Origin of the sequence: Longimonas sp. (genome assembly GCF_040409695.1) — a bacterium.
In the GTDB taxonomy this organism is placed as follows: Bacteria; Bacteroidota; Rhodothermia; order Rhodothermales; family Salinibacteraceae; genus Longimonas.
In genome coordinates this window covers 1-56,493 of sequence record NZ_JARWGJ010000226.1, presented here as the reverse complement: position 1 = coordinate 56,493, position 56,493 = coordinate 1, and the positions used below count along the sequence as shown (strand labels likewise).

Here is a 56,493-nt window from a genome sequence, read left to right as displayed (position 1 = left end):
CCCTACGGGCTCGTGTCGGGTTTCTCGCCCTTGGCCAAGGGAGAGATGTCGGCAGACAGAGGGGGTTTGAGCAGATTGCGATGATGTAAACCACAGACAATCATTTAACATCTTACCGCTACCAGGGTATGTATGCTCTTCTCTCATAGCGAATGGCTTCTCTTTTGAGCGACTCTCGACCACATGTGCTGTTCATCAACCGCGTCTATCCCCCAAACACGGGAGCCACTGGTGCTATTCTCGCTGAACTCGCCGAACGCCTGATCAGCTATGGGTGGCGCGTTACCGTACTGGCTGGACCGGCTGAGGGCGAACCGGCTTCGACCGTGCGTAATGGGGTAGCCGTTGAGCGGGTAGCGGCGCTTGCCTTTACGCGAGCCAGCACGCTGCGGCGCGCGCTTGCCTATGCTTCGCTTTATCCCGCTTTCCTGGCTCGTGCGCTCCGCCTCTCCCGGCCCGACGTTGTAGTTTCAAAAACCGACCCGCCATTACAGCTCGTCGTAAGTGCGCTTCTGGGGCGGTACTGGAACGTGCCTGCCATCCACTGGGCCCAAGATGTCTACCCGGAAGTAGCCGAAAAGCTTGGTGTGCTGTCGCAAAACGGGCTCCTGGCTCGCCTGCTACGTGGCGTATCGACCTGGGCGCTGCACCGGCACACCCGTGTTGTTACGGTGGGCCGCTGCATGCAAGAGCGCATCGCCGCCCGTGGGTATCCGAAGCAAGATATCCGTGTCGTTCCAAACTGGCCCCCAGAGACCGTCCGTCCCATTCCGCACAGCGAGAACACCTTTCGCAAAGAGCACGGGCTACAAGACCGTTTTGTGGTCATGTATTCGGGCAATATGGGGCTGGCGCACCCCTTTGATGCTGTGCTGCGCTCAGCTACCTACCTGCATAACCAGGTGCCCCGTGCCGTGCTCGTCTTCGTCGGCGAAGGACCGCGTAAAGCGCGCCTGCAGACCCTGACGGCAGAACGCGGACTGGATAACGTCCGCTTTTTTCCATACCAGCCGTTTGAAACCCTTGCGCATAGCCTGAGTGCTGCCGACGTTCATCTGGTTACGATGCAACCCTCGCTGGAAGGGCTGGTCGTGCCCAGCAAACTCTATGGCGTGATGGCCGCTGGCCGCCCGGCTCTCTTTCTCGGCCCTGCAGGGAGCGAGGCGGCACGCGTATTGCGCGAAAACGATTGCGGGTCGGTTCTACCTACTCCTACAGGAAAGCAGCTGGCCGATACGCTGACCTCATGGGCAAACGACGACGCCCACCGCCACGCTGCTGGACAGCGAGCTCGCGCCGCCGTAACTGATGCCGATGCGCGTGCTGCCACTGCGTTCAATCGCACGCTTCGTACGTGTATGCGCGCTCACCACCCTCGCCATATCGCCTCATAACTGCACTCCCCACCCGTACGTACACCCCCGGCTCATGGCGCCGGCCTCCTGACATCATCCTGCAGCCCTACCTGCTCCCTGCATGGGCCTGCCTTCTAACATCGCTCTGTGCTTTATGCATGTGCTCCTCTTTTCTCCCCTTTTTTCACTCGCTGCGCTGGCAGAGCCTGATGCGTTGGATGCACTTTTCTACAGCCTCATTACATCGTTTCTCCTCGCCCTGGTCGTGACGCCTGCTGTCATATGGGGCGCGCGCACCGCAGGATGGATTGACTGGCCGGGCGACGAGCGCTGGCATTCTACCCCCGTTGCTCTGATGGGTGGCACCGCCATCTTTGCAGCGTTCGTAGGCGGACTAAGCCTTGCCGGACTCTTTGATGTCTACAGCTGGCCTGTGTGGCTTGCCATCGGACTCGTTTTTGCGTCTGGGCTTGCTGATGATGCACTTGACATTCGCCCTGAGAGCAAGGTCGTTGTCCAAATCGTAGCTACTGCGCTCCTTATCTACGCAGGCTATGCATTCTGGCGGGGCGCGCCGTTCTGGATACACATCCCCCTTACCTTTCTCTGGGTCGTTGGGATTACCAACGCAGTCAATCTCATTGATGGCATGGATGGGCTGGCTGCAGGGCTCACTGCCATTGCCACGACGGCCCTTGCTACTATTGCCTGGCTTGCCGGACTCTATGGCGTTGCTGCTGTCTCGCTCGCTGTTACAGGAGCCACTCTCGGCTTTCTCGCTTTTAACTTCAAACCCGCTCGCATTTTCATGGGCGACTGCGGGAGTCTGCTGCTGGGCTTTACCTTGGCCACGATTGCCCTCACAGTGCAGGGACAGGGCCAGCCCGTAGCGGCTACGCTCATTCCCGTCATGGTCCTGGCAGTGCCGATCTTTGACACTACCTTTGTCACCATCACCCGCATCCTGAACAGCCGCCCCGTCACAGAAGGGGGAACCGACCATACCATGCATCGCCTGGTGCTGTTGGGGCTTTCTGAACGGCAGGCTGTTGTCTTACTCTGGGGCCTCTCGGCCCTTTTCGGGGCGGTTGCCATTGCCACGTACTGGGCGTCTACCCCGCTCTTTATCGCACTGCTTCTTTTCGGAATCAGCGTCTGTGCCATTCTCGGACTCTACCTGGCCGGGGCAACGCACTACCCACGCATCGACATTCCGCTGCGCGTTGAGCGTAAGACGGCAACACAGAAGTTCGGCGCCGTCATGCAGGCCATTGCTGGCGGCCCTTACTGGAAGTCTCTCATCGGCACAATCGCCGACCTGCTGCTTGTAGGCGCCGCTCTCGTTCTTGCCTTTCACCTGCGCTACGACGGCGCTCCGCCGGCCCCCTATGACCGGCTCATGCTACAGGCCCTGCCTGCAGTCATGGCGATCAAAGTGATCGTCTTCTATGCGTTTGGCCTCTACCACGGCATCTGGCGTCACGCAGGCACCTCTGAGTTTCTTCGGCTGGTTGTGGGGTCGAGCGTTGCATCAGCCGCTGTCGTCTCGGCCGCATGGGTAGCCGGATTCGGAGAGCACCTCTCTCCCGCAATCGTTGTTCTTGACTGGATGATCGCGACGGCAGCCGTTGCTGGCATCCGGTTTGGGTTTCGCGGCCTACGACAGTATATCGCGGCGCAACGCTCAAACGGACGACGCGTGCTCATCTACGGGAGCGGAAGCCCCAGCGTACTCGCGCTGCGTCATATCCGCGAAGAGCCGTCGCTCGAACGCACGGTCGTAGGGTTTGTCGATGACGAAACGGAGCGCGTTGGCCTGCGCGTACAGGGCACCGCCATTCTGGGGACTCCCAGGGAGTTGCACGACCTGATAGAGATGCATGATGTGGAAGAGCTTATCGTTCCGGCCTCCTCTACCTCTACGTCAACACAGCGTGCCCTGGTTAAACGCTGCGTGTACGTCGGGATAAGCTGCCGCCTCTTTGAACTTGACCTGCACCCAGCCGCTCCGGTTCAGCTTAACGCTCCCAGAGCCAGAGAGCAGACGGGCGACGGTCGCTCCGAGTCGTCGCCAGGGCCGACAGGCAACGGCTCGCACAACGCCCATTCTGAGGTATCCTCGTCTTCGTAGAGGTATCCTTGTCCTCGTAACAGAGCCTTGCACCCCTGTACCACGTATTGCAGGGTGCGGCATCCTTACCCGGCATCGTCGTGCCTATCGCCCCCTTCCTGTGCAGCTGCTTTCTGCCGCATGAGCGTCGCCTGTTTCAGGAGCTCTGAAGAACGATCGGGCTCCTGCGAGGCCAACTGAATGTAGATGCGAGCCGCCTCGTGGTAGTTTTGCTGCGACGCATAGATGCGCGCAAGCGTCTCCGACACCATATCCTCGATGTCGTCGTCGAGATCAGGGGTAGGTACATCGTCGATGTCTGGTTCGGTGGGGATGCGGGCCGCCTGCAGATCTTCAATCAAACGGTCCAGATCCGCATCGGTCTCGTTGAGAGGATGCTTGGGCTCCCCCTCAGGCTCAAAGGAGTAGGACAATGTGGATTTTTGCTGCTCTACCGCCTGATTGGTCTGGGCTCGCAGTGCCTCCAGATCACTCGGACCGTCGTCGAACGAGATGGAAGGCAGGCGCGCCTCCGGATCCGCTTCTTCTGGCTCGCCTTCACGACCTGATCGGCCCCGAGCTCGGTTCTCTTCAAGAGATTGAGCGGCCTTCTCTGTATCTCTCGGTGCTTGCACTGTTGCCCGCTCGTTTTCCGATGAGGCAGGGCCCGCTTCTGCATGCGTGTCGTCTTCAGGCGCGCTATTTTGACCGCCCCCGACGGCTTCCCTTTGATCGTGACTGTTGTGCTGCGTAGAAGGGGAACGCTCTTTCTTTTGCAAGTCTTGCAGCTGTTTCCAGACGCGCCGCCGCCCCTCTTTCACGGTGGCGCTATGGGGCACCAGTACATGTGCCTGGTTCCAGGCTGTACGCGCCAGCCGCCACTGGCTCTGCCCTTCGTAGGCTCGTGCCAGTAGAACATATGCCGCTGCATAGGCAGGCGTCTCGGTGACAGCGGTTTCCAGACGCTCAATAGCGGTAGAAGACGCGCCGTCACGCAGCAGGTGCAGCGCATCTTGGATGACGGATACAGCCATATACGGGGGCTCACCGATAACGAGGGAATAACAGGATAGACAGTCCGTCAACGTACGACGCGTACCGCTGTTTTGAAAGAGCTCAGGCAGAGTTTCAGACGGGGTTTGCATCCTCTTCGCATCGGCGTGCTGCAACATCGTCATAGCCCGGGGTGGCGGGTCCCACTCCGTTCTGCTCAGCGTCAAGATGTATGCCATCTGGTCGCGACATTCCCGCTTGGCGCTTTTTCGCATGCTGCCACCAATCGGTGAAAGCCATCAGGAGGAAGCTGGCGGCGAGGGCCGCCTGAAACGGAAGGGCAATCCAGACCTGATGCATCCACAATGCGCCTACGCCCAATGCGCAGTACCCTCCGAGCAGCGCCTCTGCGGCGCGCGTGGTCAATGACGTTGCATGAACCGCCCGTGTCTGCGCTCCTTTTGGGGTGCGGCGGAATGGAATGGTCCTGCGCCGTAGCGCAGCATATACTGCTTTTGTATTGTTCACGGCCAGTCCCATCGACCCAAGAAAGAAGGCAGGCAGCCCACGCACAATATCTCCTACCGACCATCCCGCCGCCCGCTGTGCCACCCAGACGGCCCAGGCGAACGCAACGAATCCTACAACCCCGGCCGTAAGCCCATGCAGCAAGGCTGAGGGAATTGCGTTGCTGTACGCAGCGGCTACCAGAAGCGGAGCGTGTAGCAGTGCCGCCCCTACGATCGCAGGAAACGCGAGATGCGCCAGCAGATGCAGGCTCCCGGCCACCTTCGCACGCATCCGCTCATCCGACCGCCATAGCGCCCACAGAAGCTTGCGTGCTGTCTCGATAGCCCCTTTCGTCCAGCGAAACTGCTGCGTGCGCCATGCAGCTACCGTGCCTGGTAGATCAGCAGGAACCGCAACGTCATCGATGTACACCAGCTTCCAACCCGCAAGCTGTGCACGATAACTCAGATCCAGGTCTTCGGTGAGCGTATCGGACTGCCATCCGCCTGCTTCTTCGATGCACCTGCGTTTCCAGACGCCTGCCGTACCGTTAAAGTGCATGAAGAACGCCCCGGCATGGCGTCCGGCCTGTTCGAGTCCGAAATGCGCGTTCAGTCCCACAGCCTGGCACCACGTGCACCAGTTCGACCGGGTGTTGCGGTGAGCCCACCGTGCCTGCACCATGCCGACCTCCGGATCTGCGAGATGCGGAACCATTGCTCGCAGAAAGTTGGCGGGCGGCACGAAGTCGGCATCGAAGATCGCAACGAGAGGCGCCTCGGTACGGTTAAGACCGTGGGCCAGGGCGCCTGCCTTGTATCCGGCACGGTGGTCACGCTGAATGTGAGCAATAGACCGGTCTTGCTGCCTCCAGTATGCTACCCGCTCTGCAACCTGTGCAGACGTGGAGTCGGTTGAGTCGTCGAGCACCTGGATGTGAAGTCGGTCGGCCGGGTAGTCTAACTGTGCACAGGCATCGATTACTCGCGCCGCCACTTCGGGCTCGTTGTAGAGCGGAATCTGCACGGTAACCGCTGGCCAGGAAGACGGGGCAGCAGCGTCGGTTACAGCATACTGTCTGCGCATCCATGCCCACCATCCCCAGTGCAGTCCGTACACCGTAAGTACCAGCAGGCTGGCGGTGTAGCCTACCGCCACGAGAATAGCAAGAACGTCAACCCCTATCATACGACGTGATTTTCCTTCAGAATGCGGCACGCTCATGCACGCAGAAGTGCTCGAACGGATTCGTGCCCATCTTTTTTGTAACGGAACAGCATGGCGCGTTACAGTGCCATCGTGCCTCTGTTGAAGGCGCTGGTTTTCAGCTCTGAACCCTGTGCATAGGCATGAGTGCAACGACGCTCCCCGGTGGTTTTTATCTTGAGCTCTACACGTACTAAACGAATGGTTGCAGATACCCCCAGCCACACGCAGAGCGGTAGACACGACGACCTGCGCCCGTCTGCCTCTTCCGCCTACATGCCGCTTCACATGTCCCCGCTTGTGAGAGCATCTGGCGTACTGTTTGTGCTGTTCTTCGCGGTGCTAATGACCGCCTGTTCCGAAAATGGCGTTTACGACGATGTAGAGCGGGGCACCTTCGTTCTCGTTATGGACGGACTCATCAGCGACACCGTTCGGGGGGATGCGTACGTTCGCGAAATAGACAGTGCTGCACCGGGCATTGAGCTCGATGCCCAGGCTACCGGATGGTCGCTCTACTGGACTCGCCCGTTCTCGGAGCGTACAGAGTATGCAATCTTGCCCGCCGAATGGGCCGGACGGACTCCCGCAGCCGATAAGAAACGTCCAGACGCAGAGGAAGCGAGTCTGCCTGCAGGCGCTATCATCTTCATGCAGCATCCGGTGCACGGAGAATTCGAGGCCGAGTCGGGCACCGTTACCATTGAGCATCTTACCGACACCGACGTAGCCGGGCATGTGTATGCTGAGATGGCTAAAGAGGGCGACGATCCCGTGCTTACGATTGAAGGGCGCTGGCATGCACAGCCAGCCCCTGCAACCCCACCGCCGCATCTTCAGCCATAGCACCTGTCATAAAGCACTTATTGCACAAAACAACTCGGTCGCGGCTCAATGATAAGTGATTGTCGTGTAGCTGACACTATCGGATTCGGCCCAACCCGCTCTGTCTACCGACATCTCCCCCTTAGATAAGGGGGAGAAGCCCAAAGGGAGAGGGGGTTCGAACAAGACAAACCTGCAGTGTCTGATAGCCTTATCACTTAGCGTCTACCCACTACCAACAACTCTTGTAGTAGGAATAGCCCCTGAAGCAGCATCGCAAAGACGAAGGCCCAGGCCGTAGTCCTCATATCACACATCGTTACCTCTGTGTTACCCGGCACACCTGCTCGTTGATACATTGGTACAAACACCTGGGCTGTGTTGAGACTATCACATAGTGCATACAGGTATTCACTTGCACAGCACGTGAGTAGCATCCTGTATGGACTGTCTGCTACTCTTGATCACTACTGCCCTGCCATGTCCAACACTTCACCTGACTCTCGCGGCGCTACGTCGCCTCTAAACGCTCTTGAGACGCGCGACCTGACCCTTCCGAAGCGGCTCTGGTCATGGCTGGTCCGGCAGGCAACGGTGCAAGACTGTTCGATTGATGAAGTGATTGCGCGCCTCATCGATACGCACCGGCACCCTGAACAAGAAACGATGCAAGCATCAAGGCAAGATCGTTCCTCTTCTCCAGAAGCAGCTACTCGTGAAACGGGTTCTGCGGATGCCGACGAAAACGCAACGGCAGAAACTGCAGCTGACCGCCTTCGCAAGCTGAAGGAGCGCCTGAATGACCTGCATAGTGACGACGACGCTTCCACTTCTACCGGAGATGGCTCGCACGAAGGAGACCCCGGCACGCTCTCTGCCGACGATCTCGACACCGAAGCGCTAATGAATCATGCGATGCGCGCGCTGCACGAGCAAAAAAACGCATCCAACGGAGCATCGAAAGCAGAAAACGAGACATCAGAAGCACCTCCTGATGCACCTCACGGGTCTCGAAATCGCGATAATGGCGCTTCTATGTTCGACGTGGTACGCGACGAGGAAACACAGTAGCGTTGGCTCCCCGTTGATCGGCTCTTTTTCTTCAGATGCTCGTTGTTCTCTATCTGACAGCCTGCAATCAAACAGAAACTGACCGAGTACCATGGTATATGTCCGCGATCAGATTGACATCGCCGCCCCGCTTGAAGACGTATTTGCTTACATGGATGAGCCTGCCCATCAGGCTGATATCACACCCAGCCTGGTAGAGTCTACCTTGATTAAACGCCTCCCCAATGGCGGATCGCATGCCTCGTATGTGTATAGCTTCCTGGGGGTACGCTTCAAAGGCGAGGTGCGTGCAACAACGTACGACCCTCCCTCACATATCGAATTCGAGATGGAAGGAGGGCTTGAAGGACAGATCGCCTGGTCTTTTAAGGAGCACAATGACGGCACCCGCGTCGTCTACGAGGCGAAGTACGACATCCCGGTGCCTGTTCTCAAAAAGGCGGCTGAGGCTGTGGCTAAACGCTACAACGAGCGCGAGGTGAAGACGCTGCTGGCAAATCTCAAAGACCATATGGAGGCCCAACGCGTCTCCTCATAGTGCTCATAGTGCGTCTCGCGTCTTGCTCTTTTCTTAGAACCTGTTTTGATTTCTTAATTTGGGCTGCGAGCGGCTACGCTGGGCTGCAAATTGTCCCCGATATCGGCCCGTAACCCCGGCTACGAACCTCTATCGTGGTCCAATTTTCGCTGCAGCGGCGCTCGCTCTCGCCTGCAAACCAAAACCCAAACAGGTTCTTAGAGCGAAGCCTCCTGGCTCTCATTTAGCACCGCATCAAGCACCGGTTTGAGTTCCCCTGTCATAAACAGGCCCGTGTGCTCGTACCGGATCATACCGTCCGTATCAATGACAAACGTACGTGGCACGCTTCGGGTAGTACCATACTTCTGCGATGCGACTCGTGGACTGTTCACCATCGGGTAGTTGACGGGCTGACGCTGCTCAACAAAGGCGCGCACATCTTCAAGTCCTCCTTGGTCGATGGAGAGCCCAATAAACTGAACCCCCTTCTCTTCATATTCCTCCTGCACGCGGACGAAGCCGGGGGTTTGCTGCTGACAGGTAGCGCACCAGGTAGCCCAGAGACTCAACACCACGACGTTGTCTTGATAGTCAGAGAGCTGTACTCGGTCTCCATCTATCGACTCAAGGGCAAAGTCGGGGGCTGAGCGTACATCGTCGGGGAGTTCGACAGGTGCTCCCATTCCCTGTACCAGGTACCACGTAACGCCAATAATGAGCGCAACAACCCAGAACCGGCCGATAAAGCTACTCACTTTTGCAGCAATCCGTGAAGCGATGCTACCCGATGATGCAGACGACTCTGGCGGTGTTGGAGGTGGCGGTGTGTTCGGCATAGTTAGCAAAAAGGGTTAGCAGAGGGTACATATCCAAGCAGATCCAACGCACTTTATCCTGATGCGTAGCCAGTGAGCATGCTGGTTGTGCGTCTTACTCGCGGTCTGTGGCGGCTGCCTCAACGAGGTTTCCGTCTTCCAAGATTGGGGTGTCAGTAAATACTTCGCCATCTTGAATAGGCCGCAGAATCCGATTAAAACGCGGACGAAAGGCCTCTGCATCCCAGGAGAAATACGTGAACAGGGCTTTTCCTACAATATGGTCCTCAGGAACGAATCCCCAGAAGCGGCTATCTTCTGAATCGTCGCGGTTATCGCCCAGCATGAAGTAGTAGTCCTGCTCAAACGTATACGTGGTCGTTTCCTCGCCGTCGATGGCATACGTTGAGTCGGTCATCGCCCGTGCCGACCGCCCTTCAAAACGCGTAATGACGGGTTCATACACAGGCCATGTTTCATCATTTAGCGTGACTGTTTTTCCTGCAGCCGGTATGGTAAGCGGTCCGTAATTATCGGGCGTGAACCCCTGGTTGGGCGGATAAAGCACGGAGTCGTAGTTGGTATTGCGCAGCACGAGCGGCTCTACATCCTCGACCCACGACCAGTCGCGCACCTCCAGCGCAGCACGTGCCGTGGCGAGCGTACGTGCCATCTCGCCATCCGGGTTTTCGCGCCAAGCTGATATAGCGAGGTCTTCGAGTTCGCTACGTGACACCTGGTATCGGGCGTCGGACTTCCGTACGGTCCAGAAGTACTGCATCCCCTCCCCCAGCGGCAGGCGGTTCCCATCGACCGCAACCACCTTATCCGTAATCTGTAGCGTTTCGCCAGGCATCCCAATGATACGCTTGATGTAGTGCATCTTACGGTCAATAGGACCATCATCGGGCGGGAGGTTGAACACAACCGCATCGCCGCGTTCGATCGAAGAGAAGCCGGGAAGACGGGTATATGGAATCTGGGGCGCATCGAGATAGAGATCGTCGCGGAAGGCGCTCCCGAACGGCACCGCCAGGGGCGTCATCGGCAGGCGGGTGCCGTAGTGCAGCTTCGACACGAACAGGTAGTCGCCCACGAGCAGGTTACGCTCCATCGAGGGCGTGGGGATGCGAAACAGATCGAAGAAGAACGTGCGGATGATCAGCACGATTACAACGGCGACAACGATCGCCTCAACCCACTGGCGAAACTCGCTTTTTTGAGAGGGGGCGTCGTTGCGCCTACGCGAACGAGAGGAAGACCGGTCAGCCACAGCACAGGAGAGAAATCAGAAGGATGCGAAACGACCGCTACGGCGTTGGGGGTGGGGGACGCCGTCCGGGAGTAAGCGCTCGGCGAGATACAGGCTCCAGGAAAAACTGGATGCCGTCATATCCAGCACGATACCAGCGGCGGTCCACGCGGTCGTAGAAATAGTCAACGTAAGGAGCCCGGTCGGGGGTTTCGCGAATCGGCTGCAGCACAGCTTCACGCACATCGGGAAGAACAGACCGCCAACGACGCTCAGTCGCTACAATCACCCCTCGGTTACGAGGCCCGTCGGCATCGCTTACAACAACAGGAATCGAGTCATTTACCACAAACCAGTAGGCAAACTGGTCGAAGTCATCTCGGTCGGGCTGCAGGTCGTCGGCCAGCACGTAGGTGGGCGCCCCGAAGTGGGCCTGCATGCGCGCACGCAGGTCTACCGTTCGCGTTGTGTCAAGCAGCGTACGCTGTGGCTGTGGGCCAAAAAACGACCACGCCGTATCAGAAAAGGTCTCTTGCAGCCAGCCTTTCTCGAAGCGATGCGCCACACGCATCCGCTCAACCGTAAACTGAGGCCCCTTGCGCACAGGAGCAGCAGCCTCTTCGAACAGCGAGTCGAGTGCTGTAACGATGTGCTGGTACGGCTGGCTCTGTGGCGGCTGCAGCGGCGACGCTGGATAGAGCTGGTCCAGCAGCTGCATCTGGCGCGTCTGCTTGTAGCGTTCTATCAGACTCTGCGCCTCGGTTGTGGGCACATGTGCCATGGCGCATAGCACGGCACCGGCAAGCACTACCTGCAGCCTGGTAGAGCCGCTATGGGATGCGGACTGAGATACGGACATCCAGCATGAATGGAAGCGCTCAGTCAGCCAGGCTATACACACCCGTGGAAAAAAACTTCGCATCTTGTACTACACCTGAACCCTGCAATCCCTTTAATCATCGACCGACAGGATAGCCAGGAAGGCATCCTGAGGCACTTCAACTTCGCCTACTTGCTTCATACGCTTCTTCCCTTCTTTCTGCTTCTCAAGAAGCTTGCGCTTACGCGTAATATCGCCGCCGTAACACTTCGCCGTCACGTCTTTACGCTGGGCCTTCACGGTTTCGCGCGCTACAATCCGACGTCCAATCGATGCTTGGATAGGTACTTCAAACAGCTGCTTTGGAATCTTCTCTTTCAGCTTTTTGGCAAGCTTGCGCCCAATCTCGTATGCCTTGTCGCGATGAACAATGGTAGAGAGTGCGTCGACCGGGTCTTTGTCGATGAGTACGGTGAGTTTGACCAGGTCGCTCTCTCGGTATTCCAGGAATTCGTAGTCGAGCGAGGCGTAGCCCCGGCTCACGCTCTTGAGCTTATCGTAGAAGTCGAACACGATCTCGGCCAGCGGGAGCTCATACTGCAGGTTGACGCGCTCGGTATCCAGGTAGCGCTGATTCACGTACACCCCCCGCCTATTTTCACAGAGCTGCATGATGTTGCCGATGTACTCGCTCGGCACGATAATATCAGCTTCAACAAACGGCTCGTAAACAGCATCGATGTCGCCATAGTGGGGCATCTCGCTGGGGTTGTCGACGATCACAAGCTCCTGATCGTCGTCACCCGGGTTGCTGACCCGCACGCGATACTCCACATTGGGCACGGTGGTGATGATGTCGAGCCCAAACTCACGGTCGAGGCGTTCCTGAATGATTTCCATATGCAGCAGCCCCAGAAAGCCTACACGGAATCCGAACCCGAGTGCAGCCGACGTCTCGGGTTCGAACGTGAGTGACGCGTCGTTAAGCTGCAGCTTTTCAAGCGCGCTGCGCAGATCCTCGAAGTCCTCCGACTGCGTGGGATGCACACCGCTAAACACCATGGGCTTCACTTCTTTGAAGCCCGGGATCGCTTTGTCTGCCGGATTGTGTTTGTGCGTAATCGTGTCACCGACACGGGTGTGCGACACGTCTTTGATGGAGCCGATAATGTACCCTACGTCTCCCGCCTTGAGCGTATCAACTTTCTGACGCCCCAGGCGCAGTACGCCCAGCTCTTCGGCATCGTACTCTTGCTTCGTAGCCATGAAACGCATCGCATCCCCCTTATTCAGGGTGCCGTCGAATACACGTGCGTAGACGACCGACCCGCGGTACGAATCGTAGATGGAGTCGAAGATGAGTGCCTTGAGCGGCTTATCTTCATCACCCGTGGGCGGTGGAACGCGGTTGATAACAAGGTCGAGCAGCTCGTCGATGCCCTCGCCCGTTTTAGCACTGATCTTCAGGATGTCCTCAGCCGGCTCGCCCAGCAGCTCCTCAAGCGACATGGCTACCTGGTCGGGACGTGCTACGGGCAGGTCGACTTTGTTCATGACCGGGATGATCTCCAGGTCTTGCTCCAGAGCCAGGTACGCGTTTGAGATGGTCTGCGCCTCGATGCCTTGCGCGGCATCAACGAGCAGGATCGCGCCCTCGCACGCCTTGAGCGCACGCGACACCTCATAGGTGAAGTCGACGTGCCCGGGTGTATCGATCAGGTTAAACGTGTAGGTCTCCCCATCTGGAGCCGTGTGCTTCATACGCACCGCGTGGCTCTTGATCGTAATTCCCCGCTCACGCTCCAGGTCCATATCGTCGAGCGTCTGCTCTTGCAGGTCACGATCGCTGATGGTGCCTGTGCTCTCAAGCAGCCGATCGGCCAGGGTGCTTTTTCCGTGGTCGATGTGTGCGATGATGCAAAAGTTGCGAATGCGGGAGGTGTCTGTAGACATAGCGAAAGCACCACTGCATGAGGCAGAATATAAAAGCGGGCGGTACGTGTTGGAGTTACGCACCAGGCGAGGAGGAAGCAGACGTATCGCCGCGCTGAGGTTCGTTGCGTGTCGCAGCGTTGGCATCTGCAGAGTGAGCCGGAGGCACCCCATTGGATGCAGGGCGTTCCGTACTGGACGAATGAGCTTCTCCCTCGTGGGTAGGTTGCTCTACCGCGTTCTCGCCTTGCTGTTCACGAGCAAGCATCTCTTCGTAGAACGCGTTGTGGAAGAACAAGACCCCAACTACCCCCAGCACAATCGCCATGTCGGCCACATTCCATATTGGGAACAGCTCCATGTAGCTGCCCCCAATCAGGGGCACACTTGGATGCACGAAGCCTTGCCATAGGCTTACGTGGATGAAGTCTACCACGCGTCCTTCGAACAGACCACCATATCCCAGCCACACGCCATAGAACACCCGATCAATGATATTGCCGATAGCACCGCCCAGAATAAATGCCAGGCTCGCCCGGTAGGGTAGGTAGAGATCGCGCACCTGCACAATGTAATAGATCACGAGCCCGGTAGCCAGTACCGCAAGGAGTGCCACCGTACCGGGCGGGCCAAACTGGATGCCAAAGGCCATGCCTGGATTTTCAGTAAACGTAAAGCGCAGCCAGTCGCCGATAAGCGGAATGGACTGGTGCCGATACATCAACTCCAGAACCAACCACTTCGTGGCCTGATCAAGACCGATGACAGCAAGGGAAATCCAAAGAACGCGCATACATACAGCACAAAAACAGAGACATAGACGGATAAAAGAAGATGTCAGCCTGCTGCATAGCCAGCCTGTGTAGTCAACCTGTGTAGCCAGCCTGCATAGCCAGCCATGCAGTCAATCGGCACAGGGAGCAGCCCCCTCTTCGTGCACTGTGCACCACTCACCATAAAGTGCTATGCAGGAAGCGGGCTGTGCATTCCGCAGCAGGCCCCAGCTACTGACGCTCTTGCTTTTTCTGTTCTTTCTTAGCTTTGATAGAGATCTCGGTATGGGGCACTGCTTCTAATCGCTCCTTTGCAATTGGCTTACCGGTCACCTTGCAGATTCCGTAGGTGCCGTTCTTGATGCGCTCAAGTGCCCGGTCTAAGTAGCCTATGTACTTCTGCTGTCGCGCAATCATCAGGTGCAGCTTTTCGCGCTCCATAGCATCGGTACCGGCATCGGCCATATGGAAACTGTACGCCGTGTTGTCTCCAGCCTGCTCACGCGATTCTTCGATCTGCGCTCGCATCCGTTCGACATCTTCTTTGGCTTTGCGCCGCCGTTCCATGATGAGCTCCTTAAAATGCTGAAGCTCTTCGTCTGAGAACGGCGATTGTCGTTCTTTACGGCGGCCTTCCTGAGAAGACGCGGTGTTTGAACCCGAGGAGGAAGTTGTATCTGGCATAAGAGATATCGTACTACAAGGGAGGGAGTAAGCGCGAGGGCGCGAACGCTTGGGGAGAGGGCGTACGATGTGCATCTCTCTTTCGCATAGCTCGGCAGGTCCCGCTCACGTGCGAGACGTTCGCTGGATGCCTACTGTGAGATGCTCGTCACCAATCTCAAAAGTCTGGGTTGCCTCACCCGTAGGCTGATTGGAGGGCTGCAACTCCAGGGCTAACGTCTCGTTCCGTATCCAATCGGCATATGCGTTCACAGCCGCCTGAATGCGCTCTGATCCATCGTAGGTTATGGTGATGCGATCGGTAACCTCAAACTCAGCGTCCTTACGCAGATTCTGGATGCGCTTCACGGATTCGCGGGCCAGCCCTTCTGTACGCAGTGCTTCAGTAATCTGCGTATCGAGTGCCACCGTTACGTCGCGGTGCTGCTCTACGAGCCAGCCTTCAATACCGGCACTGGAGATCTCCAGGTCGTCGGGCCCGAGGTGCACAGTTTCCCCTTCCACTTCCAGGTCAAGCGATCCCTGTTCCAGGTAACGCCCAATCGCGTCGTCGTCGAGCGCACGCACGGCCTTGTTTACCGGCTGCATGAGCGGACCCAGGCGCGGACCCAGGCGGCTAAAGTTGGGGGTGGCCGAGCGCTCAACTACTTCGCTGGAGCCGTCGACGTATTCGATCGTCTTCACGTTCACCTCGTCGAGAATGATGTCGCGCACCTGTTCGACGATGTTTTCGGAGACGCCTGTGCCGGTTACTACCATGAGGCGCCCCAGTGGCTGACGCACGTTGATCTCTGCTTCGTTGCGCAGCGACAGTACGACCGATGAGATGGTGCGCGCCAGTCCCATCCGATGCTCCAGCGCCTTGTCGTGGCGCTCGTCATCGGCGGCTGGAAAGTTGGCCAGATGCACGGAGTCCTTTGCTGGAGCGGCGTTGCCCTCGTGTAGCGCCTGGTAGAGCCAGTCGCCGAAGAACGGGGCCACCGGACTCATGAGGCGCGACACCGCCTCCAGGCACTCGTATACGGTATCGTAGGCGGCCTGCTTACTGGATGCCGGCACGCTGTCTCCGCCATCTTTTGCGGTTCCGTTCTGCGACTGCTTCGAGGCCCAGAACCGGCGGCGCGAACGCCGCAGGTACCAGTTCGACAGGTCGTCCACGAACTGCTCTACCGCCCGCGCTGCATTGGTCGGATGGTAGTCGTCCAGTGAGTCTGTAACCGTATCGGTCGTCGTCTGCAGACGGCTGATGATCCACCGGTCAAGCTCGGGGCGCTCTTCAAGCGGCACGGTGCTCTCTGTATAGGTGTAGCCGTCGATATTCGCGTACGTTGCGAAGAAGCTATACACATTTTCGAGCGTGCCAAAGAACTTGCGGCGCAGGTCGCGCAGTCCGCGCTTCGAGAACCGGATGTTCTCCCACGGCGGGGTGTTGCTCATCATGTACCAGCGCACCACATCGGCCCCGAACTCGTCGATCACCTCAAACGGCTCCAGCGTGTTGCCTTTCGACTTCGACATCTTGTTGCCCTTGTCGTCAAGCACAAGACCGTTTACGACTACATTTTGGTATGCAACGTCGTCCATGATAAGCGTAGCCAGCGCGTGCAGCGTATAGAACCACCCGCGTGTCTGGTCTACCCCCTCCGCAATAAAGTCAGCGGGAAAGTTGCGCTCAAACTGTTCTTTGTTCTCAAACGGGTAGTGCCACTGCGCAAACGGCATAGCGCCCGAGTCAAACCACACGTCGATAAGGTCGGGGATGCGCCGCATCGTGCCGCCTACCTCATCGGGGGCCGGCCAGGTAAGTTCATCTACGAAGGGGCGGTGCAGATCTATCTCAGCGTCGTCGTCGGGCAGCTGGTCGCCGCATTTGGCGCGCAGCTCGTCGACCGAACCGATGACTTCCACATACTCAGGGTCTTCGTCGCTCTGCCAGATGGGAAGCGGCGTGCCCCAGTAACGACGGCGGCTCAGCGCCCAGTCGATGTTGTTCTCCAGCCACTCGCCAAAGCGCCCTTCCCCTACACCCGGCGGCTGCCAGTTGATCGTCTTATTGAGCTCAACCATTCGCTCCTTGACAGCCGTCGTCTCCACAAACCAGCTCTCAACCGGATAGCTCATCAGCGGCGTACCCTTACGCCAGTCATGCGGGTAGTTGTGCAGGTAGGTCTCATGTTTGTAGAGCAGACCGCGCTTCTTAAGATCGGTCGTGATCTCTTTATCAGCGTCCTTGAACCACTCCCCCTCAACCAGCGGGGCCTCTTCCGTAAAGCGGCCGTCGGCATCGATGGGATTGAAGAGCGGTAGGCCCTGCTCCTGCGCAACGCCATAGTCTTCTTCCCCATAGGCCGGTGCCATATGCACAATGCCGGTGCCCTCCTCCGTCGACACAATGTCGGCCGGTACAACACGCCAGGCAGCCTCCGCACCGGCTTTCTCCTTGAAATACGGAAAGACGGGGTCGTACGTCTGCCCCACCAGGTCGCTACCCGGCATCGTTTCCACAATCTTGTACGGCTCATCGCCCAGCACCGTATCAACCAGCTCTTCAACCAGGATAAGCGTCTCCTGGCCCTGATGCGGGTCGTCGTGCTCAACACGCACATACGTAAGATCGGGACCTACGGCGAGCGCTGTATTCGAAATGAGGGTCCACGGCGTGGTTGTCCAGGCCAGGAAGTAGGTATCTTCTTGGCCATGCACGGGAAAACGGATGTAAACGCTTGGGTCTTGCGTCTCTTCGTACCCAAGGCTCACCTCGTGCGAAGAGAGCACGGTGTGCGAACCGGGGCTATACCACTGAATCTTGTAGCCTTTGTAGAGCAGCCCCTTCTCGTGGATCTGCTTGATGAGCCACCAGAGCGTCTCGATATAGTCGGTCTCAAACGTCACATACGGGTCGTCGAGATCAACCCAGTAGCCCATGCGGGTGGTCAGCTCGTCCCACAGGTCTTTGTATTCGAGCACGCTGTTCCGGCAGGCCGCGTTGTAGGCCTCGATACCGTACTCCTCAATGTCAGCGCGGCTCTGCAGGTCAAGGCGCTTCTCAATCTCAATCTCTACAGGCAGTCCATGCGTATCCCACCCGGCCTTACGCGCCACCTGAAACCCCTGCATGGTCTTATACCGGCAGAAGATGTCCTTGATAGAGCGCGCCATAACGTGGTGAATACCCGGACGCCCGTTGGCCGTGGGCGGGCCCTCATAGAACGTATAGGCCGGTGCGCCCTCGCGCTCCGATAGCGTACGATCAAACACGTCATGATCGGCCCACCAGTCGAGCATATCTTCTTCCATGTCCGGAAGCGAGAGGCGGTCAATCGGGGTGAAGTGACTCATAAACTTGGTCTGTACAGGTGAAGCAAAAACGTGCATCGTGCACACAGGCAGCTAAGATGCCGCATGTGCTCTGTGGGGTGGGCGTGTTCAGGGTCTCAGGGGGATGCAAACGCATCCGCCCGGACAGGAACCAGACGCTTACAGGCGGGGCATCAAGTGCGTGAGCACCTGCTTCAGACGCGCACGTCCCGTTTCAGCAGCCTGAGCGACCTCTGCCGCGGATGTCGGTTCGAGGGTGTCTGCAAAGCAGGCATCCGTGATGACCACGGCTGCGAGCACACGCAGGTCCATATGACGCGCTGCAATGACTTCAGGAATCAGGCCTGTGCCCACCGCGTCGGCGCCTACGTGGCGCATGAAGCGATATTCGGTCTTTGTCTGTGTGTTGGGTCCGGGCACCCCCAGGTAGATCCCTTCTTGCAGACGCTCGCCTGCCCGAAGCGCTGCCTGATGCGCCACCTCGCGCAGCGCTGGGTCGTACGGATTGCTCATGTCGGGAAAGCGCGGCCCCCACGCATCTACGTTTGGCCCTTCAAGCGGGTTAGCGCCCTGCAGATTGATGTGATCAGCAAGAAGCATAACCTCGCCTGGCGTGTAATGCGGATTCACGCTTCCTGCTGCAGCGGTCGCAATGAGGGTCTCAATGCCAAGCGCCCCCATGATGCGAACCGGCAGCGCGCTCTCGCGTGCCGAGATGCCCTCGTATAGATGCAGGGCATGGGGTACAACGAGAACGTCCTGCTCCCACAGCTCTCCTGCAATAAAGCGATGCGCGTCGGTCTCGCCCGGTGCTGGAAGATGCGGGACGTCTGCAAAATCGATTGCTGTTGCAGACGTCATCTCTTCAACAAGCGGCTCGGTTACAGGGTCAGCGATGATCCCAATGCGCGGCCTGTCAGATAGTAGCGCGCGGACCGCCTCCGCAGCTGTATTGACATGAGCAAGGTGGGTATCAGGATCCAGTACAGACGCGGCCATATGACAATTGGGAAACTATGCAGGAGGTCAACACAAAAGAGGGCAGCGCGTGAACCACGCTACCCTCTCCATGCTTGCAAATACAGGCAACACATGCAACTCGTTCGGCTCTGAGAGCGGGCCGATTAGTCCATGTCTTCCAGAATGCTCCAGATCTTTTCGATTTCCTCTGTCGACGCCTCGTCTTCGTCTTTCGTTCGGCGCGATTTGCTCTGCGAAGCGCCCTTCTCTTTCTGCTTTGACTCGCGTTGCTGCACATCGCGCTTGATCGCCTCAAACTGCGACTCGCTCGGACTCACTTCTGCAGCCGGCTCTTCGGAGGTCGAGGTTGAGCTCGATGAAGCGTCTTTGGACTTGCTTTTTTTCTTCGACTTCTTTTTGCCACCTGTTGTGGATTCAAGGACAGGGAAAAGCGAACGCATTGCTCGCTCCAGATCGTCTTCCTCGTCCTCGTCGTCTTCTTCTGCCTCGTCGACGGCTTCGGCCGCTGGCGATTCGAACTCTTCCGTAGAAGGGCCGTTATCTTGGGTAGGCTCGTCGAACATCGAAGCGAACTCCATCTCTGCCTCTTCCGCAGGCGTCTCTTCCGCGGTTGTCTCTTCGGCAGGAGCCACTGTGCTGCTTTCTACTTCGTCTTCGCCTCCGCCAAGCACATCAGAAAAGTCGAACTCGTCGGTAGCATCTTCCCCCTCCTCGTGCGAAACCGGTTCTGATGCCTCCGCTTCATCACGAGCGACCGGTTTTTCTTCCGAAGGCACGGCAGGAGCCGGCTCCGGGGCTTGTTCAGTGGCTTCTACAACGGCCTCTTCAGGCGTCGATGCCTCATGTTTTTTGGATTCGGGTGTTGCCTCTGAAGGCGCAGGTTCACTCTGCTGAACAGATGCCGCTTCGGCAGGTGGACGCTGCATATCGGTGTCTGCCAGGGTATCAAGCGACCCGATATCTGAGCGCAGATTCTGCGGCATCTCCTGCGGATCGGCATCGCCTTTCTTGTACTCCGAGAGCATTTCGAGCTCGGCCTGCAGGAACGCCCGCAGCCGTGACGCGATCTGCTGGCGACGCTGCTCAACGGCATGCGTCTGTTGCTGAATGGCGTTACGCTCCTTTACGGCCTCTGCTTTAATGCGCTCTGCCTTTGCTTCGGCACGCTCGACAATGTTTTCTGCTTTGTCGCGCGCATTGCTCAGATGCTGTTCTGCGTTCTCACGTGTGGCCGAGAGCGCCTCTTGCAGGGCATCTTCGACCTTTTCGACGTGCGACATCTGCTGTTCGAGCTCTTCGGCGCGATTTTTCGCACGCCGCGTCTCGTTCTCCAACTCTTCCCACTGGTCAGCCACCATTTCCAGGAAGTTCTCAACCTCTTCCACACTGTATCCGCGCAGGCTGCGGTCGAAGTCTTGTTTACGGATATCGAGGGGCGTAAGCTTCATGTGCTGAGTTGTCGGTGTGGGAAAGACTGTGAGCAGTAAACAGCCCCTGTTTCAGTCGTACGTGCCGTCTTCAGGACTGCCTGATCGCTCCTCAAGCAGAGTCTGTTGCGGGGTGTTTGTTACAGTGCGTATTAACAGCGCAAGATCTATGCTACACCGTTGCAGCGCAACGCAGCCACCGAACGTACTCATGTGACCTGGGCACCAACGGTTACTTGACCAGGCTTGGCTTTACAACCTGGCTCTAACCATGACTATTACGGGCTACGACTGCATAAACCTGTTACAGGTGTTTCACGAGGAGCCCTCCATTCTGTTTCGCCTGTTCTGCACACAGTGCCATTTATGAGTACTCCTCAGATTGACCTGCTTTCTGGGCTGAACGAGTCTCTTTGCGTAACCACGTAGCATCTCCATACCTGGGCGCCCACATCCAAAAGACTGCTCTTACGAGCGCGGCCCGAAGATAGCACTTCCGATACGGACCATCGTGCTCCCCTCTTCTATAGCCACCTCAAAGTCGTTGCTCATTCCCATCGAAAGATGCTCAAGTGACACGTTCGCTGCGCCTCCGGTGTACGTTTCAGCCAATGTGCGCAGGTGCGCAAATTCGGAACGTACCGTTTCAGAATCATCCACAAACGACGCCATTCCCATGAGTCCATCAATCTTTAGATGCTCGTATGCCTCGCATGCATTCAGAAAACCATGGAGGTCTTCAGGAGGAAGCCCGTACTTTTGATCAGCACCGCTGATATTCACCTGTACAAAGCAGGGAATAACACGATCGTTCTTCGCCGCGCGTTTATCAAGCTCTTCGGCAAGACGCGGGCTGTCGAGAGCCTCAAACCGGTCGGCATGGCGCGCCACGAATTTGGCTTTATTCGTCTGCAGATGTCCAATCATATGCCAGCATACGTCTCCCCCTTTCCACTGACCCGGACGCTCTTCGACGCGGTCACGAAGAGCACGGGCGCGGTTCTCGCCAAAGTGCGTAAGTCCGGCCGCAACCCCCGACGTAATCGCCTGCATCGGAAACGTCTTCGACACGGCGACGATGGTGATTTCATCGGTATCGCGTCCGACCCGCTCACAGGCTTGTGCGATGCGCTCGCGCACGGTGTCGACGCGGTCTTGTACGGCTTGCGGAGAAAGTTGCGTTGCGGGATTAGGCGCGGTTTCAGGCATGGTATGCGTTCAACAGAATGATTCGTTGGTACAGAATGAAGGATCAGAGGTATGGATGCTTATCCAGAAGGTGGGCTTCGTATCAGACGTGCTGCGATGATGGGTACGAGCCACGTTGAAGGTGCTACGCGTGTCCCCCCGACGGCTGAGCCACGAACGAGACGATCCGTCCGCTCTTCACGACTGCACGCACCTGGATGGGCCGACAGCAGACCCAGCAGTCGACTACGTACTCGTGGGTCCCCTCAACCGGATCGACCTGTTCGGTGAGTGTCTCCCAGCAGTATGGACATGTAAACGAATGTTCGAGCATAGAATGCGTTCAGAGTTTCGGAAGCGCTTGTCTTGTTCGTTGCTCCATGGTACGGGATTTACCGGATGGCAAGTAATGTTAATACCACTCAAAATGTTAATGCCACTCAATAAGCAAAGCGTGCGGTCCCGCGTGTCCTTACTGCTCCGTACCGAGGAAAGCTATCACTGTTACGGGGTTTGTTCTTATGCCTCAGCCTGCAAGACGTCCATTGGTGGCTTGTCGTAAAGCGTACGGCTGTTGAACAGCCCGAGTCCGAGAACCAACGTTACGATCACAGCAAAGGTGATCGCGAGTTCGCCCCAGGCCACCGCAAAGGCGCCATCAAAGACAAACGTAGCGAGTGTCCAGCCCGCCACGATAGCGAGTCCGATACCTGCTGCCGCAGCAAGCGTCCCAATCAGGAGATACTCAATGGCCAGAATTTTAAGTACGGTTGTGCGCGAGGCGCCGAGCGTCTTTAAGAGCACGCTCTCTCCGGCTCGCTGGTAGCGGTTTACAAGCAGCGTGCCCAGCAGCACAAGCAGCCCGGTGAGCACGCTAAAGAGCGCCATAACGCGAATCACGTACCCGAGCCGGTCGAACAGATCTTGGGCCGTGCGCAGCACCAGCGTTAGATCAATAATCGATACGTTGGGGAATGCGTCGACCACGGCACGCTGCACTGTTGTGGCGTGACTGGTGTCGTCGGTGCGGCTGAGCATGGCGTAGATCTGCGGGGCCTCTTCGAGCACGCCGGGCGGAAACACCACGAAGAAGTTGGTGCCGATGCGCTGCCAGTCGACTTCGCGGAGACTGCGCACTTCGGTGGTGATGGGCTGCCCCTGTACGTCGAACGTAAGCTGGTCGCCCAGCGATACGTTCAGTTCGTCGGCAATTCCTTCTTCAAGCGATACGGGCACGGGCTCGCTTCCGTCTACCCGTTCGGTGACGAAGGTGCCTGCAACAATCTCCTCGCTCTCTGTCAGATAATCACGGTAGGTCGATCGGTATTCGCGGCGGTGTGCCCATGTGGTACGCACCTCAGGGTCTTCGCGCAGCTCGCTAACCGGTCGTCCGTTTACGGCCGACAGGCGCATCGTTACGATCGGCGACGCGTCGAGCACCGGCGCTCCGGCGCCCTCAATGGTTTCGGTAACGCCCTGCACCTGGTCGGGCTGCACGTCGAACAGAACCATATTGGGACGCGTCTCGCCCTCGCCGGAGATGCGAATCTGCGACAGGATCGTTTCCTGGGAGATCAGCAGGGTAGCGATCAGAAACGTACCGAGCCCCAGCGCGACGAGCAGCACGGTCGTCTGATTGTGAGGCCGGTGCAGGTTGGCCAGCCCCTGTCGCCAGGGGTAGCTCCACTGCCGGGGCACGAGACGGCGCAGTGCAACCATGAGCGCATACGCGAGCGCTGCCAACGCGGCAAAGACCGCGACCAGCCCGGCTGCGTAGCCCAGTCCGATCTGCCAGGTGGGCGCCTGGGCTATAGCAAACCCCGTGAGTGCACCGCCAATCGCGATGGCTACGGCCCAGCGTGCCCAGTCTCGCCCACCGGTTCCTGTCTCCTGATGCCGAAGCGCTTGCAGCGGCGACACGCGCCGAACCGGGAGGAGCGGAATCAGCGCGAACAGCACAGTTGCCGCTGTGCCCATACCAAGCCCAAGCCCTACTGCACGCAGCGATACGGAGAACGCGACCGGTACGGGTAGAAAATCCTCCAGTACGTATGGAACGCCCATCTGCATCAGCACGCCCAGCGCTGTACCCAGTGCTCCGCCAAATGCGCCCAGCACGGCTGCCTGCGTGAGGTAGATCCGAAAGGTTTGTCCCGATTTTGCACCCAGGCAGCGCAGCACCGCCACCGAAGTCAGGCGCTGCTGGATGTATACATGCACGGCGCTGGCAATACCAATGCACCCTAAGATCAGCGCCATGAATCCCACCAGACTCAAAAACCGGTACAGATTACCGAGTCCCTGCTCCCATGTGCCCGCTGCCTGCTCAACCGTTTCGATGCTTACCCCCGCCTCTTGCATAGTGGGCCGGATGTCTGCGATGAGCGCCTCCACGTCGCGGTCGTCGTCGAAGCGGAAGTAGAGCTCGTGCTCAGCGCGGCTGCCCGGCCCCAGCAGCGTGGTGTCGAGGCCCTCGTATGGCACGTACACGCGCGGACTGAACGACGACATGATGCCCGATTCACGCGGCATCTGCTCAACGCGCCCGGCCACCGGGTACCAGTTGCGGCCTACCCGAATGGAGTCGCCCACCGACAGGTCGAACTCATCCCAGAGCGTCGCATCCACCAGCGCCTCCCCCTGCTTGGCGTGGTCCTCATAGCTTCCTTCCGGGACTGCCTCAACCTCGCCGTAGAACGGGTATCCAGGCTCGGTGGCGCGGATTGTGGAGAGGCGCGTGCCCGCATCTCCAAACGCAACCATCGACTGAAACGAGATGCGCCGCGCCTGCGTGCCGCCGATCGAGTCGGCCACCGCTTCGACTCGCTCAGGGAAGCGGTCGTTGTGCTCAAACCCAAGGTCGGCCCCCAGCAGCTGACGCGCCTCATCGTTGATGGTGCGGGTCAGGTTATCCCCAAACCCGTTGATGGCTACGAGCACCGCCACCCCTACCACCAGCGCCGACAGGTACAGCACCAGGCGTCCGCGGCTGCCCCGGCTGTCGCGCCAGGCCATAGAGAGCGTAAAACGGTTCATGCGTATGTTGTTGGGATGCAGAAGACGGTTTCGGACCGAATGAGACGAGCCGGCCTCCGAAGAGGATTCGCCCCCGACAAAAGGTTTACGTCTGATGCGACGATGAGTGCGCCCTACGAGCGGCGCGCCTCGGGGTAGATGGGCCAGGCGTCGGTGTGCTGCTGGTCGTAGATGAGCGATGTTTCGACCTGTTGCACCTCGTCCCGGGCGGTGAAGGCGCTCAGGATCAGGTCGCGCAGATGGGCCGGATCGCGAACGGTGACGTGCAGCAGAAAGTCGGTGCGTCCGCCCAGATGGTAGCAGACCACCACCTCTGGACGCTGCACCGCGGCCTGCTGAAACTGCTCAACCGTGGCGCGCGAGTGGCTCCGCAGTTGCACCGCCACCATCGCCTGCACGCCAATGCCGAGCGCCTCCGCATCCACCACCGTGCGCGTGCCCTCAATAATACCTTCTTCGCGCAGCCGCCGCACCCGCATCAGACAGGTGGATTCGGCGAGTCCGACCCGCTCAGCCAGCGTTTTGTTGGGGATGCGAGCATTCTTCTGTAGGATGCGAAGGATTTTGCAGTCGGTTTGGTCGAGCGTAGCCATAGTGGAATCGAGCGAAGATAATTCGGAACGCTTGCGGATACTGTAAGCGCTTCCGATTATACGGGTACGTTACGTTCTTGTCCCATCGCTCTCCGGTGCGCTATGTCTGCTTCTGATGATCTGTACACCACCGCGGTTCATGCCGGACGCGCTTCGGTGCGCGCACTTGGCAAGCACGCGCCGCCCATTGACCTGTCTTCGACGTATCCGTTCGATGATATGGACGCTGCCGCTCGCAGTCTAACCGAGCTGGCGCACGGCGCGGCCACCGCCGAAACGCCGGTTTACGCTCGGCTGCACAATCCCACGGTAGCGCGCGCCGAGCAGGCGGTAGCCGAACTGGAAGGCGCAACCGACACCGTGGCGTATGCCTCAGGCATGGCCGCCGTCACCGCTGTGCTGATGGCCACGCGCACGCTCCGCAACGACAGCGCTACCCCGCATGTCGTGGCCGTGCGCCCCATCTACGGCACGACCGACCACCTGCTCACCAGCAACCTGATCGGTATCGACGTGTCATGGGCCAACCCCGATAGCATTGCAGAGGCGATGCGCCCTGCCACCGCCCTCGTGATGATTGAGACGCCCGCCAACCCGACGCTCGACCTGGTGGACATCCAGGCGGTAGTCGACCAAGCAGGAGACGTGCCGGTCGTGGTGGATTCGACCTTTGCGCCCCCCGTCATTCAGCGTCCGCTGGAGCACGGGGCCACGCTCTCCCTGCACAGCGCCACGAAATTTTTGGGCGGACACGGCGATGTGATGGGCGGGGTCGTCTCGACCTCGGATGCGGACTGGGCCGCGGCGCTGCGTCATGTGCGCGTGGCCACCGGCGCGCTGCTGCATCCGCACGCCGCCTACCTGATGCATCGCAGCATGCCCACTCTTCCGGCCCGGGTGGAGCGCGCGCAGTCCACCGCCACCGCCCTGGCCGACCGGCTTCAGGCGCACCTGGCGGTGCAAGCCGTTCATTTTCCGGGATACGACGCCGCTGCCTGCTACACACGGCAGATGGACGGCCCCGGCACGCTGATTTCATTCGAGTTGGGTACGTACGAGGCCGCACGGGCTGCGGTGGAAGCCGTATCGCTCATCACCGCTGCTGTGAGCCTGGGCTCCACCGACACGCTCATCCAGCATCCGGCCTCGCTCACCCACGGCGTGGTGGCCGACGACGCAAAGTCCGATCACGGCATCACGCCCGGCTTGGTGCGGCTCTCGGTGGGACTGGAAGGAGCGGATGCGCTGTGGAATGATCTGGAGCAAGCGCTGGAGGCGTGTGTAGTGGCGGCGTAGAGGGCGGATGGAGTGCTGTCGCCGGAGACGTCCGCTCTGCTTTCAGTCTCCGGCTACCGGGGCATTGGTGTGGGACATGGATCGGCCTGGAAAGCCGATGCTGTGAAGGTTCGCTCGAGTTTCGTCGCGCACTCTGTGAGCACACCCCACCCCGTTTTGCCCCATGCAAAGCTTAAATCGTCATAAAGATTGAGCGCATTCCTCCCTCCGCGTCCCTTTTGTTAACTATGAATACCGGACCTTCCGTAGACGGATTGTCAGGATCGTACTTTGGGTAGTACATTTCGAAGTAATACTCGCCTGCCGTGTAGAAGTAACTTTGAAAGTCATCTACTTCGTGGGGGTGCCCAATCTCATTACAGACATCGGCGTCCTGTTCGTTCGTCATGACTCGCAGGGACTCAGCAGAAGGGGGCGGAAACGACTCAGAACCAGGTGTTGCTTCAACGAGTCTATCCCAGTCTTCCGTAATAAACTGGTAGATGTACGACTGTGGGGCGTTACTTTCAACTCCATGACAGCCATTTGCCTGGGCATGTGCAAGTTCACTGGTCCCACTTATGAAAATAAAGAGGGCGGCAAGTGCCGATAGGTAACGCATTTGAGTCTCATGCCGACACTACAGCGGAGGACGTTGAAAACGAATCATTTCAACCGTTTCGGTATCATCGTTGATGTACAATACAAACTGGGTCCGCCCCATGTCCTCAATCGCTGGCGATCCGTCCTCGCTCTCTTCAGCAATGGGGATCGCAATGTAGGTATCGATATCAGGATTATCAAAAGGGGCAGTGTCACCTGAGCGACGAGTGGTTCTGAGTGCAGCACTCAGTTCGGAGAGGGCCATTCCGGGGTAGATCTTTTCTTCTCCAATGGCAAGTTTCCAGTCTGACGAGCTCATCTCCAGCGATGTCACGCCCCGAGGGCCATCTTGATAAATTTCGTATTCGATTGTTGCCCCATCATACCTCAGTGTATGCACGGACCGGCCCCTCGGAAAGTCGGTTTGGTCTGTGGCATTCGGGCTTCCTAACAATCGGTATACCTCTTCCAACGAAGAGGCGGATATGAGCTCCGCAAAAGCAGGGGGCTGTCCAAGGACCGACTCGGCAGGTTCGCTTTCTCCAATCGCGCTTTCACGATGCACTGTGACATGCTGTAGATCACTTGCCTGGATGTACGGTACATCTTCGGTCTGGCCATGCGTGCCTTCATCTGATGTTACTCTTATCTCCTGAGCATAGCCCGGAGCCGCGACCAGGCACAGCATCCACGCCACGAGCCAGCAGCGTTGCAAAAGGGGGTGCGATACATAGCGTTTGGATGCTTGGTCGCAGATGGTTACCGACAAGTACGTAGTCGGCGTTGAAGACCCGCACGCTTTCGGATACAGTGATACAAGCGAAATGGCTTCAGAAGACCCAGTCTACATCATGACAATGGTCACGACATCGAATGCATCATCGAAAACAATTATTCCCGCTCTTCCAGCAGGAAGCCTATCCTCTGGCCATTCTGACGGAGGGCGCACGTACGTAACCAAGAAGTAGTATGAGTCGGAGGCATAGAAGCTGTGGTCACGATATGGCCCGCCTTCAAGGCCACTTCCGATAAGCTGCCCACACGCTTCAGAATCATGCTCTTCGGTGAGCACCCGAACCTCCCCAATAGCGGCGGAAACACCGTGCCGGGTACGATTATCGGACCACTGGTCTTCCGTCAGGTACGATTCAACCATCTCCTCTGCTTCTGAGCGTGGAGGGGGGCACTCGGTTATGCTTTGTGATGAAGCTGTCTTGATGGGTAGCACAACCAGCAAAGCCAAAACAGTAATGAATCTTGCAAAGATCATGTTTTTAGTTTTTCTGAAAGGCGGGTACGCCCCGCCGGAGACGTCCGCTTCACTTCCAGTCTCCGGCTACCGATTCACTGGCCTCACTTCGCGTTGATGGGTCGTGACCTGGCCCAGGTTCGCGATAGCAAGGAGTCTCTTCCTCCTTGGCCCCTGCGTAGTTCGGAGCCACGACCACACACAGCGCGCACCCAACGATCCAGCGGACGCAGTTGATTAACCTTGTAGTAATGATGGTTTGTTGCGTAGAAGAAGAGATTGTAGCTGTAGCCGTCTTCTGCTTCCGCATTTCGGGTCAGGGCAGGACCGGCAATCTCTGCACAGGCATCAGGGTCCTGGTCGTTGGTCATCAGCCGCAGTTCGCTGGGAGATACGTCGATGCCGTCTCGCTGAAGTATATCTTGACGGTCGTCTAACATGCTCATCACCTGTGCCCGAGCGCGGTCATTGCCTTCTTCGGGACAGCCATTTGCCTGGGCGTGTGCAAGTTCACTGGTTGCACTTGTGAGAATGAGGAGAACTGCCAGTGCGGATAGGTAATGATGCATGCTCTATCCTTCACAGTTATTGACGTTCAAATAGTATAGTCTCGTGCTCCGTGCCAAGCGTAAAATACTCTGGGCGCTCGGGGTCGTCCTCTACCCATTGCGTGATGTATTTGCATGAAACCGTTCCATCGGAGCGTGTCAATTCAAGCATTGCGACTTGGTGAGATGAAGCCTCCAACGGGCCATAAAAGGGATCCTCACACTGCGCATTGACCTCATAACTGACGGTCTGGTCTAACTCGTCCTCAACATATTTCTTTAGCGTACCGTCTTCCATGAATACCCACTTCGATTTAGGATCGGCTTCCGCCACCCACGTACCCACAAGTTGCTCTTCAACCTCGCCGGGATCGAATTCTTGGGCATAGCCCGGAGCCACAACCACACACAGCACGCATGCTGCAATCCAGCAGCGTTGCAAGAGTGGTTGAGCAGACATAACTCGGATTCGTTAGCGAGAGGGTTCAATGTCCCATGTGATCTTCCCGCACAAAAAGTATGAGGCGGCCTGACGGAATGGATAGCAGTGTCAGTCGCTCCTCAGATAGCCCTTGGATGACTGCACAGATGTCCGCACCCGATTGTGACTCTACCAAAAGCATTCCTGCATCATGTTCTTTCACCTCTTCACCTCTACATTCGTGGACTACCGAAAATGGGTCTTCAGCTTGAAGCTCTCCATCGTAGTAGTCTTGAAGCGTGTCTTCCGTAAAGACCCACCTCGATTTAGGATCGGCTTCCGCAACCCATGTACCCATGAGTTGCTGTTCAACTTCTTCGGGGTCAAACTCTTGAGCAAATGCGACGCCAGAACAACTGACATGTATAATTGCCATCAAAAAAATAAATAGGATTGAAAAATGACTATTGTTCATGTCTCAGAAGCATTAGTTAAAGATTATTGGCAATCGATAGCTTGCTCAGCCTCGTTCGTTTTACTTTCACGTTCCTCTTGACCGGCTCTTCCAATATTAATCAGACGGGTTACATCCTCGATTGTAACTTCATCAATATGGCTTAGAACATTTTCGTCGTAGAACCACATTCCGCTTATGGTTGCCAATTCGGTATCGCTTTCAATTTCACCTGGTGTGTTTACAAAGTCCAAAGAAGAATCAAACTCATCTTGGTAGAAGTCGGTGAATGCCTGATAGTTGTTTTTTCCTGTTAACTGAAAAAGCCCACGTCCTCGGTATTTCCAGCCATCTCCGCTTTCCTCATCGCCATTACCCATTCGATCTGCGTACACGTAGTTGGCCAGTTTTTCTGGGTCTTCCAGGTAGTCATTTGGATCCGGTAAATCCGGGTCTGTTTCTGAAAAGCGACTTGGCCAAATCTCTTTAAGTCGCTCGGCTGTTGTATAGTTCAACCCTTCTTCCAACGTTGTGAGTCCTCCAGTCTCATGATAAACTTGACCGAGAAAATGGGCTACCTCCAGTTCTCCGCCAATGTCAAACTCGGAGATATTTTCCTCAATCGCCTCGTGAACATCCTCTACGACCTCTGTTTCAGCGTTCTCGAAAATGGACTCCAGATCACTCAGAGAAGGCACACATGGGTCATCCTCCTCATCGTCACAATGCTCCGGTGGGTTGTCGCTTTCGCAGGGGTCCATAGGTTCGCACCCAGACCCGGGCTCCGGATTGAGGTCGCGTCGATCTGTACACTCTGATTCATCCGAGCCTCCGTCTTCATCAGGGGGACTTCCTCCACTGCCTCCATCCGGAAAAGGATTGGACCCATCGTCATTTGTTGATCCACCTCCATCACATATGGTAACGGTTTCATACCCGAGGGTGCAACTTTGGTATGGGTCCGAGATTGAACCTGCACAGTATGCAACGTACCATCTTGAAAAGGTTGTGCATGATTTCGAAGCAGCTCCCGTTTCTTCGTGCAGAGCTTCCTCAGCCGCCACTTCTTCACCAATCAAAAGGAGCTGCTCATACACCATCTCCTCCGCTCCCTCAGCAGACGGAATAGTGCAATTTGCATATCGGATACTCAACGGATCTGTGATCTCCGGACTTGAAACCTCTAACCCGTACGCAAATCGTTCCGTCTCTCCATCAGCCGCTTCTACCATCTCCTCTGGAAAGTGCAGGTATTTGCTATGAAACGACACGTCGTCAGAGAACGGTCGCGAGGCCAGGTAGCAGCCGTACGCCGAGGCATCGGCATTGCTCTTCGGGGCCGGCTCGCCCGGCGTGAGCAGTTCGGATCCGGTGGGCATCGGCGCCAGCGTCAGACTTGATGAATCGGCGGGCACCGTACGTGCCGTGGGGTCGGTATCATCCGGTTGCAGATCTACAGACGAGTCGCAGCCTGCAACAAGGAGCAGCCCGCCCAGCAGCAGGAGCGGAATGGAGTGGAGTAAAGGCGATAGAGACGAGGAACGCGGAGAAGAGGCCGTCGAAGGCCACAAGGAGAATAGCACAGGTACGAGCAGGCAATCCGAAAAGCAGACGAGCATAGCACCGACGCGGCTGAATAGCACTCCGCATCATTGCGCCCGATCACGCCTCGTACCGACGGCGATGATATGGAACGCATGCCGATAGATACGTCACTCGGCACGCGCAAGACGGGCAGCTAAAATGCAGTTATAGAGTAGCCCCCCCCCCCCCGCAGATCTGCAAGGTTGAATTGTAACGAAGTTGTGAGTGGGATTTATCGTAGACGCCTTCGGTATCGGTAGTATGGATTAACGGGGAGTGTGTACATGTCTAACGACCTGTAGCCCAGAACTGGGAGCGGAGCGGACGTTCCGGGCGATGCTAACCAAGTTAGTGCGGCAGAAGCCTGTAGAGGAGCATGCCTGTTGACATTTTCAGTGTCAGTAGTAGGGACGAACGGGAGACCGTTCGCTCCTGTCGAGGGAAAGGTCTCCTACAACATCGGCACGGGTCATGCGCTCTACGAACATCTCTTCCACTCTGGCAGAAGCATACGCCTCACAGGCTGGGACCGTCACATGAAGTACCGCTTCGGATCCACCCCTCAGTCGCTGCGCGACAGCTCCCCTCTCCAGGGGAGCGGCTTGTGATGGCCCGTTTACACTTGTTTCTTCCTGCACACGGGAATCCGCCTGCGCCCGTCGAGGGAGACTGTCGGCTATGCTCACAATTCTCGCTCATGAGTACCAACATCGACGCATCAAGAAAAACGCCCCACCGAGAAGCATCTCGATGGGGCGCGGTCTGTGTGTTGGGGGAAGCAACACGTGTCGCATCCCCCTGAAATTGTATGTGGCCGAGTATGATCAGCTTTCGCCTTCGAAGGGGTAGACGTCCTTCAGGAGCGCCTGCAGCTTGGTTCGTCCACGGTTGATGCGACTCTTGACCGTACCCATGGGCAGGCCGGTGATCTCCGCAATCTCGTCGTAGGCCAGCTGCTGGATGTCGCGCAGCACCACCACCTCGCGGAAGGCGGGCGGAATCTCGTTCATCGCCTCCTGAATGTAGTGATCCTGAATCGTGCTCTCCGCATGCTTGTCGGGCGAGAACGACTCGTCCGGGATTTCCATCTCGTACTCTTCGTTATCCCGGTTCACCGACTGGATGGACTGCATCCGGCGGCGCTTGCGCTTGCGGTACTCAGAACGCGCCAGGTTTCCGGCGATGGTATAGAGCCACGTCGAAAACTTCGCAATACGCCGGTACGAATGGCGATTGCGGTGCACCCGCAGGAACGTCTCCTGCAGAAGGTCTTCACAGCGCTTCATATCGCCCAGAAAGCGATAGAGGTACTGCATAAGCCGGTCGGAGTACCGCTCCACGAGGATGTTGAACGCCTCAACGGTGCCCGCCTGAAACTGCGACATGAGATCTTCGTCGCTCATGTCCTGGAGCGCATCATACCGGTTGAAGGACTTGGTATCCTTCTTCGTTTTGGTTACGACTTCGGTCTTGTCCTTCGCCATATATCTGCTGCTATTGCTACGTAAACGCCAGTGGGAGTCAGGGCGTATTTTAATTGTACACGCTTAATATTCACGCCGAGCCAAACCAAACGCAAATGCAAGTTGTCACGAATACGGTACGCCTTGACTTGTTCCTTACCTGTACTCGGTGGACACATTATAGCAGCAAATTGCAGTCCAATCTACCGCAATCCACTCAATACGTGGAAAAGAGCCGTGAAATCATGGCGCGGCGCGTCATTCTGGCGGATGCGTGCCGTATTGGCAACGCACAAAAGGGGCCTGCCATAAAGCCGGTGGCCTTTCTCGCACCTGTTATGTAGGTTGCGGGATGCGGGCGTTACCCTGCTCGTGTGTTTTCGTATACGTTACCCGACCCCTACTGTCTATCATGCGGTACACTTTCTCTTCCCTTATCGGCATGCTCGCCACGGTAAGTCTTCTCGCAGGAAGCACCCTGCTTCTGGGATGCAACGGCGCGGCTTCGTCAGAGCCCTCGGCGGAAGCCCCCATCGCGCTGGCCATCCACGGCGGAGCCGGGGTGATCTCATCGGATGCGATGTCCGATGACGAAGATGCAGCCTATCGCGAAGCGCTCCATGAGGCGCTCGATGCGGGCTATGCGGTGCTTGAAGACGGCGGCACCAGTCTCGAAGCTGTGGAGGCGGCTATTATGGTGATGGAAGATAACCCGCTCTTCAATGCTGGACACGGGGCGGTCTTTACCAGCGACGATCGCGTAGAGCTGGATGCCTCTATCATGGATGGCGCAACCCGTAACGCCGGAGCCCTCACCGGCGTGACCACGGTGCGCAATCCGATTCAGCTGGCGCGTACCATTATGCATGAGTCGCCACACGTTATGATGGCAGGCGAAGGCGCTGAAGTATTTGCAGACGGCTTCGACCTGGAGCGCGTCGACAACGAGTACTTCCACACGGAGCGCCGCCTGCAGCAGGCCCGTGAGGCACGAAGCAACGACGCCACCTCCAGCCTGCGTCTCTCTGAAGACATGGACGCGCCGCTCGGTACCGTCGGTGCCGTAGCGCTCGACCGCGACGGCAACCTGGCGGCGGGCACCTCGACCGGCGGCATGACGAACAAGCAGTTTGGACGCGTGGGCGACTCGCCGATCATTGGCGCGGGCACCTACGCCGACAACGCCACCTGCGCGGTCTCCTCGACCGGCCATGGCGAATACTTCATCCGCAGCGTCGTTGCCCACGACATTGCGGCACGCATGCAGCATGGCGGACAGGCGCTGGCTGATGCCGCTGATGCGGTGATTCATGATGCCCTGCCCGACCTCGGGGGAACCGGCGGCGTCATTTCGCTGGATGCAGAGGGTACAGTGGCCATGCCGTTCAACACCGAAGGCATGTACCGGGCCTCAATCGATGCAGACGGCGAGCGTGTCGTGCGCATCTATGGCGATGCGGAAGAGGCAGAACGCACGGAGTAGATCTTTTTGCTTTCCCCATTTCGATATTCCGATGACGCCTTCTGAACCAACCGAATACCCGATCAACGGCGTGCTCGACCTGCACGTCTTCGACCCGAGTGTCATTGGCGATCTGGTGCCGGATTATCTGCGGGCCTGTCATGAGAAGGAGATCTACCGGGTGCGGATCATTCATGGGAAGGGCACGGGTAAACTACGGAAAGGGGTCGTGGCGCTGCTCGACCGCGACCCGCTCGTGCTGCGGCACCGCCCGGCCACCGACAAAAGCAGCTGGGGCGCGACTATCGCATTTCTCGATCCAGAGGCCGAGCCGGAGCGACCGGAGTAGCCTCTTCCCAAACGTTCTCGTCCCGAATATCTGTGGTGCCATTGTGTGCCCCTCGTCCCCAAACCACACGCGCCACGCTCCCACTGTCGCAGGAGTGCGGCGCGCTTTGTGTTTGGTCGTGGCCCAACGCTGGTGCTGTGAAGCACCGGGTTAGGCTCATCAGGCAGTTAAATCCATGCGATGAACAGGCCGCCTCCGGGACGCACGGGCTGCTCGAACCGCTCCCCTTCAGGCACGATCATGATCGCAATGCCGTGCGGAGCGCCGCGCTCGCGGTCGGCAAAGCGGGCACTGGCTTCGCGGCTCTGCTCGGCCACGACGCGCAGCACCTCTTCTGAGGTCGATACAAAGTGACTGCCCGGGAAGAATGTATCGCCAGGGAAGAATGTATCGCCGGGGATAAACGCATCGCCTGGTATGCTCCAGGTGGAGCCCGGTATAATTCGCCCGACCAGCCGTCCTACGTCGCGGCGATTGACCATGTCGCCGAGGGTGTGGCGCTCCCGCTCGGCGCGCAGTGGAATACCGTTCTGCCCGACGAGGGCGCCGTCGCCGTCAAACACGGCAATCATAAGCTGGGGGGAAATTTCGCCCTCTACCCCGTCGATTTCGAGACTCACCTCGCCGTGCTCCACCATCCATGCGGCGAAGCGTTCGGGCGTGAGGCCGTCCTTGGCGGAGCGCTCCAGCGTGGCCAGGGCGCGGTCGCTAAACTGCAGGTCGAAGGCCGACTGGGCCTGCGCCAGCGGAGTGCCAATCATTAGCAGAAGCAGGAGCGCCCCTATGAGGCGGCTTGGGGATGCGAGCGCTTTTGTTGCACGCGATTGTATAGACATATCCGGTTATTTTTGCGTTTTTGAGAACCTAATATTCACCGTGTGGTGGCTATGGTGCATAGCGCAAAAACAAGCGCGAAAGCGGACACGCCTCACATCCCTCTGAATAAAAAACGGGAGCCATCCATGACAGATGACTCCCGTTCGTGGTGCGAATGCGGCCCGTTGCTACTCGACCTCGTAGCCCAGCGTGCGGCCTTTTTCGGTGGCGGGGATGCCTTCCTCAAGCCAGGCCGGGGCGTCGCCGTCCATCAGGTAGTGGTCGAAGAACTGCTGCATGCGCATCTGCCAGTCCACTTTCAGGTGGTACTGCGTGGGCCAGTGGGGCTCGCCGTTGTAGTTGATGAGCCAGGCCGGCTGCCCGAGGCGACGCAGGGCCATGAACAGCTCTACGCCCTGTTCGAACGGCACCGCGCCGTCTTCGTCGTTGTGCATCATCATCAGGGGCGTGTCGATGCGGTCGGCGTAGAAGAGGGGCGAGTTCTCCCAGTAGCGCTTCGGATACTCCCAGAGCGTGCCGCCGATGCGGCTCTGCGTGCGCTCGTACTGGAACATGCGGCTGCGCCCGGTCCCCCACCGGATGCCGCCGTAGGCGCTCGTCATGTTGGCCACGGGAGCGCCGCCCTCGGCAGCGGCAAAGAGGTCGGTGCGGGTGAGCATGTACGCGATCTGGTAGCCGGCCCAGCTGTGTCCCTGCAAGCCCATGCGGTCTTTGTCGATGTAGGGCTCCTCGGCAAGCATCATCACGCCCGGCATGATGCTGTTGTAGGCGCTCTCGCCCGGATAGCCCTCTTCGTAGACAATGTCGGGCACAAACACGACGTAGCCGCGGCTGGCGTAGAAGGTGGGGTTGATGATGGAGCGATGCGGCGCGGGCGCCCAGTGGTTGTGCAGGTTGTCGCTGCTGCGCTCGTAAAAGTAGACCATGAGCGGATACGTCTCGCTCGCATCGAAGTCGTCGGGCTTGTAGAGGATGCCGTCGAGCTCCTCTCCTACGAGTGAGGTCCACGACATCGGCTCGGCGGTGCTCCAGCGGTAGTCGGCCTGCTGCGGGTTGGCATCGCTGACCTGCACCGGATCGCTGAAGTCGAGGTCGGTCGTCCACAGGTTCGGAAACTCGCGTACGTCTTCGCGCTGGTAGAGCAGGCGCTCGGCCTCGTCGGCCTGGGTGAGCGACGAGAAGCGCCGGTCGTCCATGATGAGTTCAGTGGGGGCGCTGCTATCGACCGTGCCCTGGTAGTAGCCCGAGGCTTTGGTGTCGGTGTTGAAAGCGTGGAGCATCAGGGGCTCATCGGGGTCGATCGCGTCGGCATCGGGGTCGAGCTGGCGGATGCGAAACTGCAGCGCCTCGGCCCGACCCATGCCGCCGGTGAGGTTGGTCGGTGCCGCTGGATTGGAGGGGTCGACTGCCCACGCATCGAACTTGTCGTAGATGACGAAAGCGTCGTCGCCGGTGAGCCAGCCTGCGGATCCATATGGAAATGGTGGCATGGGCCGGTCGTGCTGTTCATCGTAAAGCGGCGCATCGATGGCAGCCCCCAGGTCGATAGGCGTGCTTCCTGCTTCGACCGACTGTGCCCACCACGTTTCGTTCGTGCCATCCCACCAGGTAAGATGCGCAGCTTCGGGCGAGAGCGAGGCCGGATACTGCACACGCTCTTGCGCCAGCCGCTCCTCGCCCGTGTCTACATCGATCAGGTAGACATCGTAGTAGGTCGGGAAGTCCCACGACATTTCTTTCTGGTACGGACGGTTGGTGTTGGCAATGGCAAGGCCGGCATTGCCATTGTCGCCGACGCTCACATTGGGCCAGTCTTCGGTGGCGAGCTGTACGATGCGGTTGCCATCGTCCAGGTGGGCCACAGCTTGAAAGGTGCGGCGCAATTCCTGCTCTCGGTCGTTCAGTTGCACGCTCTGTGGACGCTCATCCTGCCAGTGCCAGATGTCTACCTCAACGGGTTCGTCTAAGAGCGTTGCGGTGGTATCGGGATCGGGCTGCGGAGCGGTGCCAAAGAAGAGGCGGTTTCCGTTGTCAGAGAACGAGAGCGATCCATGCTTGCTCACCCACCAGTCCTCGGGGATCCCATCCGTATCGAGATCGGCAATGAGCGTGGCTTCCTCACCGAGCGTGGCGTGATACAGGGTGTAGGCTTCTTCATCGGCGTCGATGGCGTCGGCGTCGAGATCATCTCGGTTTGTAAGGAAGGCTACCTGCGTGCCGTCGTCGTCGAGCGCGAGGTCGCTGTAGGTGCCGGGGCCTTCCAGGAGCGGCGTCGTTGCTCCCGTCTCAGTGGCAAGGGCAAACACGCCATCGCCGGTGCTGTCGGGCGTGGCGGTGGCGTAGACCAGCCAGTCGCCCGCATCGGTAAAGTGATACGCGCTCACGTGCTCGATTTCGGTCGTGTCGTCGTTGTCGAGGTCCTGCAGCACGAGGCGTGTGCCTGCATCGTCGCGCTCTTCCTCGTTTTCGCCGTTCTCGTTGCTGCCCTCATCACTGTTCTCATCGCCATTTTCTATGTCGTCGGTGTGGCGATAAGCGAGCCAGCGTCCGTTGTCGTCGGGCAGTGCAAACGAGTCAAGGTGCGGGATGCGCTGCACGTCGCCTGACTCGATATGCGCAACGGCGAGCGAGTCAGGCGCATCATCATCGTCGTGATCATGCGGCGGCACGATGCGCGTAACCACGTAGCGGCTATCGGCGGTGAACTGCGCGTCGGTGGCACTGCGCGGCACATCCAACTGATGGGTGCCCTCGTGTGTGGCTACGCGCAGGGTATCGTCGCCGTGTTCGGGACCGAGCACATAGAGCAGTGCCTCTCCGTCGGGCGAAAGCGCCTGGGTGTGGATCTGATTCCAGATAGCGTAGTCGTCGTGGTCAAGGATCTGCTGGGCGTGTACGGCCCCGCTGCTCATTCCCAAGACCAGTGTAAGCAACAGTGCAAGCAAGAGCCCCCAGGCTCCGTGACGTATAGCGATGCGCATCAACACGTGGGATTGTTGTAAACGATAACAGACGCTCTAAAAGAATACGAAATGCAGCATCCGACCTCAACCGCGCTGTACCGGATGTCGCTCGTACGTGATGAAGTGCGACGGGGCGGTCAGAACATGCCCGACACCTGCAAACCCAGTCGAATACCGTAAGACAGCACCACCGCGTAGGCAAAGCTGAGTAGCGTACCGATGATGATATACTCTGCGTGAGCGCGCCCCCGTTGCATACTGTCGAATCGGAAGATGGACTTAGCAGTGACCAGAAAACCGATGGCTGCCGGAGCGCTGACCAGAACAAAGACGAGGATAAGCGTTCGCTCTGCGTAGCCGATGAGGCGGCCCGCGCCGGGAAGTCCTTCTTCAGTGATTGCGCTGTCGTAGCGTGCAAGCATGCGGCCAACCCACCACCCGCCGCCGTAGATGACGAGGAGTGCACCAAGGACGAGGATTCCGAGGCCGATTGCGATATCCATGATCTCTATATTGATATTGGGATGGTATTTGAGAGAAGTGCTTGATAGCGTTCCAGGGCATCCTCAAGACGCTGCCAGTGCGCGTGCTGTAGATGCTTGCTAAACGCCTGTTGCGAAACGGCTTGTGGGTGCCATTGCTCAGCCAGCTCACGCTGCGATACCGTTCGATTCATCGCCCGAGCAGTCAGGTTGAGGTGAATGGCCTGTGCTTGTGCGTCGGTCCAGTGTGTAGCCAGATGGTCGGCCATGTCGGTCAGTGCAGAAGCTGCGAGTCCCACGGCATGCGGCGCCGACTCGGGCACAACACACCGCATTCGATAGGGTTTTTCGAGTGTATCAAGCATCTCCCCGGAACGCTTAAAGGCAGGCCCTGTGCTTTGAGTGACCTGAGTCGTGTCCAGCGCATCGACCGTATCGACCGCAATAGCAACGCGCGTATCTCGCTGAGCGTGCCTGCGCACGGCTACACGGAAGGCAACAGCAATGTGCAGCGCATACGCAGGATTGGTGACAACGAGCTGCCAGCTGTCGCCCCGGAATACTGAAATAGGGTGGGGGGCAGCTTCGGCATACGCCGGTTGCACCCGCTCGTGAGCAGCGTGCAGGTGCTCTGCAATCGGACCGGTTGTTGCGCCCGCCTCAGACTGAATCACATCTCCGGTAAGTACTGCACACAGATGAAGCATGTGCACTCGCCTAACAACTTATGGTGGTTGTACGCTTACCTTACAACTTATTATAGTTGTTTGCAAGTACAGCGGCATCGCGCAACCCATCCGACGCACACAACGTATCGATAATGACTTGTGCGCACGTACCTCCGCTTCCAATCTGCTCTGACTATGATTGACCACATCCATCTAATTGACACGCACTTTCAGGGCGTACCCGAGGCGATTGCCTCATTCTGCGTTCCTCATGAGGGCGGGGCGTTACTCATAGAGACGGGTCCGCAAACAGTCGTCGATGCCGTGACAAACCGCCTCGACACGATTGGCCTGGCTCCTGCAGATGTGACCGATGTGCTGGTTACGCACATCCACCTCGACCATGCCGGCGCCGCCGGGTGGTGGGCCGAGCAGGGTGCCACCGTGCACGTGCACACCGTAGGAGCCCGGCACCTGGCCGACCCCAGCACGCTCTGGAAGAGTGCGTCTCGCATCTATGGCACCGACATGGAAGCGCTCTGGGGAGAGATGCGTCCGGTGCCTGAAACACAGCTCAACGCACTGGATGACGGTGATACCATTACAGTCGGCGATCTGACTATTGAAGCGCTGGATACCCCCGGCCATGCATACCACCACCATACCTATCTACTGGAAGACATCGCGTTCACCGGCGATGTAGCGGGCGTGCGACTGCCGGGATCGCTGCACATTGCTCCGCCACTGGCCCCGCCCGAGATCGACCTGGAGGCGTGGCGCTCCAGCATCGAGCGGCTGCGCGGTCGCGACCTTTCGTATATCGCCCCAACTCACTTCGGACTCTTCTCTGATGCGCGCGATCATCTTGACCGGCTGGCGGCACGCCTCGACTCGGTCGAGCGCTTTGCCGAAGAACTGATGGCTTCAGACCCGACCGACGACGAAATCCAAGAGGCCGTTACCGAGTGGATGCGCACGGAAGCAGAGCAAGACGGCGTATCGGGTCCGCTCTGGACGCGCTACGAGACGGCGAATCCGAGTTGGATGGGCGCAGCCGGACTAAAGCGCTTCTGGAAGAAGCATCGTGCCGAGGCCTGAAAACATCCTTTGGAAAACTATTAGAGGGGTCTGAACGAGGAGACTCAGGCACCTCTTAGATCACACGTGATACCTACAAAACAGCCATCCCAGCCAAGGCGCCTTTAGCGCTGCTGACCCAGGATCTACCTGTTCGCTGCTAACATCAATCACGCCGAGATTGGCAGCTATCGCGATTTAAAGGGAGATTCTCCGCTGAGCGGTGCGCTCTGACTATGCCATGACCTCACGTCCCCATAGACGATGCATGGTGCCGGCGAACTGCTTGTCGAGCAGGTCTTCAAGATGGTGCGACACCTCGGCCACGGCGCGCCCGTCTACGCCTGTTTCAATACCCAGCTGGTCGAGCAGGTAGACCGTGTCTTCTGTTGATATGTTACCCGTGGCCCCCGGGATGAAGGGACAGCCGCCCATGCCTGCCAGCGATGTGTCGAACCAGTGAACACCACATGAAAGCGCTTCCATTACGTTCGCCAAACCAAGACCGCGCGTATCATGCAAATGCAGCACCAGCGGCGTGCTACCGATGACCTCTTGCACAGCGGTTACACGCTCCTGGATCGTGCGCGGGTTGGCCATACCTGTTGAATCAGCCAGCGAGAGCGAATCGAGCCCCCGACCTGTAAAGTGGCGCGTCATCTCAACCACCTGTTCCAGCGGCGTATCGCCCGGCGACTGATAGCCGAAGACCGTCTGGAAATTCAGCTGCACGCTTGCTCCGGCATGTTGTGCCACCCCGATCATCTGTTCGGCTTGTTCGACCGCTTTATCGACGGTCATGTTGGCATTATCGAGACTATGGCGGTCGTGCGTGGCGATCGACAGGTCAATGTGCGTTAGCCGGGTATCCAGCGCCCGCTCTAAGCCCGCCATGTTCAGCACCAGTCCGCTGTAAACGACGTCGTCTCGCTCGGGCAGGGCAGCGCACACCGCCTCGGCATCACGCATCTGCGGCACCCAATCCGGATGTACAAACGAGGTTACCTGTATACGCGACAGCCCGGCGTCGGCGAGGGCTTCGATACAGGCTATTTTTTCCTCAGTCGGGATAAACTCATCCTCAAACTGGAATCCGTCGCGGGGCCCTACCTCACAGAGCGTAACCTGCGAGGGCAGCGCAGACGGCGAAAGGTCGTGGCGTGCCATGGCGTTCATTGGGTTGTAACGAACGGATAACAATGACAGAGGTGTACACGAAAAAGCGGCGGTTGAGATCCGAGTGTATGTGTTGCTGCGTTACGTTGCTCGGTGCATCCGTTACAGCATGGACATTAAAAACCGCACGGCGGGCGGCACTTGCCCCTCAGGCACCACACAGAACGCCGCCTCCTCAGAACGATCTGAGAAGGCGGCGCACAGGTTGCCATGCCGTTTGGGTACGCATGCTGGCGTAGTTCTACCCGTCATGCAACGTCATAATACAATGTAGGGTAGTGGATAGACGCTAAATGATAAAGCGATCGAATGCAGCAGCTCTTTCTTCTTCGAACCCCCTCTCCCTTATTCCGCTTCGCTCCATCAGTCGCCCTACGGGCTCGTGTCGGGTTTCTCCCCCTTAGCCAAGGGGGAGATGTCCACAGGATCACGCCTGCGGCGAAGCTCGAAGACAGAGGGGGTTTGATCGTGTTGCGATGATGTAAACCACATGTCAATCACTTAATACCTTACCGCTACCCAATGTAGAACATAGCTTCTAAAACATGACTACTCAGCATCGACTGAGAAGAGATCGTCAGCCACCTCCGGATTTACATTCGCTTCCTGCACGAGCGAGCGCTGAGCCTCTTCGCCATCACGAAGCGACACAACGGTGAAGGCGATCATCACGCCGTCTACCTCCTGGTAGTCTTCGTAAACGTCGGTGAGCGCTACTGGACCGCTCTGTCCGATAGTCGTGTAATCCATGCGCTGCGGAAGCCCAGACGCTTCGTCTACATAGAGCGTAAACGGTTCGCCTGCAGGGGGCGTGATGCGGACCGTACGCAGGTCGCGTCCGTCGACGGTCTCAGTTCCTGTGGCCTGCACTTCAAGGTCGTCATGATCGAGGCGGGCCAGCAGGTACGGGAGTTCGCGCCAGCGTTCGTGGCCAAACTGCTCGCGAACCTGTGCGGGCGCTTCCTGGGTGCCCTGCATTGGAACGCTGAGCCACATGGTGTCGCCATCATCAATGACCGTGAGGGTCATTCCGTTCGGCAGTTCCTGCTCCAGATGCATCCGTCCGTCTACCGCGAGGGTGCTGCGGCGTTCGGTCACGACTTCTTCGCCCTGCTGCTGCGCCCGGGTTTCAACGACCAGGCGCATTATATCGGCAGATGCGAGCGCGTCGCCCCCAAGGGCCTCTTGCACCTCGTTGAGCAGCGCACGCCCTTCGGCGCGTTCTTCCTCGGTAGCGGCCACCTCATCGGCGGGTGGGCTGGTGGGGATGCGGATGTCGATCTCGTTCACGGTGCCATCGGGCGAGAGCTCGGCAAGCGCCCGGCTGAAGTCTGCCTCACGCCCCAGCACGAGAATGTGTGCATCGTCGGGGCGCAGGTATGCGTTAGCGACGCGCTGCACGTCGTCGGGCGTTACGTCGGCCATGGCCTCGACAAGCCCCTGCAGGTAGTCGGCGTCGTAGCCGTAGTGGTGGTAGGTCATGAGGCGCGACAGAATCTGGCGCTTCGAGTCGAAGTTAAACACGAAGGAGTTCAGGTAGCCATCGCGCGCCTGATCGAGTTCCTCCTGAGAGGGCGGCGCCGTACGCATCCCTCTGATTTGATCAAGCACCGCTTCCGCAGCGTCGACCGTACGCTCGCTACGGGTAAAGACCCCGGAGTAGAAGCGTCCGGGGGCGTCGTATCCGGCTCCATACGACCCGAAGACCGAGTAGGCGAGCCCCTGCTCACGACGCACGTTCTGGAACAGGCGTCCGGAGAAGCCGCCGCTGAGCACTTCGTTCATAGCCAGCACCGCCGGGTAGTCGGGGTGATCGCGCGTGATGTCGCCGCCGTGCCCGATGAAGATGGTGCTCTGGTTCACGTCGTCTTTGGGCACGAAGTTTACGCTGGCGCCTTCGTTTACGGAGCGTTCGGGCGGGGTAGGCACAACGGCGTCTTCGACGGGCGTCCAGTCTGCAAATACAGCCTCCAGCTGGGCGCGCATGTCATCGGCATCGAAGTTCCCCCATACGCTCAGGATGATGTTTTCGGGATGGATATGCTGCTGGTGGAACGCGACGAGATCATCGCGCTCAATCGCATCGACCGTATAGTACTCGGTTGTACGCGCGTATGGGCTGTCGGCCCCATAGAGCACCTTGTCGAACTCGCGCTGTGCAATCTGTTGGGGATTGTCGTTGCGGCGCGAGATGGCCGAGCGCTGCTGGGTCTTCGCCAGATCGACCTGCTCCTGATCGAAGCGGGGCTGGCGCAATACATCAGCGAAGAGGGGGAGTACGGTACCCACGTTCTCGCTGAGTGTCGACATGAACGCTGACCCCGACGTAGAGCCGATGCCCGTCTCGACGCTGGCTCCGATGTTTTCGAGCTGGTCGTTCAGCTCATCAGGCGTCAGCGCCTCGGTTCCCCCTGAGCGCATCACCTGCCCGGCGATGGAAGCGAGTCCGACCTTCTCGTCGGGGTCGTAGACGCCTCCGGTGTTGATGCGGGCTGTGGCTCGTACGAGAGGGAGCTCCGCATCCTCAAGCAAGAAGATGGTCATGCCATTGTCGAGCGTGACCCGCTCCGGGTCGGGCACGTCAAAGTCGCGCAGGTCGGGATAGGTGAGCGCCGTAGCGTCGTACTCCGAAGTCGGTACGTTTCCGGGTTCGTACTGCGATAGTGAAGGGGTAGCCAGCGCTCCTGCCCAGATGAGCAGGAGTGCAAGCAATGGCGTGATAGAGGTCCGTCGAATCATAAAGGGATGCGCAAAATGGATGGATGGAGAGATCACAGAAGTCAAGCCGGCTAACATGCGGTGCCTATTCCGTACGTTCGGCTGCGGGAGACGCTTCCTCGGCGGGCTTGAGCATGGCTACCGTGCGGTTACTGCGCGTAAAGGTACGCTCTGCCACACGCTGCACATCGGCGGCGGTGACGGATTCAACCGCTTCAATATCCTGGAAGACCGTACGCCAGTCGCCGGTGAGGGCCTGCATCTGTGCGAACTGGCGCGCAAGCCCCATATTGGATTCGAGCTGTTGTACCAGGTCGGCGCGGGCACGCGTCTTGGCACGCTGCAGCTCGTCGTCGGAAATGCCTTCGCTGATTAGCTGCTCCAGTTCGTCGTAGATGGCCTGCTCCAGGTCTTCAGGGTTGGTATCCTGACTGGGCACGCCTACCAGCGCAAAGAGACTGGGGTACTTGCTGCCCGGAAAGCTGGGAATGGCCTGCACCTGCAGGGCCTCGCCTGTATCAACAAGCGACTGATAAAGGCGGCTGGTGCGTCCACGTGTAAGGACGTCTTGAAGCACCCGGTAGACGGCTGCGTCGTCGCTAAACATGCTGCCCCGGTGATATCCGATCAGCATAATGGGCTGCGACTGTTCGATGAGCGTAACGCGCCGTTCGCCCAGCTGCTCGGGCTCAACGGTCGTTACGGGCATGGGCGGCTCTCCTTCCGGAAGCCGACTGAAGTACTGCTCTGCGAGGGTGCGCACCTCGTCTACGTCGACATCGCCAGCAATGGCGATCGTCAGGTTATTGGCCTGATAGTATTTCTCAAAAAAGGCCTCGGCCTCCGTAATGGTAAGATCCTGCAGATCCGACATGTGCCCGATAACGGGATTGCCATAGGGATGCGCCTTGAACGCCGTTGCAACGAACTCCTCAAGCAGGCGCCCGGTCGGGTTGGACTCGGTACGCTGGCGGCGCTCTTCCATTACAACGTCGCGCTCGGTATAGAACTCGCGCAATACGGGATACAGGAACCGCTCTGACTCAGTCGCAAAGAAGAGCTCGATCTTGTTGGCAGGCAGGCTGTAGAGATAACCGGTTGCGTCGGCGCTGGTAAATGCATTCAAGCCAGTTGCGCCCTCGCGTTCGAGCAAGCCGTCGTAGGCCCCCGGATCCATATGTTCATGGGCCTGCTCCTGAGCCTCATCGAACGCGTTTTGGAGGGATGCGAGGCGCTCCTCGTCGGGGTTTGAACGAGCCCGTTCTCGCCGGATCTGCTGGTAGATGGCTTCCTTCTCGTTGATGGCAGCGATCTCTTCGTCGATGTTGGTTGTGCCCAACTGCGTCGTTCCTTTGAACGCCATGTGCTCAAACATGTGTGCGATGCCTGTCTGGCCGGCGGGCTCATCAACCGATCCTACATCGGCATAGGTGTGGAAGGAGACGACCGGCGCCTCAGGACGCTCAACGACGACGAAGGTCAGCCCGTTACTGAGCGTAAAGGTCGTGACCCGGTCTTCGAATTGCTGGAGCAAATCTTGCGAGGAAGCGGTATGGGATGCCAATCCCGCCCAGAGAAGAGCAGCCAGTACAATGGTCGATAGGCTGCGAAGAACACGCAGCGAAGTGAGGAAAGCCATAGAAAGCAGTGGTGTTCGTTGGAAGAACGGGATGCGAACATCTTGATTTCGTGCGTCATGCGCTTGTGCGTCGCGCAACATATCAGCCTAAATACGGCTGGCTTAAAACGATTGTTACAGCGCTCCGTAACTGAGTACGCGAGGAATACCAGCTGTCTGACCTGTAGGCCGCCTGTTTGCAGCGCATTCATTGCTGCTTCGGATGCGGCCTATACAGCACACGCATACTAAAAATACACACACGTATATATGAGTCTACTGTCTAACAACGGACTGCGCCCTGACATCCCTGAAGGCGAGGGAGAGTGGGACCGGTTTAAGAATCTTCTTGATGATCAAAACGAGTGGCCGGCCCACTACACGTTCAAGTTTATTGTGCCGGCTTCTAACGTTGAGGACGTGAAGGCTGTATTTGGGGGCCATCCTGTGCGGGTTCGGTCTTCGAGCAAGGGCACCTACAAGAGCGTAACGGCGCAGGTACAGGTGGCCTCAAGCGCAGAGGTGGTTTCGGTTTACAAAGAAGCGTCGTCTATCGAGGGCGTCATCGCGCTCTAAGCTCGGCGCCCACTTACCATACTACTACAAAACCATCTACGTATCGTAGCCTTGCCACCCAGGCGGCATGTTGTAAACGTACTACGGGTTTGCTTTCTCTGTAGAATGCGCTATGCTGGCGGATACCAAAAATGGTTTAGTTTTTGCTCCTGTGTCTACAGCCCACCAAAGGCCGGTACATGTCATACATATTTGGTAGTGTAGATCAATATTGTACCTGACGCGGGTTACCACCATACGCCTCATGCCGCCAACCATCACGAATGCCCCTTTCCTCAGCGCGTATTGCATGGTACTTACTTGCCTATGCAAGCCTTTTTGCTCTGTTTGAGGGGTGGAGCTACACCATAGCCCCCTCATACTCTGAGTACATATGGCGCCCTTCTGCGGGCCTGCACCTGGCCCTGGCCCTCCTGGTCCCAACCGGCCCGGCCCTTGGGGCTATTGCACTTGCCGTAGCCGCACGCCTCGCGTTTGTGTTTACAACGCTCCCGGTGTGGACGATGATTGTTGTAAGTGTTACCTATGCGGGGATTTACGTGGCGGCTGCACGTGTTATGCAGCGGTATTTTTTCCCTCCGCTGGCTTCCCTACAGACGGCCCGTACGTTTCTCTTTGGGGCCCTGGCTACACCGTGGATCGTTGCCGCAATTACGGTGTCTGTGATCGCCGTAGCATCCGCGTCGCCTCTCACGTGGGAGGTCTGGCTGCAACGCGTGACCCAGTCCGCGCTCACAGAGAGCGCCGGTATGCTTACCGTAACCCCCGCCCTGGCGCTTCTGGGGTGGACGTTTCATCCTGTGTATGCCGAGAACGGGTCAGCGTGGATCGAGTGGATCCCAACCTCGCGCACTGACCAGTCCACGTTTCTGGTTGAGTGGCTGCTTGTCCCGCTTGCTATCTACCTCGCGTTCTTCTTTCCAGCTCTTTCTCCCCCTCAGTACTACGTGTGCTTTATCCCCGTGCTCTGGATGGCGCTGCGGCATGGGCTTCCGGCTGCTTCCGTTGCCGTTTTGGCATCAGCATTGGGCGTATCGCTGGCTATGCCGCTCTACATCAACTCTGCAGCGGGCCTTGTAGAGCTGCACCTGTTTCTGATTGTGTTAGCCTCAGCCGGGCTGTTAGTTGGCATGCTCATTTCTGAGCGCAATCGTGCGCAGCTGGTGCTTGCCTCCGCCGGAAAACGGCTCCGCGGCTATCTCCCCCCTGATGCAGTCCCTCCTGCCCCATCTGCCCACCGCCCGTCGGCCTCATCAGCGCATGTGCTTGAGCAGAGCACCGCCTTGCTTACAACAACAGCAGACCAGATTGCTGCGCTCAATAGTAAGCTCAAGGCATCCGAGCAGCGGCTGCGCGACGCGCTGGCAGCCTCCAACCGGATGATGTCTATTCTCTCGCACGACCTTAAGAATCCACTTGTTGGCATTCGTGGTCTGGCCGAGGTGCTTGGCGAACGCATTACGGGTGCCGAACGAAGCCGCGAATCGCGTATGCTGCGGCTTATTCAGCAGTCGTCGCAGCAGGCCCTTGATATGGTCGAGAACCTGCTCCTGTGGAGCCGCCTCGATACGAACAAGATGGCCATTGAGCCCAGCCGTTCGTCTATCCATCTACTGGTCGACGAGTGCTTTGCCCTGCTGGGCGGCACCGCACAGCACAAAGATATTGAGCTCATCAACAAGGTCTCCCCGGCTACTCATGCGTACATCGATCCACGCATGATCACTATCGTGCTTCGCAACCTGGTGTCAAACGCAGTTAAGTTTACCGATGCTGGCGGACGCACGGTCGTCTCGGCTGAGCCCCTCAACGAGGAGTGGATTGTTGTGATGGTAACTGACACCGGCATCGGGCTCAGCGCCCGTGCAAAAGAGAACCTCCTTTCGGGTGCGGATATGCATGCCACGTCGGGAACAGCCGGTGAAATAGGGACAGGACTTGGGTTGCATCTATGTAAGGAGATGATCCAGCGCCACGAAGGCAGGTTGTGGGTGGAGAGCACGCTGCAAGAAGGCAGTACGTTCTACTTCACATTGCCCAGTGAACCCGACGTTCAGCCCGCCCCTTCTCTCAAAAAAGCCCAGGCAAAGCTCTCTTTGTCTTCGACGCCTCTGGCACTGTAGCAGGCTGTAGCTACGAAACGATCTCTTGCATCGTATGCTCTACCTGTTGCGCATACGCTCCGCCAAAGTGGTTGAGATGGTTGATGAGATGGTAGAGGTTGTAAATTGAAGCCCGGCGGCTGTATCCAGCTCTAAGCGGGTCGACAGACCGGTACGCAGCGTAGAACGCCTCATCGAATCCACCAAAGAGATCTGCCATCGCCAGGTCGACCTCGCGGTGCCCGTAGTACGTAGCCGGGTCAACGAGCGCCGGTCCACCTGCCTGGGTTGCCATTACGTTGCCACGCCACAGATCGCCATGTACGAGAGCCGGCCGGGGCGACTGCGGAAGCCAGCGGTCAAGTCCCTCCAGAACCGTGGCGAACGGGGCGTTCCAGCGGTCCTTCCAGCGGCCCTGGGTTCGTGCGCGTTCTGCCTGTGGACGCAGGCGGTGCTCACGAAAGAACGTAGGCCAATCGCCCGTTCGTGGATTTTGCTGCGGTAACTTCCCGATATGGTTATCGACCTCGAACCCGTACGTGTCGGCAGTATGCCGATGCAGGTACGCCAGCGCCTCGCCAAGGTCCGCGTCGAAGGTTGGATCAGGAGCACCGGGCTCAATCCACTCCATCAGCAGATATCCAGCGCGCGTGTCTGTCTCTTCCTGTGTGCTATATTCCTGTGTGCTATACACCTTGGGGATACGAAGCGGCGTATCAGGCTTGGCAAGCGCCTCTAACCCGGCCGCCTCTCCTGCAAAGGCTTTGGCCACCGCCCCGCGTCCCCATTTCAGGAAGAACACCCCACGTTCGGTTTGCAACCGGGTTGCCTGTGCTATGCACCCTCCCGACACGGGGGTGGCAGCCGTGATGGCCGCCCCGATCGCATCCGATAGAGCCTGGACAAGCGCAGGCTCGCTGGCAAGCATGTGCGTACTCATGCGTTCTGCGGCGATAGATTGTATTCATCGATAAGGCGATTTAACAGCTGCTCCGTGGTACGGTCCACAATGTTGTACACCCGCTCGAAGCCCTCTCTCCCGTCATGATACGGGTCTGGCACCTGGTAATTTCCTGGCTCAGGGTCGAACTCCCGGAATAGACGCACCTTGCCGCTGTGTGTGTCATCGTCCAGATACAAGACGTCGTTCAGGTTGCTTTTGTCCATCACAAAGATGTGGTCGTACGCTTCGAGATCGCTTGCTTTGAACTGCGAAGCGCGGTGGTCTTCTATAGAGAGACCGTGCCGCTTGGCTGTCTGGCGCATTCGCTGATCGGCCTTGCTTCCCACATGCCAGTCGCCCGTGCCCGACGACTCAATCTCGAACGCATCTTCAAGCCCCTCCTCGCGGACTTTCTCGCGGAAAACGCCTTCTGCCAGCGGACTCCGGCAGATGTTGCCAAGGCATACGAAGTGGATCCGGATGGTATCGCTCATAAGCTGGTTGTTGCATCGTCTACAAGAGGTTGCTACGAAGCGCGTACGCGGTGCGGAAACACCGCAGCGCATGCAGGGCTTTACGGATACCCGCAAGGCAATGTGCCCATTCTTCTGGTTCTTCTTCCCTCCCATGTCTGAGCCCGACCTTTTCAGCGTACTCTCGTCTGAGGATGAGGATAGCGAGCGTCCATCGAATCAAGACGCATCAAGCCAAGACGTATCAAGCCAACACGAGAAGGCTTCTTCGGCGAGCGCGTCGTCGGGAGAGACGGATCGTGAAGACTCGGCAGGCAGCACTACCGCGCCGGCGGTGCCCGACTCTTCCTCAAATGTATTGCCGCAGCGTGATACCGTTCACACCGTCACCGAGCTCACCCACGCTCTTAAAGATACGGTTGAGTCAACGTTTGGCGATGTGACGGTGGAGGGGGAGTTGTCGAACTTTAAGCGGGCGGCCTCTGGGCATTGCTACTTTACGATCAAAGACGACGACGCCCAGCTGCGCTGCGTGATGTGGCGCTACCATACCCGGCATATCTACTTTACGCCAGAGGATGGCCAGCAGGTGCGGTGTACGGGGGAGGCAACGGTCTATCCAGCTCGTGGACAGCTGCAGCTCATGGCTACGTCGATGCGCCAGGCCGGGCATGGGGCGCAGCAAGCAGCCTATGAGCGGCTCAAGCGCACGCTGAAAGCGGAAGGACTGTTTGCGGCAGACCGCAAGCGTCCGTTACCGGCGTTTCCTTCGCGGGTAGGTGTTATTACTTCGGGCGACGGAGCTGCTATTGAGGACATCCGGACCGTACTTGCCCGGCGCTACCCTCTGGCCGATGTCGTATTGCGTCCGGTACCCGTGCAAGGGATCGACGCCCCTCAGGCTATTGCGGATGCGATCGGTGCCTTTAGCGCGCTGCCTGCCGCCCACCCGCAGCGCCCCGATGTACTCATCGTGGGGCGTGGCGGCGGGTCTGCTGAGGACCTCTGGGCGTTTAACGATGAACAGGTAGCGCGGCAGCTCGCTGCCTGTACGATTCCTACTATTAGCGCTGTGGGCCACGAAACAGATACGTCTATTACAGACTTCGTTGCCGATCGCCAGGCCGCTACGCCGTCGATGGCTGCCGAGATCGCCGTGCCTGACCAGCAAGCACTACGCAGCCGAATCCGCACGCTGCACGACCGGCTGCGCAGTCCGCTTGCAGAGCGCCTCAGGCGCCACCGGCGTACAGTCGAACGGCTGCGTAATGCCCGTGCCTTGCACACGCCCCGCTACCAGCTCGACCAGCATCGCCAGCACCTCGACCATGTGATAGAACGCCTCACGCGCAGCATGGCAGCGCGCGTCGACCGGCTACGTACACGAGCAGAAACGGCCCAGCAGCGTCTGCAAAGCGCTAACCCGCGCCGCCCCATGCAGCAGGGCTTTGCCCTTGTCACACAAAACGGCACGCCGGTAACGTCGGCGTCCGACCTGAACGACGACCAGCCTGTTGTACTTCGGTTTCAGGATGGCATGCGCCAGGCCCGGCTTGTACCCGACGCGCCGACTCAGGAAACGCCATCACAGGAAGCGTCTCCACAGGAGCTGCCGCACCGTAGCGCCCCGGATGCCGATCCCTCTGCGGCAGGCTGATATCTCTGTTAATGACACCTGCGTTCGACCTCCCGCTGCCTCTGTACAGGCACGAACGGAAGCGCACGACACGCATAAATGCAGCTGTCTTATAGCTTGCCTCCTATTTTTTCCGTCTGTTTCCCGTCTGTTCTGCCGCCATGCCTGCTCCGCCCCGCGTCGTGCCTGTGTCGCTGCATCCCCAACAGCGTGTGCAGGCTATGGATGTGAATGCTTCGCTGCAGCAATCCGGAGCCGACCTGCTGCAGACGCATGCGCAGGTGCTCTATTTTGCACATCATACTACGGCTGGATTCGTGGAGCCACTTCCTGAAAACCCGTTTCCAGACCAACGCGCTGTTCGAGACCACGTGGAACCGTTTCGGACGCTGTTTCCTTTTGGAGCCGACTACAAACATGATGAGATGGATCGGCGCCGTGAGTTGAGTCCCCAGCAGCGCGAATGCGAGCCGCGCAATGCCGATGCCCACCTTGTCTATATCGGGGCCGGGCTCACGCCGTGCGCGTCGTACCCCGCTGCCCCCGACCGTCCGGTGTACCTGCTCGATCTCGACGGGGTGAACCAGGATACCGGCCGCCAGCGCCTGCGCCGCGTCACGGCGCTGGGGTTTACCACCGAGCAACAGGTATCCAGCGCGAGCATATCTGTGCCTTCACAGCGTGCTACGTCTGTGGGCCTTCGCGACCCACGTTTCGGACTGTTCGACACGCTCTACGCGCACCTGGCCCGACACGAGGTGCAGTACGGGCGCATTCGACTGCAGGTCAGCTCCACGACGGGTGCCGCGCTCACTGTAAACGAGTACGAACCGCTTCTCATGGAGCAGGATCTGGAACGTGCGCTGCAGTCGCCACGCTGCTTCCAGCGCAAAAGTGCAACCGTGTACAGTAATTCTCACAGTAATTCTCATGAGAACCAAGGTGCTTCAGGAGGCAACCGTCACACGAGCGCTCCGATTAAGCAGCCTTTTGCCTCTGGCCGCCCCCCCCGTCCTGCAACCGCTTCGGGAGTCGATTCGAATTCAAGAGGCGATTCCAATCATGCTCTTCTGGACCTACGCGACTATGTTGATCTCATGGTCGTTCCAGACGAACAGAACCAGCAGGGTCGCATCGTTCAGGGGCGCTACCAGAGCCCGATCTTGCTCCGAAGCGCGTCGGCCCCGGCTACGGTGCAGGTGCGGGCGAGCATCTACCGGTGCGTTTGAGCCGCAGGGCAACGGACCCACCACGCATTGCCTACGCATCAGACGCGTCTTTGGCCGGTTTGGCGGCTGTATGCGATGCCTGCTCGCCAAGCGTACGCTCCGGGTTGAACAGTCGCACATCCCGCAGCTTGAGCTGTAGCGTAGTGTTGCCACGCCAGGTGTTCTCGTCTACCGTAGCCACCAGCTCAATCGGGGTATCGGTGCGCTGGCTTTCGCGAAGCAACGAGAGCTTATCGCCATCCCCAAAGCCAATCACGTCGAGCGACGGGCCGTTGGACTCATTGGCGGGGGCTACGGCGAACTTGAGGTGAGCCCCATCGCTTCCGACCGTACGCGGCGAACCGTCTACGCGGCAGGGACCAATGTGAAAGACCGGACGCGGGTTCGACGGGCCGAATGGTCCAAACTGCTGAAGCACCGCCCAGAACCGGTCCTGCGCTCCCCCGATGGTTGCCAGATCTACGTGCGCATCCACCTTAATCGTTGGGGTAAGAAGCTCTGGCGTGATGCGCTCGGCGATGGCTTCGTTGAAGCGGGTACGCAGCGTCGACACATTCTTTTCAGGCAGCGACATCCCGGCCGCGTAGTCGTGGCCCCCGAACTGCGTAAGCACGTCCTCGCAGTCTGTAAGCGCATTGTAGATGTTCACCCCGCTGATAGAGCGAGCCGACCCCTTTACGGAATCGCCGTTGCGCGTGAGCATAATGGTTGGCTTGTAGAACTGCTCGACGATCCGGCTTGCCACGATACCAATAACTCCGAGATGCCAATCCGGGTCGTAGAGCACGAGCGCGTGCGAGGTGCGGGCCGTGATGTGACGCTCCGCCTGCTTTGTCGCCTCATTGAGGATCCGCTTGTCGAGGTTGCGGCGTTCTTTGTTGAGCGTTTCGAGCTCTGCGGCCCGGTCGCGTGCGGCGGCCGGGTCGGCCTCCAGGAGGAGGTCTACCGCTTTGTGTGCATGGGCCATGCGTCCGGCCGCGTTGATGCGTGGGCCAATCGTAAACACGATGGTGCCTGTCGTCTTCACCGTTGAAAGATCAAGCTCAGCCGCATCCGCCAGGGCCTGCAGCCCGATACGCTCTGTTGTGCGCAGCGCGCTGAGCCCCTCCTGCATAAACACCCGGTTTTCGCCGTACATGGGCACGATATCGCTGGCAATCGCGATGCCCAGCAGGTCGAGATATGCAAACACCGCATCTTCAGAGGCATTTCGGACGCGCTGCGTAGCCTGGAGCAGCTTAAATCCTACGCCGGCTCCGGGCAGCTCTTTGAAGGGATACGGGCAGTCATCGCGCTTCGGATCGAGAACAGCATACGCGTCGGGCAGGGTCGCCTTGGGCGTGTGGTGGTCGCAGATGATAAGGTCAAGCCCCTGCTCTCGTGCGTACTCAGCCTCTTCGTGCGCCGTGATCCCGCAATCCAGTGCGATGATCAGTGACGCCCCCCGCTCAACCGCGGTATCGATTCCACGCTTGCAGAGTCCATACCCGTCGCGGTAGCGGTCGGGGATGAAGAAGGATGCGGGCACGCCTTCTTTGCGCAGAAAATCGGTGCAGATTGTTGTTGCGGTCGCCCCGTCGACGTCGTAGTCACCATAGACCAGCACAGATTCTTCATTGGCGATTGCCTGAGCGACCCGCTCCGCGGCGCGCGGCATATCGGCCATCTCAAGCGGGTCGTGCAGGTCGGTACGCGAGGCCCGGAAAAAATCGCGGGCCGACTCAAACGAATCTACATTGCGAAGCGCAAGGGCGCGTGTAAGCGCTGCCGGAAGGTCATTCAGGCGAGGCTGCAGACGAGGAACCACACCGGGGTCCTCAAGCGTGCGCAGGATCCATCGATACGTCATAGAAAAAAGAGCAGGTCAAAAATAATGACAGCGGCAGAAGATGTGGCGCACCTTTCAATGCACGTCATGCACCGAGTTGCATGCTCTGAGTTGCGCAGCACATGCCCCACAGAGGCGTAACGGACTGCACAGTCGGTACGCGCAGCTCAACAAAATGGGATCTTTAACATACTAATGCATGAACATAATTAGAAGGCTCACTGATATATGCTTTTTCTGAAAGACCAACCCGAATTGCTTCACTCATAATTTACGCAGACAGCGAGTCTGTATCGATTTTTGCAGGACATCTCATTATGCGGCAACGTAGGAGGGATGAAGTGAGGCAAACTTGCTGCTAACAGTTATACGTTGTATGTTAAATGTTAGGCAGCTACTCTTTCCTCCCCCACCGTGTCTCACAATGTCCCTGTGATTGTACTTCCTGTGACTTCGCCATAGGCCTCATAGGCCTCTGTGGTCTGCAGTTCGCTCTCCAAGGCTCCTTTGATGACAAAGGGCAATGCTGCATGGCGATTGCCAGCTGGCGTGCCCCGGTCGTATCATCCGGTCTTAACCATAATGCGTGTTCATGTTTGCGTGTGACAGCCAACCCGTGTATCAGTTCAAATACATCTTTGCATCTGTTCGAACCGCTCGGCTTACCTGTGCAGATCGATTCAAGCGGCGTTCCTCATTGATCCGGCCCTGCCGGCATCTTACCTGAACGCCTGGCTCCACACTGATCCCCCCACCCACAACAGGCCACGTTGATGCCCGTTGCAAGACGGATCGTGCAATAGCAATCGTGCAATAGCATAAGCGGCTCTATTCCGCTACAGTGGACATCCCATTTCGCTTCCAAGATTGACGATCATTTACGATCACACCCATGAAGATTTCTACCTTACAAGAGAAGAAGCTTGACGAGTTGCGTGCGATGGCGCGCGAGATGAACCTCAGTGGTTACTCGAAGCTTCGAAAGCAAGACCTCATCTACCGCATCCTGGAGGCTCAAGCCGAGGGTGTAGAAACGCCAGACCTCGACAACCTCGACGAAGAGTCTAAGAACGGGGCTTCGAGCACATCTGACGATGATTCGCCGGAAGCCCCAACAGATCAGGAATCGACTGAGCAGAAGGAGGCTTCGCAAGACGACTCCTCAAGCGCCGATTCATCCGCCAAAGGCCGCACGTCCCGACGTTCGGGGAGCCGCTCTGGCAGGAGCCGATCGGGCAGCGGCCGCTCCGGCGGAAGTCGATCGGGCGGAAGCAGCCGCTCTTCCTCCGACCGTTCGCGTTCATCGTCGTCCTCTTCTTCGCGCTCTCGCGGACGCCGGGCTCGCCGCTC

Annotated in this window: 47 protein-coding genes; 14 read left to right on the top strand and 33 right to left on the bottom strand. The window is 58.4% G+C overall.

Translation table 11 applies throughout. The features are described from left to right. The first annotated feature begins 164 nt into the window (after positions 1–164). Entirely contained in the window at positions 165–1,394 is a 1,230-nt protein-coding gene (locus PPP56_RS13845) for a glycosyltransferase family 4 protein (RefSeq protein WP_353564645.1), read from the top strand. A 115-nt stretch (positions 1,395–1,509) separates the two neighbouring features. Further along, positions 1,510–3,486: a hypothetical protein gene (locus tag PPP56_RS13840; RefSeq protein WP_353564644.1), complete on the top strand. Its 1,977-nt coding sequence runs from the start codon at positions 1,510–1,512 to the stop codon at positions 3,484–3,486. A 65-nt stretch (positions 3,487–3,551) separates the two neighbouring features. On the opposite strand, the gene PPP56_RS13835 is transcribed toward PPP56_RS13840, so the two are convergent. Together PPP56_RS13835 and PPP56_RS13830 are read right to left on the bottom strand one after the other, a co-directional pair. Further along, positions 3,552–4,499, bottom strand: a complete 948-nt coding sequence (locus PPP56_RS13835; protein WP_353564643.1) for a hypothetical protein — start codon at positions 4,497–4,499, stop codon at positions 3,552–3,554. Positions 4,500–4,593: 94 nt separating this feature from the next. Further along, complete coding sequence (locus tag PPP56_RS13830; protein ID WP_353564642.1) at positions 4,594–6,192, bottom strand: glycosyltransferase; 1,599 nt, start codon at positions 6,190–6,192, stop codon at positions 4,594–4,596. Positions 6,193–6,519: 327 nt separating this feature from the next. Between PPP56_RS13830 and PPP56_RS13825 the strand changes: the two genes are divergently transcribed. From PPP56_RS13825 to PPP56_RS13815, 3 genes are all read left to right on the top strand, one after another. Beyond that, positions 6,520–7,020 carry a hypothetical protein gene (locus PPP56_RS13825; protein WP_353564641.1) on the top strand — a complete coding sequence of 167 codons (501 nt, stop codon included), beginning with the start codon at positions 6,520–6,522 and terminating at the stop codon, positions 7,018–7,020. 459 nt (positions 7,021–7,479) lie between these two features. Then, positions 7,480–8,070 carry an ICP22 family protein gene (locus tag PPP56_RS13820; RefSeq protein ID WP_353564640.1) on the top strand — a complete coding sequence of 197 codons (591 nt, stop codon included), beginning with the start codon at positions 7,480–7,482 and terminating at the stop codon, positions 8,068–8,070. A gap of 91 nt (positions 8,071–8,161) precedes the next feature. Further along, positions 8,162–8,608, top strand: coding sequence for an SRPBCC family protein (locus PPP56_RS13815; protein WP_353564639.1), 447 nt, complete (start codon positions 8,162–8,164; stop codon positions 8,606–8,608). Positions 8,609–8,805: 197 nt separating this feature from the next. On the opposite strand, the gene PPP56_RS13810 is transcribed toward PPP56_RS13815, so the two are convergent. The 13 genes from PPP56_RS13810 to PPP56_RS13750 all read right to left on the bottom strand — a co-directional run bounded on the left by PPP56_RS13810 (position 8,806) and on the right by PPP56_RS13750 (position 25,409). Next, positions 8,806–9,426, bottom strand: coding sequence for a peroxiredoxin family protein (locus PPP56_RS13810; RefSeq protein WP_353564638.1), 621 nt, complete (start codon positions 9,424–9,426; stop codon positions 8,806–8,808). A 94-nt stretch (positions 9,427–9,520) separates the two neighbouring features. After that, a complete protein-coding gene (lepB, locus tag PPP56_RS13805; RefSeq protein ID WP_353564637.1) occupies positions 9,521–10,678 on the bottom strand; it encodes a signal peptidase I in 1,158 nt (385 codons plus the stop codon). A 37-nt stretch (positions 10,679–10,715) separates the two neighbouring features. Continuing rightward, positions 10,716–11,516 (bottom strand): hypothetical protein, encoded by an 801-nt coding sequence (locus PPP56_RS13800; RefSeq protein ID WP_353564636.1) that lies wholly within the window; start codon positions 11,514–11,516, stop codon positions 10,716–10,718. 93 nt (positions 11,517–11,609) lie between these two features. After that, complete coding sequence (gene lepA, locus PPP56_RS13795; RefSeq protein WP_353564635.1) at positions 11,610–13,430, bottom strand: translation elongation factor 4; 1,821 nt, start codon at positions 13,428–13,430, stop codon at positions 11,610–11,612. A gap of 55 nt (positions 13,431–13,485) precedes the next feature. Next, positions 13,486–14,202 (bottom strand): signal peptidase II, encoded by a 717-nt coding sequence (locus PPP56_RS13790; RefSeq protein WP_353564634.1) that lies wholly within the window; start codon positions 14,200–14,202, stop codon positions 13,486–13,488. A 211-nt stretch (positions 14,203–14,413) separates the two neighbouring features. Continuing rightward, positions 14,414–14,866, bottom strand: coding sequence for a TraR/DksA family transcriptional regulator (locus tag PPP56_RS13785; protein ID WP_353564633.1), 453 nt, complete (start codon positions 14,864–14,866; stop codon positions 14,414–14,416). Positions 14,867–14,971: 105 nt separating this feature from the next. Further along, complete coding sequence (gene ileS / locus PPP56_RS13780) at positions 14,972–18,205, bottom strand: isoleucine--tRNA ligase (RefSeq protein WP_353564632.1); 3,234 nt, start codon at positions 18,203–18,205, stop codon at positions 14,972–14,974. Positions 18,206–18,343: 138 nt separating this feature from the next. Beyond that, on the bottom strand, positions 18,344–19,183 hold the full coding sequence (locus PPP56_RS13775) for a purine-nucleoside phosphorylase (protein WP_353564631.1): 840 nt from the start codon (positions 19,181–19,183) through the stop codon (positions 18,344–18,346). 125 nt (positions 19,184–19,308) lie between these two features. Further along, positions 19,309–20,613 (bottom strand): DivIVA domain-containing protein, encoded by a 1,305-nt coding sequence (locus PPP56_RS13770; protein WP_353564630.1) that lies wholly within the window; start codon positions 20,611–20,613, stop codon positions 19,309–19,311. 447 nt (positions 20,614–21,060) lie between these two features. Further along, on the bottom strand, positions 21,061–21,801 hold the full coding sequence (locus PPP56_RS13765; RefSeq protein WP_353564629.1) for a YggS family pyridoxal phosphate-dependent enzyme: 741 nt from the start codon (positions 21,799–21,801) through the stop codon (positions 21,061–21,063). A 124-nt stretch (positions 21,802–21,925) separates the two neighbouring features. Next, positions 21,926–22,114, bottom strand: coding sequence for a zinc ribbon domain-containing protein (locus PPP56_RS13760; protein ID WP_353564628.1), 189 nt, complete (start codon positions 22,112–22,114; stop codon positions 21,926–21,928). 185 nt (positions 22,115–22,299) lie between these two features. Further along, on the bottom strand, positions 22,300–24,816 hold the full coding sequence (locus tag PPP56_RS13755; RefSeq protein ID WP_353564627.1) for an ABC transporter permease: 2,517 nt from the start codon (positions 24,814–24,816) through the stop codon (positions 22,300–22,302). A 113-nt stretch (positions 24,817–24,929) separates the two neighbouring features. Further along, entirely contained in the window at positions 24,930–25,409 is a 480-nt protein-coding gene (locus PPP56_RS13750) for an Lrp/AsnC family transcriptional regulator (protein ID WP_353564626.1), read from the bottom strand. 102 nt (positions 25,410–25,511) lie between these two features. Here PPP56_RS13750 and PPP56_RS13745 point away from each other — a divergent pair, with 102 nt between their 5' ends. Further along, positions 25,512–26,705: a trans-sulfuration enzyme family protein gene (locus PPP56_RS13745; protein WP_353564625.1), complete on the top strand. Its 1,194-nt coding sequence runs from the start codon at positions 25,512–25,514 to the stop codon at positions 26,703–26,705. Positions 26,706–26,877: 172 nt separating this feature from the next. On the opposite strand, the gene PPP56_RS13740 is transcribed toward PPP56_RS13745, so the two are convergent. The 8 genes from PPP56_RS13740 to PPP56_RS13705 form a co-directional block, all read right to left on the bottom strand. Next, complete coding sequence (locus PPP56_RS13740; RefSeq protein ID WP_353564624.1) at positions 26,878–27,093, bottom strand: hypothetical protein; 216 nt, start codon at positions 27,091–27,093, stop codon at positions 26,878–26,880. A gap of 231 nt (positions 27,094–27,324) precedes the next feature. Beyond that, positions 27,325–28,056 carry a hypothetical protein gene (locus PPP56_RS13735; protein WP_353564623.1) on the bottom strand — a complete coding sequence of 244 codons (732 nt, stop codon included), beginning with the start codon at positions 28,054–28,056 and terminating at the stop codon, positions 27,325–27,327. Between the two features lie 75 nt (positions 28,057–28,131). Continuing rightward, entirely contained in the window at positions 28,132–28,530 is a 399-nt protein-coding gene (locus PPP56_RS13730) for a hypothetical protein (protein WP_353564622.1), read from the bottom strand. A 110-nt stretch (positions 28,531–28,640) separates the two neighbouring features. Beyond that, a complete protein-coding gene (locus PPP56_RS13725) occupies positions 28,641–29,105 on the bottom strand; it encodes a hypothetical protein (protein WP_353564621.1) in 465 nt (154 codons plus the stop codon). A gap of 16 nt (positions 29,106–29,121) precedes the next feature. Beyond that, a complete protein-coding gene (locus PPP56_RS13720) occupies positions 29,122–29,544 on the bottom strand; it encodes a hypothetical protein (protein ID WP_353564620.1) in 423 nt (140 codons plus the stop codon). 25 nt (positions 29,545–29,569) lie between these two features. Further along, positions 29,570–29,980, bottom strand: coding sequence for a hypothetical protein (locus PPP56_RS13715; protein ID WP_353564619.1), 411 nt, complete (start codon positions 29,978–29,980; stop codon positions 29,570–29,572). A 23-nt stretch (positions 29,981–30,003) separates the two neighbouring features. Then, the gene (locus tag PPP56_RS13710) at positions 30,004–31,338 is read right to left on the bottom strand and encodes a glycoside hydrolase family 19 protein (protein WP_353564618.1); all 1,335 of its coding nucleotides are present in this window, start codon (positions 31,336–31,338) and stop codon (positions 30,004–30,006) included. Between the two features lie 1,029 nt (positions 31,339–32,367). Further along, positions 32,368–33,027, bottom strand: a complete 660-nt coding sequence (locus PPP56_RS13705; RefSeq protein ID WP_353564617.1) for an RNA polymerase sigma factor — start codon at positions 33,025–33,027, stop codon at positions 32,368–32,370. Positions 33,028–33,418: 391 nt separating this feature from the next. Here PPP56_RS13705 and PPP56_RS13700 point away from each other — a divergent pair, with 391 nt between their 5' ends. Both PPP56_RS13700 and PPP56_RS13695 read left to right on the top strand, forming a co-directional pair. Continuing rightward, the gene (locus PPP56_RS13700) at positions 33,419–34,489 is read left to right on the top strand and encodes an isoaspartyl peptidase/L-asparaginase family protein (RefSeq protein WP_353564616.1); all 1,071 of its coding nucleotides are present in this window, start codon (positions 33,419–33,421) and stop codon (positions 34,487–34,489) included. A 31-nt stretch (positions 34,490–34,520) separates the two neighbouring features. Further along, positions 34,521–34,817: a Smr/MutS family protein gene (locus tag PPP56_RS13695; RefSeq protein WP_353564615.1), complete on the top strand. Its 297-nt coding sequence runs from the start codon at positions 34,521–34,523 to the stop codon at positions 34,815–34,817. Positions 34,818–34,984: 167 nt separating this feature from the next. On the opposite strand, the gene PPP56_RS13690 is transcribed toward PPP56_RS13695, so the two are convergent. From PPP56_RS13690 to PPP56_RS13675, 4 genes are all read right to left on the bottom strand, one after another. Then, the gene (locus PPP56_RS13690) at positions 34,985–35,653 is read right to left on the bottom strand and encodes a hypothetical protein (RefSeq protein WP_353564614.1); all 669 of its coding nucleotides are present in this window, start codon (positions 35,651–35,653) and stop codon (positions 34,985–34,987) included. Positions 35,654–35,821: 168 nt separating this feature from the next. Next, positions 35,822–38,635, bottom strand: coding sequence for an alpha/beta hydrolase family protein (locus tag PPP56_RS13685; protein ID WP_353564613.1), 2,814 nt, complete (start codon positions 38,633–38,635; stop codon positions 35,822–35,824). 119 nt (positions 38,636–38,754) lie between these two features. Then, the gene (locus PPP56_RS13680; protein ID WP_353564612.1) at positions 38,755–39,120 is read right to left on the bottom strand and encodes a hypothetical protein; all 366 of its coding nucleotides are present in this window, start codon (positions 39,118–39,120) and stop codon (positions 38,755–38,757) included. Positions 39,121–39,125: 5 nt separating this feature from the next. Further along, a complete protein-coding gene (locus PPP56_RS13675) occupies positions 39,126–39,806 on the bottom strand; it encodes a SatD family protein (protein WP_353564611.1) in 681 nt (226 codons plus the stop codon). Positions 39,807–39,962: 156 nt separating this feature from the next. On the opposite strand from PPP56_RS13675, the gene PPP56_RS13670 reads away from it, so the two are divergent. After that, a complete protein-coding gene (locus tag PPP56_RS13670) occupies positions 39,963–40,865 on the top strand; it encodes an MBL fold metallo-hydrolase (protein ID WP_353564610.1) in 903 nt (300 codons plus the stop codon). Positions 40,866–41,078: 213 nt separating this feature from the next. Here the strand turns inward: PPP56_RS13670 and PPP56_RS13665 are convergent, their stop codons facing one another. From PPP56_RS13665 to PPP56_RS13655, 3 genes are all read right to left on the bottom strand, one after another. Continuing rightward, complete coding sequence (locus PPP56_RS13665) at positions 41,079–42,011, bottom strand: hydroxymethylglutaryl-CoA lyase (RefSeq protein WP_353564609.1); 933 nt, start codon at positions 42,009–42,011, stop codon at positions 41,079–41,081. 558 nt (positions 42,012–42,569) lie between these two features. After that, positions 42,570–44,759 carry an insulinase family protein gene (locus tag PPP56_RS13660; RefSeq protein WP_353564608.1) on the bottom strand — a complete coding sequence of 730 codons (2,190 nt, stop codon included), beginning with the start codon at positions 44,757–44,759 and terminating at the stop codon, positions 42,570–42,572. A 64-nt stretch (positions 44,760–44,823) separates the two neighbouring features. After that, on the bottom strand, positions 44,824–46,377 hold the full coding sequence (locus PPP56_RS13655) for a M16 family metallopeptidase (protein WP_353564607.1): 1,554 nt from the start codon (positions 46,375–46,377) through the stop codon (positions 44,824–44,826). 249 nt (positions 46,378–46,626) lie between these two features. Between PPP56_RS13655 and PPP56_RS13650 the strand changes: the two genes are divergently transcribed. Together PPP56_RS13650 and PPP56_RS13645 are read left to right on the top strand one after the other, a co-directional pair. Continuing rightward, positions 46,627–46,932: a DUF493 family protein gene (locus tag PPP56_RS13650; protein WP_353564606.1), complete on the top strand. Its 306-nt coding sequence runs from the start codon at positions 46,627–46,629 to the stop codon at positions 46,930–46,932. Between the two features lie 263 nt (positions 46,933–47,195). Next, complete coding sequence (locus tag PPP56_RS13645; protein ID WP_353564605.1) at positions 47,196–49,055, top strand: sensor histidine kinase; 1,860 nt, start codon at positions 47,196–47,198, stop codon at positions 49,053–49,055. 10 nt (positions 49,056–49,065) lie between these two features. Here the strand turns inward: PPP56_RS13645 and PPP56_RS13640 are convergent, their stop codons facing one another. Both PPP56_RS13640 and PPP56_RS13635 read right to left on the bottom strand, forming a co-directional pair. Further along, positions 49,066–49,974, bottom strand: coding sequence for a fructosamine kinase family protein (locus PPP56_RS13640; protein WP_353564604.1), 909 nt, complete (start codon positions 49,972–49,974; stop codon positions 49,066–49,068). After that, positions 49,971–50,471 carry a low molecular weight protein-tyrosine-phosphatase gene (locus tag PPP56_RS13635; RefSeq protein WP_353564603.1) on the bottom strand — a complete coding sequence of 167 codons (501 nt, stop codon included), beginning with the start codon at positions 50,469–50,471 and terminating at the stop codon, positions 49,971–49,973. Before PPP56_RS13635 ends, PPP56_RS13640 begins: the two co-directional genes overlap by 4 nt. 133 nt (positions 50,472–50,604) lie before the next feature. Here PPP56_RS13635 and xseA point away from each other — a divergent pair, with 133 nt between their 5' ends. Further along, a complete protein-coding gene (xseA, locus tag PPP56_RS13630; RefSeq protein ID WP_353564602.1) occupies positions 50,605–52,107 on the top strand; it encodes an exodeoxyribonuclease VII large subunit in 1,503 nt (500 codons plus the stop codon). 140 nt (positions 52,108–52,247) lie between these two features. Then, complete coding sequence (locus PPP56_RS13625) at positions 52,248–53,315, top strand: YjbQ family protein (RefSeq protein WP_353564601.1); 1,068 nt, start codon at positions 52,248–52,250, stop codon at positions 53,313–53,315. Positions 53,316–53,346: 31 nt separating this feature from the next. Here PPP56_RS13625 and recJ read toward each other — a convergent pair whose 3' ends face one another. Beyond that, the gene (recJ, locus tag PPP56_RS13620) at positions 53,347–55,164 is read right to left on the bottom strand and encodes a single-stranded-DNA-specific exonuclease RecJ (RefSeq protein WP_353564600.1); all 1,818 of its coding nucleotides are present in this window, start codon (positions 55,162–55,164) and stop codon (positions 53,347–53,349) included. 871 nt (positions 55,165–56,035) lie between these two features. On the opposite strand from recJ, the gene PPP56_RS13615 reads away from it, so the two are divergent. Then, on the top strand, positions 56,036–56,493 hold a 458-nt coding region (locus PPP56_RS13615; protein ID WP_353564599.1), incomplete at its 3' end, for a Rho termination factor N-terminal domain-containing protein.

Coding starts and splice junctions, on each gene's coding strand:
- PPP56_RS13840 (WP_353564644.1), top strand. CDS start 1,510: ATGCATGTGCTCCTCTTTTCTCCCCTTTTTTCACTCGCTGCGCTGGCA.
- PPP56_RS13835 (WP_353564643.1), bottom strand. CDS start 4,499: ATGGCTGTATCCGTCATCCAAGATGCGCTGCACCTGCTGCGTGACGGC.
- PPP56_RS13830 (WP_353564642.1), bottom strand. CDS start 6,192: ATGAGCGTGCCGCATTCTGAAGGAAAATCACGTCGTATGATAGGGGTT.
- PPP56_RS13825 (WP_353564641.1), top strand. CDS start 6,520: ATGACCGCCTGTTCCGAAAATGGCGTTTACGACGATGTAGAGCGGGGC.
- PPP56_RS13820 (WP_353564640.1), top strand. CDS start 7,480: ATGTCCAACACTTCACCTGACTCTCGCGGCGCTACGTCGCCTCTAAAC.
- PPP56_RS13815 (WP_353564639.1), top strand. CDS start 8,162: ATGGTATATGTCCGCGATCAGATTGACATCGCCGCCCCGCTTGAAGAC.
- PPP56_RS13810 (WP_353564638.1), bottom strand. CDS start 9,426: ATGCCGAACACACCGCCACCTCCAACACCGCCAGAGTCGTCTGCATCA.
- PPP56_RS13800 (WP_353564636.1), bottom strand. CDS start 11,516: ATGTCCGTATCTCAGTCCGCATCCCATAGCGGCTCTACCAGGCTGCAG.
- lepA (WP_353564635.1), bottom strand. CDS start 13,430: ATGTCTACAGACACCTCCCGCATTCGCAACTTTTGCATCATCGCACAC.
- PPP56_RS13790 (WP_353564634.1), bottom strand. CDS start 14,202: ATGCGCGTTCTTTGGATTTCCCTTGCTGTCATCGGTCTTGATCAGGCC.
- PPP56_RS13785 (WP_353564633.1), bottom strand. CDS start 14,866: ATGCCAGATACAACTTCCTCCTCGGGTTCAAACACCGCGTCTTCTCAG.
- ileS (WP_353564632.1), bottom strand. CDS start 18,205: ATGAGTCACTTCACCCCGATTGACCGCCTCTCGCTTCCGGACATGGAA.
- PPP56_RS13775 (WP_353564631.1), bottom strand. CDS start 19,183: ATGGCCGCGTCTGTACTGGATCCTGATACCCACCTTGCTCATGTCAAT.
- PPP56_RS13770 (WP_353564630.1), bottom strand. CDS start 20,613: ATGAAGCTTACGCCCCTCGATATCCGTAAACAAGACTTCGACCGCAGC.
- PPP56_RS13765 (WP_353564629.1), bottom strand. CDS start 21,801: ATGCCTGAAACCGCGCCTAATCCCGCAACGCAACTTTCTCCGCAAGCC.
- PPP56_RS13760 (WP_353564628.1), bottom strand. CDS start 22,114: ATGCTCGAACATTCGTTTACATGTCCATACTGCTGGGAGACACTCACC.
- PPP56_RS13755 (WP_353564627.1), bottom strand. CDS start 24,816: ATGAACCGTTTTACGCTCTCTATGGCCTGGCGCGACAGCCGGGGCAGC.
- PPP56_RS13750 (WP_353564626.1), bottom strand. CDS start 25,409: ATGGCTACGCTCGACCAAACCGACTGCAAAATCCTTCGCATCCTACAG.
- PPP56_RS13745 (WP_353564625.1), top strand. CDS start 25,512: ATGTCTGCTTCTGATGATCTGTACACCACCGCGGTTCATGCCGGACGC.
- PPP56_RS13740 (WP_353564624.1), bottom strand. CDS start 27,093: ATGACGAACGAACAGGACGCCGATGTCTGTAATGAGATTGGGCACCCC.
- PPP56_RS13725 (WP_353564621.1), bottom strand. CDS start 29,105: ATGCATCATTACCTATCCGCACTGGCAGTTCTCCTCATTCTCACAAGT.
- PPP56_RS13720 (WP_353564620.1), bottom strand. CDS start 29,544: ATGTCTGCTCAACCACTCTTGCAACGCTGCTGGATTGCAGCATGCGTG.
- PPP56_RS13715 (WP_353564619.1), bottom strand. CDS start 29,980: ATGAACAATAGTCATTTTTCAATCCTATTTATTTTTTTGATGGCAATT.
- PPP56_RS13710 (WP_353564618.1), bottom strand. CDS start 31,338: ATGCCCACCGGATCCGAACTGCTCACGCCGGGCGAGCCGGCCCCGAAG.
- PPP56_RS13705 (WP_353564617.1), bottom strand. CDS start 33,027: ATGGCGAAGGACAAGACCGAAGTCGTAACCAAAACGAAGAAGGATACC.
- PPP56_RS13700 (WP_353564616.1), top strand. CDS start 33,419: ATGCGGTACACTTTCTCTTCCCTTATCGGCATGCTCGCCACGGTAAGT.
- PPP56_RS13695 (WP_353564615.1), top strand. CDS start 34,521: ATGACGCCTTCTGAACCAACCGAATACCCGATCAACGGCGTGCTCGAC.
- PPP56_RS13690 (WP_353564614.1), bottom strand. CDS start 35,653: ATGTCTATACAATCGCGTGCAACAAAAGCGCTCGCATCCCCAAGCCGC.
- PPP56_RS13685 (WP_353564613.1), bottom strand. CDS start 38,635: ATGCGCATCGCTATACGTCACGGAGCCTGGGGGCTCTTGCTTGCACTG.
- PPP56_RS13680 (WP_353564612.1), bottom strand. CDS start 39,120: ATGGATATCGCAATCGGCCTCGGAATCCTCGTCCTTGGTGCACTCCTC.
- PPP56_RS13675 (WP_353564611.1), bottom strand. CDS start 39,806: ATGCTTCATCTGTGTGCAGTACTTACCGGAGATGTGATTCAGTCTGAG.
- PPP56_RS13670 (WP_353564610.1), top strand. CDS start 39,963: ATGATTGACCACATCCATCTAATTGACACGCACTTTCAGGGCGTACCC.
- PPP56_RS13665 (WP_353564609.1), bottom strand. CDS start 42,011: ATGGCACGCCACGACCTTTCGCCGTCTGCGCTGCCCTCGCAGGTTACG.
- PPP56_RS13660 (WP_353564608.1), bottom strand. CDS start 44,759: ATGATTCGACGGACCTCTATCACGCCATTGCTTGCACTCCTGCTCATC.
- PPP56_RS13655 (WP_353564607.1), bottom strand. CDS start 46,377: ATGGCTTTCCTCACTTCGCTGCGTGTTCTTCGCAGCCTATCGACCATT.
- PPP56_RS13650 (WP_353564606.1), top strand. CDS start 46,627: ATGAGTCTACTGTCTAACAACGGACTGCGCCCTGACATCCCTGAAGGC.
- PPP56_RS13645 (WP_353564605.1), top strand. CDS start 47,196: ATGCCCCTTTCCTCAGCGCGTATTGCATGGTACTTACTTGCCTATGCA.
- PPP56_RS13640 (WP_353564604.1), bottom strand. CDS start 49,974: ATGAGTACGCACATGCTTGCCAGCGAGCCTGCGCTTGTCCAGGCTCTA.
- PPP56_RS13635 (WP_353564603.1), bottom strand. CDS start 50,471: ATGAGCGATACCATCCGGATCCACTTCGTATGCCTTGGCAACATCTGC.
- xseA (WP_353564602.1), top strand. CDS start 50,605: ATGTCTGAGCCCGACCTTTTCAGCGTACTCTCGTCTGAGGATGAGGAT.
- PPP56_RS13625 (WP_353564601.1), top strand. CDS start 52,248: ATGCCTGCTCCGCCCCGCGTCGTGCCTGTGTCGCTGCATCCCCAACAG.
- recJ (WP_353564600.1), bottom strand. CDS start 55,164: ATGACGTATCGATGGATCCTGCGCACGCTTGAGGACCCCGGTGTGGTT.